General features: G+C 71.8%; 57 protein-coding genes and 3 tRNA genes (2 of these 60 cut by a window edge). 28 read left to right on the top strand and 32 right to left on the bottom strand.

Features of this window, described 5'->3' with window-relative positions; genetic code table 11:
• Both QSK10_RS16580 and QSK10_RS16575 read right to left on the bottom strand, forming a co-directional pair.
• Positions 1-824 carry the 5' portion of a terpene synthase family protein gene (locus QSK10_RS16580; protein ID WP_285663724.1) on the bottom strand. 1,489 nt of this gene lie to the left of the window's left edge, so the window shows 824 of its 2,313 coding nt (coding positions 1-824); it begins with the start codon at positions 822-824; its stop codon lies beyond the left edge, outside the window.
• A 5-nt stretch (positions 825-829) separates the two neighbouring features.
• On the bottom strand, positions 830-2,248 hold the full coding sequence (locus QSK10_RS16575) for a family 2B encapsulin nanocompartment shell protein (RefSeq protein WP_285663723.1): 1,419 nt from the start codon (positions 2,246-2,248) through the stop codon (positions 830-832).
• Between the two features lie 274 nt (positions 2,249-2,522).
• Between QSK10_RS16575 and QSK10_RS16570 the strand changes: the two genes are divergently transcribed.
• Entirely contained in the window at positions 2,523-2,885 is a 363-nt protein-coding gene (locus tag QSK10_RS16570; RefSeq protein WP_285663722.1) for a hypothetical protein, read from the top strand.
• Here the strand turns inward: QSK10_RS16570 and QSK10_RS16565 are convergent.
• Complete coding sequence (locus QSK10_RS16565) at positions 2,882-3,406, bottom strand: hypothetical protein (protein ID WP_285663721.1); 525 nt, start codon at positions 3,404-3,406, stop codon at positions 2,882-2,884. The two genes, QSK10_RS16570 and QSK10_RS16565, sit on opposite strands and share 4 nt — an antisense overlap.
• A gap of 46 nt (positions 3,407-3,452) precedes the next feature.
• Positions 3,453-5,882, bottom strand: coding sequence for an ATP-dependent helicase HrpB (hrpB, locus tag QSK10_RS16560; RefSeq protein WP_285663720.1), 2,430 nt, complete (start codon positions 5,880-5,882; stop codon positions 3,453-3,455).
• A gap of 151 nt (positions 5,883-6,033) precedes the next feature.
• Between hrpB and QSK10_RS16555 the strand changes: the two genes are divergently transcribed.
• Together QSK10_RS16555 and QSK10_RS16550 are read left to right on the top strand one after the other, a co-directional pair.
• On the top strand, positions 6,034-8,613 hold the full coding sequence (locus tag QSK10_RS16555; RefSeq protein WP_285663719.1) for a PEP/pyruvate-binding domain-containing protein: 2,580 nt from the start codon (positions 6,034-6,036) through the stop codon (positions 8,611-8,613).
• 24 nt (positions 8,614-8,637) lie between these two features.
• Complete coding sequence (locus tag QSK10_RS16550; protein ID WP_285663718.1) at positions 8,638-8,958, top strand: nuclear transport factor 2 family protein; 321 nt, start codon at positions 8,638-8,640, stop codon at positions 8,956-8,958.
• On the opposite strand, the gene QSK10_RS16545 is transcribed toward QSK10_RS16550, so the two are convergent.
• Positions 8,917-10,080: an MFS transporter gene (locus tag QSK10_RS16545; RefSeq protein WP_285663717.1), complete on the bottom strand. Its 1,164-nt coding sequence runs from the start codon at positions 10,078-10,080 to the stop codon at positions 8,917-8,919. The genes QSK10_RS16550 and QSK10_RS16545 overlap by 42 nt on opposite strands.
• 374 nt (positions 10,081-10,454) lie before the next feature.
• On the opposite strand from QSK10_RS16545, the gene QSK10_RS16540 reads away from it, so the two are divergent.
• Positions 10,455-12,683 (top strand): proprotein convertase P-domain-containing protein, encoded by a 2,229-nt coding sequence (locus QSK10_RS16540; RefSeq protein ID WP_285663716.1) that lies wholly within the window; start codon positions 10,455-10,457, stop codon positions 12,681-12,683.
• Between the two features lie 71 nt (positions 12,684-12,754).
• Here the strand turns inward: QSK10_RS16540 and QSK10_RS16535 are convergent, their stop codons facing one another.
• Positions 12,755-13,624 (bottom strand): alpha/beta fold hydrolase, encoded by an 870-nt coding sequence (locus QSK10_RS16535; RefSeq protein ID WP_285663715.1) that lies wholly within the window; start codon positions 13,622-13,624, stop codon positions 12,755-12,757.
• Between the two features lie 196 nt (positions 13,625-13,820).
• Here QSK10_RS16535 and QSK10_RS16530 point away from each other — a divergent pair.
• The 3 genes from QSK10_RS16530 to QSK10_RS16520 all read left to right on the top strand — a co-directional run bounded on the left by QSK10_RS16530 (position 13,821) and on the right by QSK10_RS16520 (position 14,096).
• Positions 13,821-13,893: transfer RNA gene (locus tag QSK10_RS16530), tRNA-Gly, on the top strand.
• 55 nt (positions 13,894-13,948) lie between these two features.
• A tRNA-Cys gene (locus QSK10_RS16525) sits at positions 13,949-14,020 on the top strand.
• A gap of 1 nt (position 14,021) precedes the next feature.
• Positions 14,022-14,096: transfer RNA gene (locus QSK10_RS16520), tRNA-Val, on the top strand.
• A gap of 145 nt (positions 14,097-14,241) precedes the next feature.
• Here the strand turns inward: QSK10_RS16520 and QSK10_RS16515 are convergent.
• The 3 genes from QSK10_RS16515 to QSK10_RS16505 all read right to left on the bottom strand — a co-directional run bounded on the left by QSK10_RS16515 (position 14,242) and on the right by QSK10_RS16505 (position 16,383).
• Positions 14,242-14,934, bottom strand: coding sequence for a site-specific integrase (locus QSK10_RS16515; protein ID WP_285663714.1), 693 nt, complete (start codon positions 14,932-14,934; stop codon positions 14,242-14,244).
• Positions 14,931-15,392, bottom strand: coding sequence for a hypothetical protein (locus tag QSK10_RS16510; protein WP_285663713.1), 462 nt, complete (start codon positions 15,390-15,392; stop codon positions 14,931-14,933). The genes QSK10_RS16515 and QSK10_RS16510 overlap by 4 nt, the downstream gene beginning before the upstream one ends.
• 331 nt (positions 15,393-15,723) lie before the next feature.
• Positions 15,724-16,383, bottom strand: a complete 660-nt coding sequence (locus QSK10_RS16505) for a hypothetical protein (protein ID WP_285663712.1) — start codon at positions 16,381-16,383, stop codon at positions 15,724-15,726.
• Between the two features lie 663 nt (positions 16,384-17,046).
• Here QSK10_RS16505 and QSK10_RS16500 point away from each other — a divergent pair.
• From QSK10_RS16500 to QSK10_RS16490, 3 genes are read left to right on the top strand one after another with little or no spacing between them, the layout of a single operon-like run.
• On the top strand, positions 17,047-17,571 hold the full coding sequence (locus QSK10_RS16500) for a hypothetical protein (protein ID WP_285663711.1): 525 nt from the start codon (positions 17,047-17,049) through the stop codon (positions 17,569-17,571).
• Positions 17,572-17,595: 24 nt separating this feature from the next.
• Positions 17,596-18,153: a hypothetical protein gene (locus QSK10_RS16495; RefSeq protein WP_285663710.1), complete on the top strand. Its 558-nt coding sequence runs from the start codon at positions 17,596-17,598 to the stop codon at positions 18,151-18,153.
• A 1-nt stretch (position 18,154) separates the two neighbouring features.
• A complete protein-coding gene (locus QSK10_RS16490; RefSeq protein ID WP_285663709.1) occupies positions 18,155-19,333 on the top strand; it encodes a hypothetical protein in 1,179 nt (392 codons plus the stop codon).
• Between the two features lie 89 nt (positions 19,334-19,422).
• Here the strand turns inward: QSK10_RS16490 and QSK10_RS16485 are convergent, their stop codons facing one another.
• The 6 genes from QSK10_RS16485 to QSK10_RS16460 all read right to left on the bottom strand — a co-directional run bounded on the left by QSK10_RS16485 (position 19,423) and on the right by QSK10_RS16460 (position 22,688).
• A complete protein-coding gene (locus QSK10_RS16485; RefSeq protein WP_285663708.1) occupies positions 19,423-19,710 on the bottom strand; it encodes a hypothetical protein in 288 nt (95 codons plus the stop codon).
• 23 nt (positions 19,711-19,733) lie between these two features.
• Positions 19,734-20,669: a hypothetical protein gene (locus QSK10_RS16480; protein ID WP_285663707.1), complete on the bottom strand. Its 936-nt coding sequence runs from the start codon at positions 20,667-20,669 to the stop codon at positions 19,734-19,736.
• Position 20,670: 1 nt separating this feature from the next.
• Entirely contained in the window at positions 20,671-20,916 is a 246-nt protein-coding gene (locus tag QSK10_RS16475; RefSeq protein ID WP_285663706.1) for a hypothetical protein, read from the bottom strand.
• Positions 20,917-21,046: 130 nt separating this feature from the next.
• The gene (locus QSK10_RS16470) at positions 21,047-21,256 is read right to left on the bottom strand and encodes a hypothetical protein (protein ID WP_285663705.1); all 210 of its coding nucleotides are present in this window, start codon (positions 21,254-21,256) and stop codon (positions 21,047-21,049) included.
• A gap of 241 nt (positions 21,257-21,497) precedes the next feature.
• The gene (locus QSK10_RS16465; protein ID WP_285663704.1) at positions 21,498-22,229 is read right to left on the bottom strand and encodes a hypothetical protein; all 732 of its coding nucleotides are present in this window, start codon (positions 22,227-22,229) and stop codon (positions 21,498-21,500) included.
• Between the two features lie 246 nt (positions 22,230-22,475).
• On the bottom strand, positions 22,476-22,688 hold the full coding sequence (locus tag QSK10_RS16460) for a hypothetical protein (protein ID WP_285663703.1): 213 nt from the start codon (positions 22,686-22,688) through the stop codon (positions 22,476-22,478).
• 317 nt (positions 22,689-23,005) lie between these two features.
• On the opposite strand from QSK10_RS16460, the gene QSK10_RS16455 reads away from it, so the two are divergent.
• Positions 23,006-23,269 (top strand): hypothetical protein, encoded by a 264-nt coding sequence (locus QSK10_RS16455; RefSeq protein ID WP_285663702.1) that lies wholly within the window; start codon positions 23,006-23,008, stop codon positions 23,267-23,269.
• A 260-nt stretch (positions 23,270-23,529) separates the two neighbouring features.
• Here QSK10_RS16455 and QSK10_RS16450 read toward each other — a convergent pair whose 3' ends face one another.
• On the bottom strand, positions 23,530-24,831 hold the full coding sequence (locus QSK10_RS16450) for an alpha/beta hydrolase (protein ID WP_285663701.1): 1,302 nt from the start codon (positions 24,829-24,831) through the stop codon (positions 23,530-23,532).
• 63 nt (positions 24,832-24,894) lie between these two features.
• On the opposite strand from QSK10_RS16450, the gene QSK10_RS16445 reads away from it, so the two are divergent.
• Entirely contained in the window at positions 24,895-25,482 is a 588-nt protein-coding gene (locus QSK10_RS16445) for a TetR-like C-terminal domain-containing protein (RefSeq protein ID WP_285663700.1), read from the top strand.
• A 10-nt stretch (positions 25,483-25,492) separates the two neighbouring features.
• A complete protein-coding gene (locus QSK10_RS16440) occupies positions 25,493-25,996 on the top strand; it encodes a hypothetical protein (protein WP_285663699.1) in 504 nt (167 codons plus the stop codon).
• Between the two features lie 217 nt (positions 25,997-26,213).
• Here QSK10_RS16440 and QSK10_RS16435 read toward each other — a convergent pair whose 3' ends face one another.
• Positions 26,214-26,786, bottom strand: a complete 573-nt coding sequence (locus tag QSK10_RS16435; RefSeq protein ID WP_285663698.1) for a TetR/AcrR family transcriptional regulator — start codon at positions 26,784-26,786, stop codon at positions 26,214-26,216.
• Positions 26,787-26,962: 176 nt separating this feature from the next.
• On the opposite strand from QSK10_RS16435, the gene QSK10_RS16430 reads away from it, so the two are divergent.
• Positions 26,963-27,400: a DUF4267 domain-containing protein gene (locus tag QSK10_RS16430; protein WP_285663697.1), complete on the top strand. Its 438-nt coding sequence runs from the start codon at positions 26,963-26,965 to the stop codon at positions 27,398-27,400.
• A 105-nt stretch (positions 27,401-27,505) separates the two neighbouring features.
• Here QSK10_RS16430 and QSK10_RS16425 read toward each other — a convergent pair whose 3' ends face one another.
• Entirely contained in the window at positions 27,506-27,685 is a 180-nt protein-coding gene (locus QSK10_RS16425; RefSeq protein ID WP_285663696.1) for a hypothetical protein, read from the bottom strand.
• Between the two features lie 203 nt (positions 27,686-27,888).
• Positions 27,889-28,110: a hypothetical protein gene (locus QSK10_RS16420; RefSeq protein ID WP_285663695.1), complete on the bottom strand. Its 222-nt coding sequence runs from the start codon at positions 28,108-28,110 to the stop codon at positions 27,889-27,891.
• A gap of 67 nt (positions 28,111-28,177) precedes the next feature.
• Between QSK10_RS16420 and QSK10_RS16415 the strand changes: the two genes are divergently transcribed.
• A complete protein-coding gene (locus QSK10_RS16415; protein ID WP_285663694.1) occupies positions 28,178-31,378 on the top strand; it encodes a S8 family peptidase in 3,201 nt (1,066 codons plus the stop codon).
• Positions 31,379-31,426: 48 nt separating this feature from the next.
• On the opposite strand, the gene QSK10_RS16410 is transcribed toward QSK10_RS16415, so the two are convergent.
• Together QSK10_RS16410 and QSK10_RS16405 are read right to left on the bottom strand one after the other, a co-directional pair.
• Positions 31,427-32,029, bottom strand: a complete 603-nt coding sequence (locus QSK10_RS16410; protein ID WP_285663693.1) for a histidine phosphatase family protein — start codon at positions 32,027-32,029, stop codon at positions 31,427-31,429.
• 17 nt (positions 32,030-32,046) lie between these two features.
• Complete coding sequence (locus QSK10_RS16405; protein WP_285663692.1) at positions 32,047-33,162, bottom strand: PEP/pyruvate-binding domain-containing protein; 1,116 nt, start codon at positions 33,160-33,162, stop codon at positions 32,047-32,049.
• Positions 33,163-33,246: 84 nt separating this feature from the next.
• Between QSK10_RS16405 and QSK10_RS16400 the strand changes: the two genes are divergently transcribed.
• Together QSK10_RS16400 and QSK10_RS16395 are read left to right on the top strand one after the other, a co-directional pair.
• Complete coding sequence (locus QSK10_RS16400; RefSeq protein WP_285663691.1) at positions 33,247-33,642, top strand: DNA-binding protein; 396 nt, start codon at positions 33,247-33,249, stop codon at positions 33,640-33,642.
• Positions 33,639-34,283, top strand: a complete 645-nt coding sequence (locus tag QSK10_RS16395; RefSeq protein WP_285663690.1) for a transcriptional regulator — start codon at positions 33,639-33,641, stop codon at positions 34,281-34,283. Before QSK10_RS16400 ends, QSK10_RS16395 begins: the two co-directional genes overlap by 4 nt.
• 1 nt (position 34,284) lies before the next feature.
• On the opposite strand, the gene QSK10_RS16390 is transcribed toward QSK10_RS16395, so the two are convergent.
• The 3 genes from QSK10_RS16390 to QSK10_RS16380 all read right to left on the bottom strand — a co-directional run bounded on the left by QSK10_RS16390 (position 34,285) and on the right by QSK10_RS16380 (position 38,378).
• On the bottom strand, positions 34,285-34,776 hold the full coding sequence (locus QSK10_RS16390; protein WP_285663689.1) for a hypothetical protein: 492 nt from the start codon (positions 34,774-34,776) through the stop codon (positions 34,285-34,287).
• Positions 34,777-34,942: 166 nt separating this feature from the next.
• The gene (locus QSK10_RS16385; protein WP_285663688.1) at positions 34,943-36,403 is read right to left on the bottom strand and encodes a hypothetical protein; all 1,461 of its coding nucleotides are present in this window, start codon (positions 36,401-36,403) and stop codon (positions 34,943-34,945) included.
• Positions 36,404-36,542: 139 nt separating this feature from the next.
• Positions 36,543-38,378: an eCIS core domain-containing protein gene (locus tag QSK10_RS16380; protein ID WP_285663687.1), complete on the bottom strand. Its 1,836-nt coding sequence runs from the start codon at positions 38,376-38,378 to the stop codon at positions 36,543-36,545.
• A gap of 194 nt (positions 38,379-38,572) precedes the next feature.
• Here QSK10_RS16380 and QSK10_RS16375 point away from each other — a divergent pair, with 194 nt between their 5' ends.
• Both QSK10_RS16375 and QSK10_RS16370 read left to right on the top strand, forming a co-directional pair.
• Positions 38,573-39,412: a helix-turn-helix domain-containing protein gene (locus tag QSK10_RS16375; protein WP_285663686.1), complete on the top strand. Its 840-nt coding sequence runs from the start codon at positions 38,573-38,575 to the stop codon at positions 39,410-39,412.
• A 67-nt stretch (positions 39,413-39,479) separates the two neighbouring features.
• Positions 39,480-40,061 (top strand): dihydrofolate reductase family protein, encoded by a 582-nt coding sequence (locus QSK10_RS16370; protein WP_285663685.1) that lies wholly within the window; start codon positions 39,480-39,482, stop codon positions 40,059-40,061.
• 13 nt (positions 40,062-40,074) lie between these two features.
• Here the strand turns inward: QSK10_RS16370 and QSK10_RS16365 are convergent, their stop codons facing one another.
• Together QSK10_RS16365 and QSK10_RS16360 are read right to left on the bottom strand one after the other, a co-directional pair.
• A complete protein-coding gene (locus tag QSK10_RS16365; protein ID WP_285663684.1) occupies positions 40,075-40,284 on the bottom strand; it encodes a hypothetical protein in 210 nt (69 codons plus the stop codon).
• 56 nt (positions 40,285-40,340) lie between these two features.
• Complete coding sequence (locus QSK10_RS16360) at positions 40,341-41,171, bottom strand: hypothetical protein (RefSeq protein ID WP_285663683.1); 831 nt, start codon at positions 41,169-41,171, stop codon at positions 40,341-40,343.
• 79 nt (positions 41,172-41,250) lie between these two features.
• Between QSK10_RS16360 and QSK10_RS16355 the strand changes: the two genes are divergently transcribed.
• Complete coding sequence (locus QSK10_RS16355) at positions 41,251-42,393, top strand: WS/DGAT domain-containing protein (protein WP_285663682.1); 1,143 nt, start codon at positions 41,251-41,253, stop codon at positions 42,391-42,393.
• On the opposite strand, the gene QSK10_RS16350 is transcribed toward QSK10_RS16355, so the two are convergent.
• A complete protein-coding gene (locus QSK10_RS16350) occupies positions 42,369-42,956 on the bottom strand; it encodes a phosphatase PAP2 family protein (RefSeq protein WP_285663681.1) in 588 nt (195 codons plus the stop codon). The two genes, QSK10_RS16355 and QSK10_RS16350, sit on opposite strands and share 25 nt — an antisense overlap.
• 13 nt (positions 42,957-42,969) lie before the next feature.
• On the opposite strand from QSK10_RS16350, the gene QSK10_RS16345 reads away from it, so the two are divergent.
• Both QSK10_RS16345 and QSK10_RS16340 read left to right on the top strand, forming a co-directional pair.
• Positions 42,970-44,274 (top strand): oxygenase MpaB family protein, encoded by a 1,305-nt coding sequence (locus QSK10_RS16345; protein ID WP_285663679.1) that lies wholly within the window; start codon positions 42,970-42,972, stop codon positions 44,272-44,274.
• Between the two features lie 187 nt (positions 44,275-44,461).
• Complete coding sequence (locus QSK10_RS16340; protein ID WP_285663678.1) at positions 44,462-46,783, top strand: hypothetical protein; 2,322 nt, start codon at positions 44,462-44,464, stop codon at positions 46,781-46,783.
• A 49-nt stretch (positions 46,784-46,832) separates the two neighbouring features.
• Here QSK10_RS16340 and QSK10_RS34300 read toward each other — a convergent pair whose 3' ends face one another.
• Both QSK10_RS34300 and QSK10_RS16335 read right to left on the bottom strand, forming a co-directional pair.
• Positions 46,833-47,060 (bottom strand): CPCC family cysteine-rich protein, encoded by a 228-nt coding sequence (locus QSK10_RS34300; protein WP_432705334.1) that lies wholly within the window; start codon positions 47,058-47,060, stop codon positions 46,833-46,835.
• Positions 47,061-47,063: 3 nt separating this feature from the next.
• On the bottom strand, positions 47,064-47,249 hold the full coding sequence (locus tag QSK10_RS16335; RefSeq protein ID WP_285663677.1) for a hypothetical protein: 186 nt from the start codon (positions 47,247-47,249) through the stop codon (positions 47,064-47,066).
• Positions 47,250-47,593: 344 nt separating this feature from the next.
• Between QSK10_RS16335 and QSK10_RS16330 the strand changes: the two genes are divergently transcribed.
• Positions 47,594-48,718: a serine hydrolase domain-containing protein gene (locus QSK10_RS16330; RefSeq protein ID WP_285663676.1), complete on the top strand. Its 1,125-nt coding sequence runs from the start codon at positions 47,594-47,596 to the stop codon at positions 48,716-48,718.
• A 60-nt stretch (positions 48,719-48,778) separates the two neighbouring features.
• On the opposite strand, the gene QSK10_RS16325 is transcribed toward QSK10_RS16330, so the two are convergent.
• The gene (locus QSK10_RS16325) at positions 48,779-48,955 is read right to left on the bottom strand and encodes a zinc-binding dehydrogenase (protein WP_285663675.1); all 177 of its coding nucleotides are present in this window, start codon (positions 48,953-48,955) and stop codon (positions 48,779-48,781) included.
• A gap of 98 nt (positions 48,956-49,053) precedes the next feature.
• Between QSK10_RS16325 and QSK10_RS16320 the strand changes: the two genes are divergently transcribed.
• From QSK10_RS16320 to QSK10_RS16310, 3 genes are read left to right on the top strand one after another with little or no spacing between them, the layout of a single operon-like run.
• Entirely contained in the window at positions 49,054-50,934 is a 1,881-nt protein-coding gene (locus QSK10_RS16320) for a DEAD/DEAH box helicase (RefSeq protein WP_285663674.1), read from the top strand.
• Positions 50,931-51,506: an SWIM zinc finger family protein gene (locus tag QSK10_RS16315; RefSeq protein ID WP_285663673.1), complete on the top strand. Its 576-nt coding sequence runs from the start codon at positions 50,931-50,933 to the stop codon at positions 51,504-51,506. The genes QSK10_RS16320 and QSK10_RS16315 overlap by 4 nt, the downstream gene beginning before the upstream one ends.
• Before the next feature lie 34 nt (positions 51,507-51,540).
• Entirely contained in the window at positions 51,541-52,497 is a 957-nt protein-coding gene (locus tag QSK10_RS16310) for a hypothetical protein (RefSeq protein ID WP_285663672.1), read from the top strand.
• Positions 52,498-52,509: 12 nt separating this feature from the next.
• Here QSK10_RS16310 and QSK10_RS16305 read toward each other — a convergent pair whose 3' ends face one another.
• Both QSK10_RS16305 and QSK10_RS16300 read right to left on the bottom strand, forming a co-directional pair.
• Positions 52,510-53,121, bottom strand: coding sequence for a TetR family transcriptional regulator (locus tag QSK10_RS16305; protein ID WP_285663671.1), 612 nt, complete (start codon positions 53,119-53,121; stop codon positions 52,510-52,512).
• Positions 53,102-53,995 carry an enoyl-CoA hydratase/isomerase family protein gene (locus QSK10_RS16300; protein ID WP_285663670.1) on the bottom strand — a complete coding sequence of 298 codons (894 nt, stop codon included), beginning with the start codon at positions 53,993-53,995 and terminating at the stop codon, positions 53,102-53,104. The genes QSK10_RS16305 and QSK10_RS16300 overlap by 20 nt, the downstream gene beginning before the upstream one ends.
• A 128-nt stretch (positions 53,996-54,123) precedes the next feature.
• On the opposite strand from QSK10_RS16300, the gene QSK10_RS16295 reads away from it, so the two are divergent.
• A complete protein-coding gene (locus tag QSK10_RS16295) occupies positions 54,124-54,732 on the top strand; it encodes a DedA family protein (protein ID WP_285663669.1) in 609 nt (202 codons plus the stop codon).
• 91 nt (positions 54,733-54,823) lie between these two features.
• A protein-coding gene (locus QSK10_RS16290) for a DUF3817 domain-containing protein (RefSeq protein ID WP_285663668.1) crosses the window boundary here: on the top strand, positions 54,824-54,848 show its 5' portion. It continues 347 nt past the right edge of the window; 25 of the gene's 372 nt are visible here — the first part of the coding sequence; the start codon lies at positions 54,824-54,826; its stop codon lies beyond the right edge, outside the window.

The following is a 54,848-nucleotide window of genomic DNA, read 5'->3' as shown; positions in this document are numbered from 1 at the left end:
GTGAGGACGTCGTTGATGAGGTCGGCGGCCTCCTGCGGGCGGATCCCGAAGAACCGCTCGACGACCAGGACGCCGTTGTTGACCTCGCCCTCGCTCTCGGTCTCGCGCTGGTAGGAGAAGATGTCGTTGCGCAGGTGCACGCCGTCGGAGAAGGTGTCCTTGAGGACCCGCAGCGGGCGGCTGCGGGCCACCGCGGCGGGCACCTCGACGCCCAGGGAGTACTCGACGATGTCGGCCGACCAGGGCGCGCCGCCGACCTTGCGGCGCATCTCGATGTAGTCGATGGGGTTGGGGATGCGGCCGCTGTTGATGTTGGCCAGCTCCCATACGCAGTCCAGGAGCAGGTTGCGGGTGCTCTCGGTGAAGCGCTCGCGCCAGCCGGCGGACATGTGCGGGACGGTGCGCCGCCACAGGTCGGCCAGGCCCCGCTCGTCGGGGTTGGCCGGCTCGGGCATGTCGCCGGGGTCGGCGGGCATGAAGGTGGCCAGCCGGTCGAGGTAGGCGCGTGCTCCGGCGAGGTCGCCGGTGCGTTTGAAGGCGTCCAGGAAGTGGTCGTCGAAGTAGAAGACCCAGGTGTACCAGTCGGTGACGACGTCGAGGGTGCCGGCCGGGGCGTCGGGGTGGGTGTAGGCGCACAGGCCCGCATAGTCCATCCCCTGGAATTCCGCCTCGGTCCACACGACCTCGCCGTCCTTGACCGGCCCGAGCATGCCCATCTCGTAGGCCCACGCCAGGGTGTGGGCCCGCGCGGCCTCCACGTTCGGGTTGAGCCGCGCGGGATACGGCATGTAGAAGTCGGGGAGCGTGAACGGCTGCGCGGCCACTCGATCTAGCCTTCCCGCCCGATCTCGACGTTGTCCAGGACACCGAGGGCGTCGGGGACCAGGACGGCCGCCGAGTAGTAGGCGCTGACGAGGTAGGAGATGACGGCCTTTTCGTTGATGCCCATGAAGCGGACGTTGAGGCCGGGCTCGTACTCGTCGGGCAGGCCGGTCTGGTGCAGGCCGATGACGCCCTGGGCGTCCTGGCCGGTGCGCATCAGCAGGATCGAGCTGGTGCGGGTGGCCGAGACGCCGATCTTGTTGCACGGGTAGATGGGGATGCCGCGCCAGGCGGGCAGGCGGTGGCCGCCGATGTCGACGCTGGACGGGTAGAGGCCGCGCTTGCTGCACTCGCGGCCGAAGGCGGCGATGGCGCGCGGGTGGGCGAGGAAGAACCCGGGGTCCTTCCACACGGTCGACAGCAGCTCGTCGAGGTCGTCGGGGGTGGGCGGGCCGCTGCGGGTGTGGATGCGCTGCTTGAGGTCGGCGTTGTGGAGGAGACCGAACTCGCGGTTGTTGATCAGCTCGTGCTCCTGCGCCTCGCGCAGGGCCTCGATGGTCAGCCGCAGCTGCTGCTCGATCTGGTCCATCGGCTTGTTGTAGAGGTCGGCGACGCGGCTGTGGACGCGCAGGACGGTCTGCGCCACGCTCAGCTCGTACTCGCGGGGCTCCAGCTCGTAGTCGACGAAGGTGCCGGGCAGGTCGTGTTCGCCCTCGTGTCCGGCCGACAGGGAGATCTCGGCCTCGCCGTGGTCGTTCTGGGGACGCCCGGCCCCGGCCAGTACCTGGGCGATGTGGGCGCGCAGGGACTCCGAGTGCCCGTTCATCTCCCGCAGGGCCTGCGAGCGCAGCGCCAGGACGGTGACGGGGGTGACGGCCTTGACGGTGTAGTCCCAGGCCCCGGCGTCCTCGCCGGACAGGACCTGCTCGCCGAAGTAGGCGCCGTCGGCGAGGGTGCCCAGGACGGTCTCGTCGCCGTACTCGCCGGCGCCGATCTTGTTGACCTTGCCGTGCGCGATCAGGTAGACCTCGTCGGCGGGACGCCCGGCCTCGGCGATGACGTCGCCGGGCTGGTACTCGCGCTGCTCGAAGCGCGAGGCGAGCGCGGAGAGGACCGAGTGGTCGGTGTAGCCGCGCAGCAGCGGCAGTTCGCACAGTTCCTCGGGGATGACGCGGACGTCGGCGCCGACGTTGGTGAAGGTCACCCGCCCGTCGCCGACGGCGTAGCTGAGGCGGCGGTTGACGCGGTAGGCGCCGCCGTCGGCCTGCACCCACGGCAGCAGTTTCAGCAGCCAGCGGGAGGTGATGCCCTGCATCTGGGGAACGGACTTGGTGGTGGTGGCGAGGTTGCGGGCGGCTGCGGTGCTCAGGCTCAGCTGGGCGCGTTCGACTTCGATCGTCACGCCCTGGTCGGCCAGCTCGGTCACGATGCGATCCCCTCTTGATGGAACGGTGGTGGTCCCCCCGTCACGGAAACGCGGCCCTCCATGACTATCGGCGAGCATGAGATTCCGTGGCGTGAAAGGTAACGTGAAGATACGGACCCAAGGTAAATGACGCGCCGTATGTGTCAATGTCACGACAACAGTTCGGAAATCGTTCACCCGCACGGGCGATTACGCCTTGACCACCTGGGCGTCCATAGTGGAAGGTCGGTGGTCCGCATACCCCGCCCTGAATCGCCGTGCGAGGCTTCCGGGCATGTCCGCGTCCTCACCCGCCCCCAAGGGCGTCCCGCCGGTCCGGTTCCTCCTGGAGCTGGTCGCCTGGACGGCCGCGCCCTGGTCCCTGGCGTCCCATTCGATCCCGCTGGCGGTCGCCTCGGTGCTGGTCCTCATCGGCCTGCCGACGGTCTTCGCCACGCCCGGGGACAAGAAGCAGGTGATCGTCGCCGTTCCCGGCGTGGTGACGATCGGCCTGGTGGCGCTGCACATCGCCGTGGCGGCGGTGGCGTCGTGGGTGGCGTGGCCACTGTGGACGGCGATCGCGGTGTGGGCGCTGTGCGCGGCGGCGGTGGTCACCGAGCTGCCGCGCTGGCGGTGGCTGCTGAGCGCGCGGCGCTAGTCGCGGGCCTTGATGGCGGCGAGCCGCACCGCCCATTCGCGTTCGGCCACGGCGAGGGCGGCGGCGAGGGTTTCGGCGAGCGCGATCCGGCTCACCGAGGCCACGGTCGGCTCGTCGCGGGCGGGTGTGCCCCAGGCGGGGCCGCCGCCGTCGCGGACGCGGCAGGCCAGGTGGACGCGGTCGCCGTCGGGGAACGCGAAGGCGGTCACCTCCTCGGTGCATTCGCCCCACTCCAGGAACGCACACCGTACGAGATCGGCGCGCCCGGTGGCGTCGTCGTAGGCGGCGTGCTCGGCGAGGCCGAAGGCCTCCCGCGGTGAGGTGAATCCCGCCACGGGCTCGGCGGGGGCGCCGAAGCGGGCGGCCTCCTCGGTGAGGCACCTGACCAGCAGCGGCGGGTAGAACGCGTTGTCCCATGTGTTGACGTGGAGCCCGCCGATGAAGATGTCGGCGCACAGCAGCCCGGGATCGCGTTCGATGTGGAAGTCCAGGCCGAACCCGGTGCGCGTCCCGATCAGCATGATCGTCCTCCCGGTGCCCGGTGATCGGCCCATCCTCGCAGGCGGGCTAGGTCCCGCGCGGTTTGGCCCGCCTCGTCGGCTCGGCGTTCGCGGGGTCCTCCGGCCATGGGTGGCGCGGGTAGCGTCCGCGCAGCTGGGCGCGGACCTGCCGGTAGCCCTCGCCCCAGAAGGAGGCCAGGTCGCCGGTGACGGCGGCGGGCCGCCCGGCCGGTGACAGCAGGTGCAGGACGACGGGGACGCGCCCGCCGGCCACGCGGGGTGTGGCGGTCCAGCCGAAGACCTCCTGGACCTTGACCGCCAGCACCGGCGCGCCGGGGTCGGTGTAGTCCAGGCGGATCCGCGATCCGGTGGGGACCTCGATGCGCTCGGGCGCCAGCTCCTCGAAGCGCCCGGCCTCCGGCCACGGCGGCAGCCGCCGCAGGGCCTGGCCGGGGCGGACGGCGGCCAGGTCGCCGCGGCGGCGGGCGCGGGCGAGCTCGGGTCCCAGCCATTCAGCCGCGCGGGCCAGGAGTGCCGCGTCGGAGACGTCCGGCCACGGCTCGCCGAGGACGGCGTGGAGGAAGGCGAGGCGGTCGCGGACGCCGCGCGAGTCGGCGTCCCAGCCCAGCAGGCCCAGGCCCTCCTTGGCGAGTCCCTCGGCGAGGGCGGCGGCGACCAGCGCCGGATCGGGGTTCCGCAGGGGTTTCTCGCTCAGCACGATGGCGCCCAGGCGGGTGGTCTCGCGGGCGGTCACGTCGCCGTCCCAGGTGACGGCGCTGGTGGTGACGGGTGGCCCGTGGGCCTCGCGGGCGGTGGCCTCGTCGATGACGGCGGCGAGGCGGACACGGGCGTTGCGGTGGCCGGGCTGGCGGGCGGCGTCGGCTACGGCCAGCCATGCGGCGCCGGTCAGGGCGGTGCCGGGGGCGAGTTCGGCGGCGGTGCCGCCGGTCATGAGGTAGGCGCCGCCGCGGGCGCGGGCGATGCGCTCGGGGTAGGCCAGGCCGGTGACGAGCCCGGCGGCGAGGTCGTCGGACAGCGGGCCGCGCGGGTGGTCGCTGACGGCGGCGCGCAGGCGGCGGGACTCGGCGCGCCAGGCGGGGTCGGTGCGCACCGATCGCCACAGGGCCGCCAGGTCGTCGCTGCCGCGGTGGTCGCCGGACAGGACGGCGACGATCCCGGCGGCGCGCTCACCGCCGACGTGTGGCGCGCCGTCGAGGAGGGCGCGGGCAAGGCGCGGGTGGGCCCCGACGGCGGCGATGGCGCGCCCGCGCGGGGTGACGCGGTCGCCGTCGACGGCGCCGAGGGCGCTCAGGACGCCGGTGGCCACGTCGAGGGCGGCCGCCGGTGGCGGGTCGGGGAGGGCGAGTCCGGCGCCGGTGGGCTCGCCCCAGCAGGCGAGTTCGAGGGCGAAGGCGGTGAGGTCGGCGACGGCGATCTCGGGTTCGGGGAACGCGGCGAGGCGCTCGCCTTCGTCCCAGCAGCGGTAGGCGGTGCCGGGTCCCTCGCGTCCGGCGCGTCCGGCGCGCTGGTCGGCCGCGGCCTGGGAGACGCGGACGGTGGCCAGGGAACCCAGGCCGCGTGCGTGGTCGACGCGGGGGACGCGGGCGAGGCCCGCGTCGACGACGACGGAGACGCCGGGGACGGTGAGGCTGCTCTCGGCGACGGCGCTGGCCAGGACGACGCGGCGGGCGGAGGGCCGTAGCGCCTCGTCCTGATCACTGCGCCCGCCGTGCAGGATCGCGGCGGGGATGCCGGGGAGGCGGCGGCGGACGGCCTCGATCTCGCCGGCGCCGGGCAGGAACACCAGGATGGAGCCGGTCTCCTCGTCCCAGGCGTCGCGCACGACGGTGGCGACGTGGTCGAGGAAGCGGGGGTCGACGCGCAGTCCGTGGGGTGCGTCCAGGACGCGGCCGGGCGGGCGCCACTTGAGGGTGAGCGGGTGCGGGGCGACGTGTGCGGTGACGATGGGCGCGCCGCCGAGGACGGTGGCCAGGCGCTCGGCCTGGGCGGTGGCCGAGGTGGCCAGCAGCCGCAGCTCGGGGCGCAGGTTGGCGCGGACGTCGGCGGTGAAGGCGATGGCCAGGTCGGTGTCGAGGTGGCGCTCGTGGCACTCGTCGATGACGACGGCGGCCACGCCGGGCAGCTCAGGGTCGCGCTGGAGCATGCGGACCAGGACGCCGGTGGTGACGACCTCGACGCGGGTGCGCGGGCCGGCGCGGGTCTCGCCGCGGTGGCGGTATCCGACGAGGTCGCCGACGGGCGTGCCGGTCAGGTGGGCCATGCGGCGGGCGGCGGCGCGGACGGCGACCCGGCGCGGCTCGGCGACGATGACGCGCCCGTCGAGGCGGTCGGCCAGCCAGAGCGGGACGAGGGTGGTCTTGCCGGACCCGGGTGGGGCGACCAGGACCGCCGCGCCGTCGCCGTCGAGGGCCTCGGCGAGGGCGGGGAGCGCGTCGCGGACGGGCAGGTCGCCGGTGAGCGCGGGGTCGGGGGTCATGTGGATCAGTGTCGCCCACCGGCCGCGGGCGGTCTCGGCGTGTCCGGGCCATGACCGCGGTCACATTCACGCGCGCCCATGGCTCCGGGCCCGGAATTCATCTAACGTGGAACTCAACAGGTGATGAATTCCATCCATCCCCGGAGGGGCCATGCCCGATCCGCTCGTCCTCCCCTTCACCGGCATCGAGCCCGGCCTGCACCGCCTCGTCGGCGGCAAGGCGGCCAACCTCGGCGTCCTCACCCGCGCCGGGCTGCCCGTCCCGCCCGGCGTCTGCGTCACCACCGCCGCCTACACCCTCGTCGTCGGCGACCGCCTCGACGCCCTCCTCGCCGAGCACCCCGACGACCTGGCCGCGCGGGCCCGCGCGATCGTGGCCGCAGCTCCCGTCCCCGGCGACATCGCCGAGGCGATCCGGGCCACCGCCGACGGGCCCGTGGCCGTGCGCTCCTCGGCCACCGCCGAGGACCTGCCCACCGCCAGCTTCGCCGGGCAGCAGGACACCTACCTCAACGTCATCGGGCCCGAGGCCGTGCTGGACGCCGTCCGCCGCTGCTGGGCGTCACTGTGGACCGACCGGGCCGTGGCCTACCGCGAGGCCAATGACGTCGGCCACCACTCGGTGCGCCTGGCCGTGGTCGTCCAGCGCATGGTCGAGTCCCGCGTCGCCGGAGTCATGTTCACCGCCGACCCCGTCACCGGCCGCCGCGGCCAGATCGTCATCGACGCCGCGCCCGGCCTGGGCGAGTCGGTGGTCTCCGGCGCGGTCAACCCCGACCACTTCGTCATCTCCCCCGGCGGGCGGATCATCGAGCGCCGCCTGGGCGACAAGGCCACCGTGATCCGCTCGCTGCCCGGCGGCGGCACCGAGACGGTCGCCTCCGCTACGGACGGTGCCTGCCTGGACGACGCCGAGATCGCCGCGCTGGCCGCCCTCGGCCGCGCCACCGAGGACCACTACGGCTCCCCGCAGGACACCGAGTGGGCGATCGACGGCGACGGGACGCCGTGGCTGACGCAGGCGCGCCCGATCACCACGCTCTACCCGCTGCCGGACAACATGCGTCCCGGCACGCGCGCGTTCCTCAACGTCAATGTCGCCCAGGGCGTCCTGCGGCCCTTCACGCCGATGGGCGTGGCGGCGATGCGCGTGGTCACCGCCGGAGCCGCGCGCCTGTTCGGTTTCAGCTTCCCGCGACGCGGGGGCGCACCGGCCTTCGGGGTGTCGGCCGGGCGCATCATGGCCGACGCGACGGCGGCGCTGCGCAACCCCATCGGGCGGCGGATCCTGCCGCGCATGCTCGACGTCATGGAGGCCCGCTCGGCCGCCGCCTTCCGCGTGGTCCTGGCCGATCCCGCCTTCGCCGTCATCGGCGGCTCGGGACGCCGCACCGCCGCCCGCGTCGCCCGCGCGGCCCTGCGCACCGGCGTCCCCTGGCGCGTCCTGGGCGCCATCGCCCGCCCCGCCAGGGCCCGCGAGCGCGCCCACGCCGACCACCGCGCGCTGCTCCAGCGGCTCCCCGCGCCCGCCGGATCGAGCCCGCAAGAGCGGCTCGCGCACGCCGAGGCCGCCCTGTCGGGGATGTTCGCCGGCGTCGTCCCGCACGTGATCCCGGCCGCCGGGGCCGGGTTCGCCATGTTCGGCCTGGCCGCCAAGCTCCTCGGCGGGCGCGCCCGTCCCGGTGAGCTGCCGGTCGTCCTGCGCGCCCTCCCCCACAACATCACCACCGAAATGGACCTGGAGCTGTGGCGGGTGGCCGCGAGCCTGCGCCAGGACGCCGCCTCGGCCGCCTGGCTCACCGGCCGGAACGGCCCGATGCCGCCCGCGCTGGCGACGGCCCTGGCGGGCTTCCTCGCCGTCTACGGGGACCGCGCGATCGCCGAGATCGACCTCGGGATGCCGCGCTGGTCCGACGATCCGGCGCACATCCTCGGTGTCCTGGCCAACTACCTGCGCCTGGACGCCGGCGCCCACTCCCCCGACGCCGTCTTCGCCCGCGGCGAGCGGGAGGCCACGGCGATGATCACCGAGCTGTCGGGACGCTGCGGGCCGGTCCGGGGACGCCTGGTGCGCTTCGCGCTGGGCCGCACCCGGGAGCTGGCGGGGCTGCGGGAGTACCCGAAGTTCTGGTTCGTGACGGTGCTGGCCGCCGCGCGCCGGGAGATCGCCGCGATCGGCGCCGGCCTCGCCGCCCAGGGCCGCATCGACGCCCCCGGCGACGTGTTCTTCCTCGACCCCGGCCTGCTGGAGTCCGATGTGGACCTGCGGGCGGTGGTCGCCGAGCGGCGCGAGGACTACGCCCGTGAGCTGCGGCGGCGTCGCCTGCCGCGCGTCCTGCTGTCCGACGGGACCGAGCCGGAACCGCCGCACGAGCCCGCGCCCGACGGTTCGCTGGCCGGGACACCCGCCTCGGCGGGTGTGGTGACCGGCCGGGCCCGCGTCGTCCTCGACCCCGTCGGCGCCCATCTGGAGCCCGGGGAGATCCTGGTGGCGCCCTCCACCGATCCGGGCTGGACACCGCTGTTCCTGACCGCCGGGGCCCTCGTCATGGAGATGGGCGGCGCCAACAGCCACGGGGCGGTGGTGGCCCGCGAGTACGGGATCCCGGCCGTCGTCGGCGTCCGCGACGCCACCGAGTCGATCACCACCGGCCAGGTGCTGACCGTCGACGGCGGCGCGGGCACGGTCGTGATCGCCGAGACCGCCCCCGAGGCGGGCGCGCGGGCCTAGACTCCCGCTCGGGGGTGGATGCAGATGATCCCGATCGACGAGCTCACCGATCCGGCCGTGCGGGCCTTCGTCCAGGCGGTCAACGCCGGGGACCGGGCGGCCTTCCGGGACGCGCTGACGACGGACGCGACGATGTCCGACGACGGCACCGACCGCAACCTGTCGGCCTGGGCCGACCGGGAGATCTTCGGCGCCAACGGGCACATGACCGTCGACGAGCAGAGCGGCGACGGCCTGGCGCTCCAGGCGCGCTACCGCAACGACGCCTGGGGCGAGATGGACACCACGTGGCGCTTCACGGTCTCAGACGGCCGCGTGAGCCGCTTCGACACCGGGCAGGCCTGAGCGGCCCGGACGCAGCACCGGCGGCGCGGCCAGGGCGATGAGCACCGCCAGCGCCGCCGGGAGCAGCAGCGCCACCGGCAGCGTCGCCGCCTCGGCGAGCCCGCCGATGAGCGCCGGTCCGGCCAGTCCGCCGCCGTAGCCGATCGCCGAGACCCTCGGCAGCCCGCCCTCGTCCCCGGCCGCGCTGGCCACCACCGGCCACACCATCGCCACACCGGCACCGGCCACGGCCCAGCCGATCAGCGCGGCGGGCGTCCCGAGAGCCGGTGAGGCCAGCACCAGGGTGAGGCCGCCGATGGCGGTGGCCCCGGCGGCGCGGACGGTGCGCGCGGCCCCGAGCCGGGCGCGCAGGGCGTCCCCGGCGAAGCGCACGCCCGTCATCGCCACGCAGAAGACCGTGTAGGCCAGCGACGCCGCCGCGGGGGACGCGCCCAGCACCGTGGCGGCGTGCACCCCGGCCCAGTCGGCCGCCGCGCCCTCCACCACGAACGCCGAGGCCCCGATCACCCCCAGCACCACCAGCCGCACGCCGCGCCCGGTACCGGCGGTGACCGGCGGTGGCGCGACCGCCGAGGCCCGCCCGCCACCCGGCCCCGCGACGGCGATGTACAGCGCGGCCAGCAGCAGCCCGCCCGCGACGAGGACGGCCCGCGCGCCCGCGCCCAGGTGGAAGGCGATCGTGACCGCACCGGCCCCGGCGACCGAGCCGAGCGTCCACAGTCCCTGCATCCGGCCCATCAGCGGGCGGCCGGTGGCGCGCTCGGTCTCCACCGCGCGCAGCCCCAGGACGACGTTCATCGCCCCCGACATCGCCCCCAGCACCACCGCCGCGGCCAGCAGCGAGAGGTGGTCCCAGGCCAGCGCGGGCCCGGCCATCGCCACGGCCGCCGCCGGTGCGGCGGTGCGCACGGTGCGGCAGGAACCCCAGCGGGCGGCGGCGCGTCCGGCCAGGGGGACGGTGGCGATCGCGGCCAGGCTCATGGCGAGCAGGACGGTGCCCAGGCGCCCGGGCCCGAGGCCGAGGCGGGCGTCGGTGGCGGCGAGGGTGGCGCCCCACAGCGCGAACAGGGTCCCGGTCAGGAAGAAGTACACGGCCAGAACGCGGCGGGGCAGGGACACCATGGCTCCTCAAGATCGGCGGACGGTCTCATGAACACCGCCGCGCCCACTCCGGTTGCGCCACCGGCAGAACCCCTCCTATGACCCTTGACGACCGGGTCTTCTTAGGCCAATCTGCCTACACCGGGGTAACGCTTCCCCGTTCCGGTCTCCCACCGGAGTCGGCACGCCCGTTTTCGGAGAGGGGTTTCGATGTCCCGGAACACCTCTTCGCGCACGCCGGGACCGCACTCCCTCTCCGTGTCGTCCGTCCTCCGCTTAGGGAGCCCGGCGGTACCCGCGCCGATCGGCCGGTACCGCGTCCTCGCCACACCATCCGGCACCCCCACTGGCGTTCCACCCCTGCCCGAGGGGTGCCCACAGGGAGGAATCCGACCATGAACCGCACCACGCGATTACTGGCCCGCCTGGCCTTACTCGGCACGGCCACGGCGGCCATCGCCGCGTTCGCCACACCCGCCCTCGCCACCGAGCCCACCGGCGACATCCGCTACGCGGGAGCCTCCGACGCCGTCGCGAACTCCTACGTCGTCGTCCTCAAGGACGGCATGGGCGTCACCGCCACCAACGTCACGGCCACCGCCGCCGACCTCTCGTCGCGCTACGGCGGCACGGTGGGCTTCACCTACTCCGCCGCCCTGCGCGGCTTCTCGGTGACCATGCCGGAGCAGGCCGCCTCCCGGCTCGCGGCCAACCCGATGGTCAAGTACGTCGAGCAGAACCGCACCGTCCACCTCACCGGCACCCAGTCCCCGACACCGTCCTGGGGCCTGGACCGCATCGACCAGCGGGCGCTGCCGCTGAACAACTCCTACACGTACCCCAACACCGGCTCGGGTGTGAAGGCGTACATCGTGGACACCGGCGTCCGTTTCACCCACACCGACTTCGGCGGGCGCGCCATCTCCGGGCGCGACACCATCGACAACGACAATGACGCCACCGACTGCCACGGTCACGGCACGCACGTGGCCGGCACCGTCGGCGGCACCACCTACGGTGTGGCCAAGACCGTCACCATCGTCGGCGTCCGCGTCCTCAACTGCTCCGGCTCCGGGACCAACGCCCAGGTCATCGCCGGCATCGACTGGGTCACCTCCGACCACCAGGCCGGGGCGCCCGCCGTGGCGAACATGAGCCTCGGCGGCTCCTTCGACCAGGGCACCAACGACGCGGTCACCGCCGCCATCGCCGACGGCGTCTCCTTCGCCGTGGCCGCCGGCAACGACTACTCCGCCGACGCCTGCGGGAAGTCCCCGGCCAGCACGCCCAACGCCATCACCGTCGGCGCCACCGACAGCAACGACGCCAAGTCCGACTTCTCCAACATCGGCACCTGCCTGGACATCTTCGCGCCCGGCCGCGACATCACCTCCGCGTGGGGCAGCGGCGACACCGCGACCAACACCATCTCCGGCACCTCGATGGCGACCCCGCACGTGACCGGCGCCGCCGCCCTCGTGCTGACCGCCAACCCCGGCTACACCCCCCAGCAGGTCCGCGACAAGCTGGTCAACGACGCCACCAACGGCGTCGTCGGCGGCGCCGGCACCGGCTCGCCGAACAAGCTCCTCTACGTCGGCAACATCCAGCCGCCGACGCAGGACTTCTCCATCGCCGTCAGCCCGGGCTCCGGCACCGTCAACCCCGGCTCCTCGGCCACCGCGACGGTCTCGACGACGACCACGGTCGGCGCCGCCCAGCAGGTCACCCTCTCGGCGAGCGGACTCCCGTCCGGCGCGACGGCGTCCTTCAGCCCCGCCACGGTCACCTCCGGCGGCTCGTCCTCGATGACGATCGCCACGACCGCGGCCACCGCCCCCGGCACCTACAACCTCACCATCACCGGTACCGGCACGGTCACCACCCAGTCGACGTCCTACACCCTCACCGTCAACGGCCCGCCCGGATGCACCCAGACCAACGGGACCGACCTCACGATCCCCGACAACACCACCGTCGAGAGCTCCATCGTGATCTCCGGCTGCACCGGCAACGCCTCGGCGACCTCCACGGTCGAGGTCCACATCGTCCACACCTACATCGGCGACCTCGTCGTCACCCTCGTCGCCCCCGACGGCAGCACCTACGTGCTGCACAACCGCGCGGGCGGCTCGGCGGACAACATCGACCAGACCTACACCGTCAACCTGTCCGCCGAGGTCGCCAACGGCACCTGGAAGCTGCGCGTCCAGGACGCCGCCTCCGCCGACACCGGCTACCTGAACTCGTGGACCCTCGCCCTCGGTGGCGGCGGCACGCCCTCCTGCGGCGGCACCAACGGCACCGACGTGGCCATCCCCGACAACACCACCGTCGAGAGCTCCATCGTGGTCACCGGCTGCGCCGGCAACGCCTCGGCCTCCTCGACCGTCGAGGTCCACATCGTCCACACCTACATCGGCGACCTCGTCGTCACCCTCGTCGCCCCCGACGGCAGCACCTACGTGCTCCACAACCGCGCCGGAGGCTCGGCGGACAACATCAACCAGACCTACACGGTCAACCTGTCCAGCGAGCTCAAGAACGGGACGTGGAAGCTGCGCGTCCAGGACGCCGCGGCGGCCGACACCGGCCGCATCGACACCTGGACCCTGACCCTCTAGACCCCCAGCACACAAGAAGGGCGCGGACCGTGTGGTCCGCGCCCTTCTCATGCCTCACCCCAGCAAACTGCTCACCCTCGAAGATCAGCGCAGAACGAGGCGATCGCCCGCTCCACGACCACCGGCCGCTCCCACGGCAGGAAGTGCCCCGCGCCCGGCACGAGGAACGGCCCCACGACCTCCGGGTACGCCGTCCCGCAGCGCTCGGCGAAGTCCGGCGCGAGTGAGCCGTCCGCGTCCCCGGCCATCACGAACACCGGCTGCCGCACCACCCGCTCCCCCACGCCCGGCCCTGAGGACTCCCGCGCCCCCGAGGCCGCCTGGAACGCCCCGAACAGCCCCGCGAGGCGATCGGCGTCGGCGTACTCCCCGCAGAACCCCTCGACGTCCTCGGGCCCGAAGGCGCCCTCCGGGCACCACCCACGCTCCCCGCCCAGGAACCCCGACACGAACCCCACCCGCCCGGCACCGTCCCCGAGCCGGTGCAGCAGCGCGGCCGAATGCCGCCCCATCTCCCCGAAGACCTCCGGCTCCCCGCCGTCCCCACCCGGCCAGTGGTTCATCAGCACCAGGCGGTCGACCCGCGCCCCGTGCCGGTTGGCGAGGTCCACCGCCACCCGCGCCCCGAGCCCGAACGCGGCCACCACGACCCGCCGCCACCCCAGCCCGTCGCACAACCCCGCCACATCCCCCGACATGGCCGCCACGTCATAGAACCCACCCGCGGCAGGGCGGCTCTCCCCGTACCCGCGCAGGTCCGGCGCGACGACCTCGAACCCCGCCCGCGCCAAGCCCGCCGCGCACCGAGCCCACACCCCGGCCCCCACCGGAAACCCGTGCAGCAGCACCAGCGGCACCCCACCGCCGACCCCCACCCGCCGCACCCCGAGCACCTGCCCACCAGCGACATCGACCCGCTCGGCCACACCCCACTCACCCATACCGCCATCCTCCCAGCCCCACCCCGCCCACACCCCCACTTCCCGCCTCACAACGGACCCACCACCCCAAACCCGCCACTCCGCCCCACGACACCCCATGGCACCCCATGGCACCCCCGATTTGCGGCCCCCACCCCCGTCGGCTAAAGTTCTCTTCGTTGCAACCGACCGGGAAATCGGTCAAAGAGCAGCAAATGCGGACGTAGCGCAGTTGGTAGCGCATCACCTTGCCAAGGTGAGGGTCGCGAGTTCGAGTCTCGTCGTCCGCTCTGAACCGACCTCGGTCGGTGGCACTAAACCGGTCCCACCGCGCGGACCACCTCTGGCGCGATGGCCGAGTGGCTTAGGCAAGGGCCTGCAAAGCCCTGTACGCGGGTTCGATTCCCGCTCGCGCCTCGGACGATTAGCTCAGCGGGAGAGCACTTCCCTGACACGGAAGGGGTCACTGGTTCAATCCCAGTATCGTCCACCAAGAAGTCCCCAGGTCACCTGACCTGGGGACTTTTGCGTGCCCGTCCACTATGGAATCGCGTGGAGCCAAACTGGAGCAGCGGTGCCCCACCTCCAAAATGCGCCGAAAGTGGTCACGCCCGAAGTGCTCCACGTTCCACCGGTCTTCACGCGACCTTCCGGTGCGGGGCGGTGGCGGTCTGCCAGTGTGCTTCCGGGCGGGTTCGGGCCTGTTCTCGCATGAGGGGCGTGACGTGTGAGTAGACCCCGCTGACACCCCTCATGCGGTATCCCATGCGGTCGTGTTCGAGGACCTCGGGGAGGTCGAGTTCGTCGAGGATGGTCTTGTGCAGGTGACGTGACCCGTGGAAGGTCGCCGCCTGCGCGATGGGCCCCCGGTCACGGTCGGTGTCCCCATCGAAGACCGGCCGCCAGATCCTGCGGGAGAAGTTCGACCGCCGCCACCACTCACCTTCCGGTGAGATGAACAGCTGATCGCAGGAGTGGGCGGCGATGACCTGCTGGAGGATCCCGGCAAGGAAGCCGGGCAGATCGATGCGGCGAGCGGCGGCCTCGGACTTCGGCGGCCCCAGCCACAGTTTCCCTCCTACTTCGTGCAGGGCCCCGTGGTCGGGATCGACCTCCAGATACGGCTCGTCTCCGCCCAGGTGGCAGTGGCGGCGATCCAGCCCGCAGATCTCCCCCCACCGCATCCCGGTATAGGCCCCGGTCACCGCCTGCGCCCACAGGCCATACCCCCACTCCTCCGCCAGGCGCTCGGCCCCGGCCAGGAGTTGCTGGATGCTCAGCACCGGCCGCCGGATGGGCCTCTTGCCGATGTGGGTGCTGCCCAGCCTCATGCCCACCAGTGGGTTGTGGTCCAGCAGGCCCTCGTCGGCAGCACGGTCACGAAGCTGCCAACGCTGGAGCGCACGTGACGGCCGCACAGGCCCGTCGCCCACTCCTTGACCCGCAGGCGCTTGATCTCCTCCAGCGGCACCTCGGCGAAGACGGGAAGGATCTTCCCGTCCAGGAACTGATCGACCTTCTCGCGGGTGGCCGGGGCCATGGCATGCACCTCTCGCCATTTCGCCGCCCACTCGCCCAGGGTGAGACCGGGAGGCTGCCCCTCGGCCAGGATGTCGGGGCCGACCGCGACGGGTGTGGTGGCGTGCCTGCGCTGATCGGACTCCAAGTCCAAAGCCGCATCGTTGGCGGCAGGCTTCCCGAAGTACCTCTCCGGCAGCGTCCGCACCACCCCGGCCTGGTCTCGATACCGAACCCTCCAGAAGGCGCCGCGCTTCTCTGTCCAGGCCATCTAGTGGCCTCCTCGTCGTCGTGCTGGATTACCGACGACCACGACCACGACCGCTCGTCTCCGACGAAGGTGCAAGTCCACACACCGCCACTTCACCGCCCACCCCCCGCAATTGATGCGCAACTCTTCATTGGTGGTGATTATATGCGTGGGGCCTGTGCCGACGGCCTATCTACCTGGCTGCCGAAAGGGGCAACGCTGAGGGTGACCCATCGGGCAGGTGACAGGAGTATTAGGACCATCAACTTTACCGGTGGGGACTGACACGAAATAGGCCGCCCCGGCAGGTAGGCCCTGTCGGGGCGTTTCCCTAATATGGCAGCTTGCTCGGTCATCCGAGGAGGCCGGCTTTCACCGAGTTGAGGTCGGGAATGTCATCCAAGTAGGAAAGTAGCGTAGGATCGGTACTCCCGATCTGGATGTCCGCGTAGCCCGGCTTGCCACCGAAGGGGGCGGAGTCTTCTTGCGTCGGCCCCATGTTAGCGACAAGTCCTTCACCCATGAAGATGCGATGTCCTGGACTAGGCCACCGCCAGCCGCCGAATGCGACCTCCGTCATTGGGGTCAGAAGCTGTGGCAGAAGGTCCTCAGGCACCTCATAGCAGTACCTCCGTGATGTGGCGTTGTAGCCCGCCTCGAACAGTGCATTATGCACCAGAAATTCGGGGAGGCTCTCGGCGCACTTCTCCCATCCCTCATAGAGCGTTCCTTCGTAGACGTCGAGGGGGCTATCCGGAGCGAACGCCCACTCTGCGTCTCCTGGGTCGTCCATGAAGACGGCCTTTCCGTCTTGGAGTGTGATCGATTCAGGTGGGAGCATTCGCTTGACGGTCATCAGAGGCTTCGCCCATTGAGACGAGAGCTCATGCCATTCCCTCAAGGGCTCAGGTAGCCAGGCAAGATCGTTTGACAGGTGGCTTGATGGAGCTTCAGGAGATCCATACCAATCCTGGAGCAATCCGGGCAATTTGATGCTCTTCGGATCAATCATGATCCGATCATGTCACGGGCAGCGGAGGGGGTCTCCAGGCCCTAGAGATCGCATCGGTTGGTGCGACAGGGATGCGGCCCCTCCTGCAGCCAGCAGCGACCTGTCCCGCTGGGCTGCGTCAGTGCCTCAACCTGGCCTGACCCCCAGCGAGATCAAGCTCCGAGCAGAACAGGCCGGTCAACCGCTCTGGACCATCCTCAAGCGACCTGAAGGGTCTCAGTTGACCTGCGGGTCCAGCGTCTGCGCAGGTCAAGGCACCTTGCGGGCAACCCTGACACGGAAGGGGTCACTGGTTCAATCCCAGTATCGTCCACCAGCAAATCCCCAGGTCACCTGACCTGGGGATTTTTGCTTGCCCGTCGGATATAGGCGGTGTCGGGAGCGCCTCCGCTCTCCGGTGAGCCGGTAGTGGTCGCGTTCCAAGCAGTGGCCGGAAGCGGCCGGCTCCATGCCAGGTCGCCGGGGACCACATCGCCCAGGTGCTCCTCGCGGCCGCCGCGGTGGTCATGGTGAAGGCGCTGGCGGGGCGTCGGGTCCGGCGGCGTCTCGATGATCGTTTTCGGCCGCATTTCCACGTCCTCACCCATGGGCGCCATTAGCGGTGTTGCGGAGGATTCGTACAGTGGGCGAAGGCAGGATCGCTTCCCCGCGAAGGAGCCCGCCATGGGCGAGATCATCGATCGGGTCGGCCAGATGGTCGTCCGTGCCACATCCCCGGACAACCGCATCATGGCGCTGTTCAAAGGCGGCCACACGCTGGAGATCCGTTTCCGTCCGGGTGTGTACGACCAGTACGCGCGCGCCGAACTCGAACACCAGCTCTCGCAGCTGGGTCCATTGGTGTGGACGGGATACCGGCGCGGCCTGAGCAAGATCATCACGGATGTGGCCGGCGCGTCGGGTAAGTCCACAAGCGATGATGAGTACCCCGAGCGCCGCAGATACAAGCGGGCGCGGGCCGAACTCGTCGCCTCGGCGATGTCACCGCGCAAATGTGTGCGCGCCGAGGCGGTCGGGCTGCTGCGCTGGGACGTACACGTCAAGGACGGCACCCAGCAGCACCTGTCGGAGGCCGAGTTCTGCGGCGAGATCACCAGCCTCGTCGACCTGGTCATCAACGATCACAACAGCAAGATCAACGCCCTGCAACGGGAGCACCTGGGTCTGCGCCCGCCGGAAACGGCATAGAACCCACGTCTAGAGGAGCCAGGCATGACCGACAAGGAAAACCTGCTCGGAATGGAGCTGGGACAGCTGTGGTTGTGCGCCCACGTCTTGATTCCCGAGGCCGCCCGGCAGTACGTGACGATGGCGAACAAGGCCACCGCGACACAGGCGCACGAGAGCGCCTTCAACGACACGCTCTACAACGGCACCTATTCGGCGAACGGCGCTCTGTTCAGGGCGTGGACGGAGTTGCGTGACGAGTTCCAGGACGTCATGACCCTGTCGGCGGAGAACCTCTACGAGGTCTGCGATGTGCTCGACAAGGTGCGGGAGTCCTTCGGTCACGTCGACGGGATGAACGCGCAGAACGTCAAGGCGGCCGCCGACGCCACGATCGACGGATACACGCAGGTGCCCGAGCAACCCGGTCAGGACCTCGACGGTGACGGGAAGACGGGCGAACACGGCGGCGACTTCCGCGACCGCACGGTCGTGGACCCCGGCAGCCGTCCGCACGCCGACGACAGTGTCCGGGATCCCCTGAAGGGCAACCCGAACTACGACACCGGCGGTAAGAACTACTACGGAACACCGGGCGGCTGACATGGGTGGCGTCAAGTACGGACCGACGCAGGCGGAGATCAAGGCACTGGCGGAGAAGGTCAAGGCGGCCGCGATCCGGGTCAAGGGAGAGAAGGAACTCCTGATGATCCCGCTGGGAAGCCCCGACAGCGCCTGGGCGGGCCAGTCCTCCAAGGACCAGACGACGGGTATGACCAGCGGCCACCAGCCCAAGGGCAAGTACGGCGTCTACGGTGTCGGGAAGGACGACCGATACCTCGGCACCAAGGCGGACTGGGCCGCCCTGGAGTCGGCGTACTGGTGGATTCCAGGGGAGTTCGAACGCTACCTGCGTCCCGAACCCCGCGACTTCGACGCGTTCGTGGCGACCGCGCAGAAGCTGACCGAGGGCTTCGTGAACGTCGAGAAGGCACCCGACCCGGCCGGCGGGCTTCCACCGAACACGCCCGCGCCCCTGGCGAAGGGCACCGGCGCGGTCGACCAGCCGATTCGTTTGACCATGGGCTACACCAATGACTGGAGCGGCCATTTCGCCGACGGCTTCCAGGCCTACCTCGGCGAGATCCCCAACATCTCCCGTCGCCAGGCGCTGATCGCCGACACCCTGTACCAGGCGATCGTCGCCGCGCGCGACATCTACGGCGCCGGACGCGAAACCCTGGGAGACATCGCCAGGAAGACCGAGATCGCCATCGAGTCGATCGAAGCCGGCAAGACCGGCGGTGGCTGCAGCGACGACGCCCTCAACATCGCCTTCGGCCTGATCGCCGGTGCCGCGACGATCGCCGCCGGTGTCGCCACCGTCGGATCGGGCGGCCTTCTCGGCGGCCCCTCCGCCGTCGCCGCGTGGACCATCATCGCGGGCGTCAGCAACGCCGCCTGGGCCGGTGGCGCGAAGCTCATCGCCGACCCGCACGAGATCGACCTCTTGGCATCCGATGTGGACGGTGTACTCGCGAAGATGACAGAGGCACTGAACAAGCGGAAGCAGACCATCCTGGACATGGAACAGGCGGCGGCCGGGAAACTCTCGGAGAACTCGAACGTGGTCCGGCAGAACACGCTCACCGCCAAGGACGGCAGCGGCACGCAGCGGAACGCCTTCTTCCCCGCCAGGCCGGGCATGCTCGACATGCCAACAGATCTGAAGAACCTCAAGTCACCGGAGAACGGCTTCACGCACCCGAGTGCGGCGGTGTGACCATGCGGTGACGTCTGTACAACGAATGCCGGCACGCGACCACTCGGATCGGGCGGCAGTTCCCGGACCGGGTGACCGCCAGCGCAGAATCACTGCTCGTCGGGTGGGTAGGGGCGGTCGGGGTTGATGGCCTGCCAGAACAGGCGCAGATCACGGTCAACGATGTATGCCTGATCCTCGTCAAGGCCACCGTTGTAACAGACGTCGCCCCAGGTCTCAGTGGTGAACGCGCCCGCCCTGAGCGCTTCCTCGAACTCGGTCCCGAGCCATGCTTTGGACGGCAGTGCAGCGTCGTGGGCGAGGTCGTCGACACCGACGTCACCGTCGATGTTGTAGGTTTCGAGCACCTTCTTGAGCCGATCGCTCAACTCGTACATCCCTCGTCCTCTCTGAGCGCCGATCATGGCTTTGGGTAGCAGGTGTAGGCGACCCAAGGCGAGTTCTCATTCTCACGCCTGTACACCGCCATGACACTCGCGGTGTCGGTGAACTGGGTCGGGTCCGCGCCCTGAGGGTTGTTCTCGCTGCCGATACGAGTCTGTCCACGGACATGCTGCCTGAAGTCCGGGCCGAATATCGCCGACGCGGGCACCCGCACCGAGGCACGGAAGTCGCCGTTGGCCTCGGCATCCTTTATCACCGCCCGCCCTTCCTTCGAGTTCCAGACAGCGGCCTCGGCGAAGACCAGGTCGGAGTCCGTGGTGAACGCGGTGGCGTTACGGACCGGCAGATGGGTACCGCCGGTTTCCCAGTCGGTACGACTACCGTTGACCGGGTCCTTGCCGTACATCGCTCTGTCCTTGAGCTGCTGCTCGGTGACCACGCCACCGTGCCGCAGCCGTGCGTGACCGCCCGCGTCCATCCACTCCGACCGCAGGGCGATGATCCCGTCATCGCGGGTGGTGAGATCGGCGAGCCCCTTGGGGCCTTGCTCGGGAAAGACATGGCTGCGACCCCGGGACACGTCGGAGACGGCCTGCCGGGCCGGTGGGGAACCGGCGGGTCCGTGCCCGCCCTTCGCCGGTCCGCCGGCAGCCGGGACAGCGAGGCCGGTGACCGAACCGGCCGCGCCGTCCGGGTCGACCGCGGCCAGGTAGTCCCGGCACAGCTGCGCGGCCTGCCGGTATCCCGTCGCGGCCTCACCGGCGCGGTCGGCGGCCGAGGCGGTGTGGTCTCGGGCCGTGTGCGGCAGTTCGTTGTTCGAGCCGCCGTACAGCTCGTCGATGTGCGAGCCGATCCGGTCGGCGTCGCCCGAGTACTCCGCCGTTGTCGCGGCCAGACCGTCCAGAGCCTCGATCGCCGCATCGATGGTCGCGCGTACCTCCAGCCAGCCCATGTCAGTACACGTGGTCCAGGTAGGAGCGGAGCGCGGTGGCGGCCTCGTCGAGGTCGATGGCGGCGCCTCCGGACTCGTCTGCCGCTTGCCCCGCCTGTGTGATGGCGGCCGACAGCTCATCGCGGCTGGAGTCGGCGCTCTCCGCCGCCAGGGCGGCCAACGGATCATCGATCGCGGTGCCGCTGGCGCGCAGCGCGGCGGACAGCTTCGTCAAGGACGCGATGACGCCCTCGGTGTCGTCCCTCATCCGCTCCGTCCTCGTCCGGTCCGGCCAGCAGCCTAACCGAAAGGCAGGACGAGCCGCGGTGTCCAGCATTCCACTCAGCTTTGGATGGATGGGTCGGCCTAGCTCCGCTGAGGTGAGCCATCAGGTGTCGTCACTGTTGTCCATTCGTGGGGCTGGAGGAGCGGAGGCCACGTAGGGCGAGCCTGGCTGCGAGGAGCGCGCACGCCAAAGCGAGCAGAGTGTTCTTCGCCGCGCGGAGGATGCCGTCGGCGGTGGTGGCGTATGCGATGAGGCCTCCGTTGCCGTAGGCGTGTGCGTAGTAAGCCTCGGCGGGCACGATCGTCGCGGCGACCAGTCCCACAGCCAGGGCGATCGCGGCAATGCGGGCAGGTGTTGACGTCCATGTAGGCCAGTGGTGTGTTGGCCCAGCCAACGCCGTTCATGTGGACGATGAACGCCTCGATGGGGAAGATGGCCCCGGCGAGAAGCACAGGAACGGGCACGAGATAGGCGCTGTGGAACTTGGAGCGGTGGGTGCCTCGGGGGGCGGTTGTCGTCACCCATCGTCTTACGAACCTGGATGATTGCGGGTCACCGTCCGGCTAGCTGCCGGCTGCCTGGTCGAATGGTGGCCAGAACAGGGAGATCGGTCGCCATTCGAGCCAGTGGTGTACCGGCGGCCGGGTCCACGGGTCGGGTTCGGCGCGGACGACCCACTTGACGTCGAAGGCGGTCTCGGGTGGCGTGTAGCCCACCGCACGCAGCTCTTCCGCGTAGGTTTCGGGCGAGTAGGCGCGGACCAGTCCCATGAGTAGCTGTTGGTTGGTGGCGGTGTCGGTGGTGACGCGGTAGTCGGTGTCGGCTTGGTCCTCCTCGCAGCCGTGATCGCAGTAGGGGCCGCTCCACCACAGGGCCATGTCGTAGTCGTCTTCGTCGTTTTCGGTGCCAGCGAGGACGACTTCCCAGCCTCGGTATCCGGCGGGTTCTGTGGGTGGTGTGAGGCCGAGGTCGAGGACATGGCGGGTGAGGGCGCGGGTGTCGAGCTCGTCGGCCTTGATCATGAGGTCGGCGAGGACCTCAGGTGGGGCTTCGAGCGGCCGGTCGTAGACGTTTTCCGGGTGCGGGCCCGGTTGCCAGATCACGACGGGGGCGCCGCCGTAGACGCCGGTGACCATGACCTTGTCGCCGTGGCCTTTGGCGGGGTCGGGGCGCAGGCCGAGGGCGTGGACCTGGGTGGCGAGGCGGCGCAGCGTCAGGGGGCGGGTCTCCAGCAGGCGGCGTTGAGCGTCACGGTCGGTGGTGACGGCCCATTGGTCGAAGTCGCGGCGGTCCACAATCGGTTCCTTTCGCGGTGTCGGATCGGGTTTCCTGGTCGTGCGGGATGAGCTTCTGCGACCGCTGTGGCTAGAGAGGTCACGAGCTCCCGCCGGGTAGCCGGGCCCGGTGCGGTGGTGTCCTCTGTGTAGGGAGGAAGGCCCGGGGGGGATGGGAGCTGGCCCGTTTCCCTCCGCCGACGGCTCGGCGGAGGGGCGCGTTGGCGGCTATCCGGGGAAGCGGATGCCAGCGCGCGGTGGAAGGGTCTAGGCAGCCCGGTGGTTGGCCCTGGCATCGCGCTCGCGGCGCAGGTCCCCGACCTGGCGGGCGATGGGCCCGTATTGGTCGCACACTCCCACCGACTTGCACAAACGGCAGCCGCTGGATCGCGGGTCGGGAGAATGCAGGGTGAGGCGCTGCTCGGTGAGGGTGATCTCGATCTTGATCGCCGCGTCGAACAGCCCGGCGAGTGCGATCATGATGGCCCGGCGAACACCGACGGATGACTCGCATCCGCGTTCCGAGCCAGGGTCACGTCCTCGGCGGATCGCAGCATCTGTCGCGCGGTCTGCCCCCCGCGTGACACGACTCTCGGCCGCAGGAGCGGAGGACTCCGGCTTCGTGCCGCCAGGGTTCGAGGTGGGGGTGGCCGTCCATGGTGATCTCCTGTGGGTGGGCGTTCGACGATACCGATCACCTGCGCGGACGAACCCCGGCCTCGCCCCACGAACTGCCTTAATCCCCGGCACCCCCGAACCCGTAACAGGACGGCGCCGACTACTGAGAGGACGAGTCGTTGTCGGATTTCATGGAGAGCTACGCCCTCTGGCGATCCTTGCCGTTTCCCGATCTACGCCGCGGCGAGAAGGTGTTGCGTGCAGGAGAGAACCTCGCGCTCGTTCACGGCGACCTGGCCCTCGCCGACGAACATACGACCCAGGTGATCCTTTTTGTCGACGAGGGGGTCTTCAAACCGAGCAGGGCGGACGTCATGGGCTTGCTCGAAGAGGTCATCTCCCGCCTGGAACGATTCGGCGAAGGCATGGCCTCCGACGAGTGAGAAGTCGTCGACACCCATCATCGGTACGCAGTTCTGCTGCATCGAATCTATGGTGAATTTCTGCGCATAGGATCTCCGTAGACCGTCCAGCTCATCGAAGCATCATCGGCCGAGCTCCAGGTGTCTTGAACGCCCCACATCACCGACGTGGCTTCCACTCCCTCATGAGTGTCGGCCTGTTCGCCCGGGCACGCACCACTCAGTGCGGCCTCTCATGCCAGCGAGAGGCCGCACTCCCATCCACGCATCGGCCTACCGGGTCACCGCCCGTCGGCGAGGAACGCAAGGATGTCCGCCGCGCGCGGGTAGTTCGGCAGCGGCGCGTCCGTTCCGTCCAGGAACGCCTCGACGACGGACGCGGCCCGCTCGTCATTGCCGTCGAGCCCGTTCCACAGGCGGTGCCCGACGCCGGGCAGGTACTGGGTGCGCTCGATCGCGGGATCGGCGGCCAGGACGGCCGTCGCCCACTCGCGCGTCTGCGAGGAGCACTCGGCGATCATCAGCATCGCCGGGACGGTGGACGCGCCGAGGCCTTCGGCGATGGACGGCGAGTCGCGGATGGTCTCCTGGACGCGCATGCTCGCCGCGGCGCTGAAGGAGAAGTTCCCGGCGCTGTCCTGTGCGGGGATGCGGTCGGCGTCCTTCGCGCAGTAGGTCGAGGCGGCGTCGCCGCCGAGGTCGGCGGCCTTGAAGGCGTTCACCCCTTCGGCCTGGCCGATCAGGTCGGTCTCGGGTGAGAGCAGCCCCAGGCGCATGAGCCCGAAGGCGACGGCGTATCTCGGCGTGGTCGTGGCGCGCGGGCCTTCGGGGGCGGGTGCGATGCCGCGGGCGTTGGGGAGTCCGGTGCGGCCTTCGATGGCGGCGGTCGGACCGTCCATCGGGCCCGGTTCGGCGATGATCGCCCGGCGCATCCGCGTGGCGGCGTCCGGCTCGGCCAGTGCCCGGGTCAGCACCACCGCTCCCGCTGAGAAGCCGAGGACGTCGGCGGGCTCGCCCAGGCGGTCGAGGAACGCCTTCAGGTCGGCCACCGAGCGGTCGATGCCGTACTCGTCCATGGGCAGCAGGTCGCTGCGCCCGCCTCCGGCCTGCTCGTAGGCGTAGACGTCGTAGCCGCGCGCGGCCAGTCCGCGCAGGAAGCCGTGGTCGATCAACGCGATGGAGCGCACCGGCCCGCCGTGCAGGTACACCAGCGGCGTCGCGTGCACGGCGGTGCCGGGTGCGGGTGGGTAGTGGTAGACGGCGACCCGGCTGCCGGTGGACAGCTCCCAGCGCTCGGCGTCGCTCGCCGGCCGGTCGGTGGGGACGGTGGGGACGCAGACCGACGCGGCGAGCGCGGCGGCGATGGCGACGGGCAGCAGCGGCAGGAGTCTGCGCGGCCCGGCGCGGCGGCGTCCGCGCCAGATCGCCAGGCCGGCGCCGGTGGCGACGGTCGCGGCCCAGGCGGCGGTGCCCGACCAGAGTCCGTCGGTGGCGGCGATGAGCGCCAGGAAGAGGACGAGCAGGCCGGCCACGGCGGCGAGCGCGATGCCGAGGCGGGCGAGTGCCCGGAGGGATGTGCGCACGGATGCACCTCGTTTCAGAACGATGTTTCAAAACGACGTTAGCAAACCCGGTAGAGTGACGCCATGGGCAGACCCAGGACCAACGACGACACCGTCAAGGAGCGCCTCGTCGTCACCGCCACCGAGCTGTTCGCCACCAGGCCGCCGGAGTCGGTCACCATCCGCGCGCTGGCCGCCGCCGCCGGAGCGGCCACGGCGGCGGTGTACACGCTGTTCGGCAGCAAGGAGGCGCTCGTCGAGGAGGTCCGCGCTCGCGCCGTCGCCGGGCTCTTCGGCGCGCTGTCGGCGGTCCCCCGGTCCCCGGACGCCCTCACCGGCATCGAGACCCTCGCGGCGGCCTACCGCCGCTGGGCGCTCGACCAGCCGCACCTGTACACCGTGCTGTTCGGCGGCGTCCGCACCTTCGAGCCCACCGGCCCCGTGGGCACGGGCGACCCGATCGGGATCCTGCTGGACGCGATCGGCCGCGCGTGCGATGAGGGCGTCCTGAGCGGCGACGAGCAGGCCATCGCGCTGTCGATCTGGGTGAGCCTGCACGGACTGGTCACCCTGGAACTGGCCGGGGCGCTGACCCCTGCGGTCGCCGAGGCGACGTTCGCCGCGGCGATCCCGGCGGTGCTGCGGGGCTGGCGCCCGGGTCGGGACGGGTGACGGCGTGCCCATGACCAACGGGGAAATGGCGGCCGCGCTGGCCCGGGCCGGGCTGCTCTTCATCACGCGGATCCACGGCGAGGTCCGGCGGCCCGCGCTGCCGCCCGGCCACAGTCCTGCGAGCGCCCGCCCTGAGCACGGGCGCTTCGACTCGCCTCCGCATGAGGTCGCCGACGTCGATGAGCCCGGCATGGTGGGCAAGGTGAACGCGGGCTGGTACCGGATGGCGGTGGAGCACGGGCTGTTCGGCGAGGACCGGGAGTTCCTGTTCGCGGCCGACTACTCCACCTCGGCCGCCGAGTACGTCCAGGGCTGGGTGCGCGTCCGGCTCCTCGACGAGTGGGATCTCGCGGGTAGTGGGGTCGAGCAGCTCCGGAGCCCGATGGGTGCGCTGCTGACACACCGATTCGTCCCGGAGTTCACCGTGCTCTCCCTCGACGGCCGCGTCCTGATGAACACCACCGTCTGGGGCAACGGCGCGATCAGCACCATCGCCATCCGCCCGCCGGGCTGAGGGGCAGCGTGCCGTGCGCTCGCGGGGTATCGTCACCGCCCCGCCATACGCTGACGCCGCGACTGCCGGAGGACCCGCACGTGACATACCGGCTCGCGGTGGCCGGGTCCGGCCCCGGCGGCATGTTCGCCGCCCACTGCGGGCCATCGCGGCCGGAGCCGTTCGGCGCGGTGCCGTCGCGGTCGGGTGCCTTCGGGTGGCCGACGGACGGACGCGGTCACTCCCGCTTGAGCACCCGCACCAGCATCGCCATGCGCTCGGCGGCGACCTGCGGTCGCAGGCGGCCGCTCATGCCCAGCACGGTCTGGCCGTGGATGGCGCTCCAGGCCATCTCGACGTAGGTCTCCTGATCCTCGCCCTTGGCCAGAGGCGCGAAGGCCTCGATGAGCTCGCCGAAGGCGTCCACGAGTTCCACGGGCGCGTCGGGGCCGCCGAAGTCGAGGCCGTTGGGGAGCGTGAACATCGCGTCGAAGAGGGCGGGATGGGCCCGGGCGAAGTCGAGGTAGGCCCAGGCGACGGCGTCGGGGATGTTCTCGGGGGCGGCGGCGAGGCGGGCGCGGCGCAGGTGGACGGTCAGTTCCACGATGCCCTCGATGGCCACGGCGGCCACGATCGCCTGCATGTTGGCGAAGTGCCCGTAGATGACCGGCTGGCTGTACTCGATGCTCTGGGCCAGGCGGCGGGTGGTCACCGCCGGCCAGCCCTCGCTCTCGGCGATGTCGCGGGCGGCGGTGATGATCGCGCGGCGGCGCTCGGCGCGCTCGCGCTCCTTGCGGGACCCGGGTTCCATGCCCGGATCCTAGCATCGCTAGATCTACGAGCACTGCCCCCGCGTTAGTCGTCGAAATATTTTCTAGCGCCGCTAGACAAGACCGGGACACGGTGCTAACGTTCCTCCTCGTAAGCGCTAGCACCGCTAGAACTTCTAGCGATTCTAGAGTGCGAACCCACCCCTGAGGAGTCACGATGTCCACGCCCACCACCCGCAAGTCCCGCGCCTTCACCATCTTCACCCACCTGCTGGCCGGTGCCGGCGCCCTGTTCCTGCTCTACATGGGTCTCTTCTACGTCCTGGACCCCGTGGGCTCCGCCGCCGGCTTCGGCTTCACCAGCTGGCCGACCGGCGACGACGTCGGCATGCTGGTCATCAAGGGCGGCCGCGACCTCGGCCTGGGACTGATCCTGGTCGTCCTGCTGGTCACGCGGCAGACGCGGGCGGCCGGATGGGTCCTCGTCGCCATGTCGTTCATGCCCTTCTTCGACGCCACCACGGTCATCGTCCGCGACGGAAGCGTCGCCACCGCCCTGTGGGTCCACGCCCTGACCGCGGTGACGGTGCTGGTCTCCGGGCTCCTCATCGTCTGGAACGAGACCCCGCGCAAGAGCCTCCCGACGGCGGCCTGACCTCTCACCCCGCCGCTCACCACCATGGCGGGCCATGGTGGTGAGCGGCGTCCGCGTCACATCCCGATGGCGGTGAGTGCCTCGACGGCGCTCACCGCCGTCGCACTAGTGGCAGCTGAACACGTTCCGGCAGTGGGTGTCGCAGTTCTGGCGCGTCTCGCACTCACGGCAGTTGCCGGTCGAGTTGCAGGTGCAGAAGGTGTGCGGCGTACAGCTCGCCGTCACGACGCCTTTCGGCGCGAGCCGGTCGACGAGCGTGTCGGTGAGCCGGGTGATGAGTCGCATGTGATCCTCCCTGGATCGCTTGAGGTGAACCAAAAGCGACTCAGCGTCCCACTCATGGAGCTAAGCGGGCAATTGGCGTAGTCGAGACGGTTATGGCGAACAAGTCAGTGAACCGGGCGATACGGTCAGGCCTCGGCGAGCGCCGGGCGGTGGGTCGAACTTGAGGAGCCCGACGAGTTCGCCGATGTCCTCGGCGACCCAGGTCAGGGCCCGCCGGCCGGGCGGATCGTCGTCCGCGTGGTGGCGCCGGGTGTGGGCAGGCCGGCGGGGCGGATGGCGAAGGAGGTGCCGGGGGTGAATCCGTGCCCGGCCCCGGTGTCCCTGGTGGGCCAGGTGATCAGGGCCCGGGAGTCCTCGCCGCCGGCGGTGGCGTGCTCGGCGATGCGCGGTTCCCAGGCGTCCAGGAGCCGCAGGAGGGCCGTCATCCTTTTTCGCCACCTACCGCGTATGTACCGGACGCGGGAAACACCCGCGGACACGGACGGGAGATCCATGAGATTCCGCAAGACCATGGCCGTGGGATGGGTGGCGGCGCTGCTGGCCGCCGGTGCGCCCGCCCACGCCGACCCGCCATCACCCGGCTCCACGGTGGACTCCGAGCCGGGGACGCCTTCCGGCCCGCCGCGCACGGTCACGCTCGTCACCGGTGACCGGGTGGTGATGTACGCGCCGGACAACGTGGTATTCGAGCCCGGTCCGGGCCGCGAGAGCATCGGGTACAGCGCCCACACGACGTGGAGCGGCGAGCGGCGGGAGATCACCGTCGTCCCCTCCGACGCCGGGCCGATGCTCGCCTCGGGGCTCCTCGATCCGAGGCTGTTCCAGGTCTCGCGCCTGCTGCGCGAGGGCCACACCGCGACGCTGCCGCTGATCGTGCGGCACTCCGGGGGCTCGCTGGCCGCCGGGGACGCCACCTCGCTGTCGGCGATCGGCGCCGAGGCCTTCGAGGTGGACGCCGGGGGCGCCGCCGCGCTGTGGAGCCGGGTCACCGGGTCCCGGCTGGCCGGTGGTGTGGAGAAGATCTGGCTGGACGGGACCTCGCGCCTCCTGCTCGACCGCAGCGTTCCGCAGGTCGGCGCGCCCGCCGCGTGGCGGGCGGGTTACGACGGCACCGGTGTGACGGTGGCGGTCCTGGACTCCGGCTACGACCCGGCGCACCCCGACCTCGCCGGGCGGGTCGTCGAGGCGCGGGACTTCACCGGTACCTCCCCCGAGGCCGTCGACGGCAACGGGCACGGGACGCACGTGGCGTCCACCGTGGCCGGGACCGGCGCGGCCTCCAATGGCCGGTACAAGGGCCTCGCGCCCGGGGCGAGCCTGCTCATCGGGAAGGTCTGCGATGACGGCGGCGTGTGCGCCGACTCCGACATCATCGCCGGGCTGCAGTGGGCGGCGGGGAAGAACCCCGCCGCGATCAACCTGAGCCTGGGCGGCGACCCGTCCGACGGCACCGACCCGCTGTCGATGGCCGTGGAGGAGATCGGCGCGACCACCGACACCCTCGTGGTGGTGGCCGCCGGGAACTACGGCCTGGACCGCTCGGTGAGCTCCCCCGCGTCGGCCGGCTCCGCCCTCGCCGTCGCCTCGGTGACCAAAGAGGACGCCCTGTCGGACTTCTCCAGCCGGGGACCCCGCTACGGCGACGGCGCGGTGAAGCCCGACATCGCCGCCCCCGGCGACGACATCACCGCCGCCCGGGCCGCCGGGACCGAGGGCGAGGGCCCCTACACCGCCAAGAGCGGCACCTCAATGGCCTCACCGCACGTCGCCGGTGCGGCCGCCATCCTCAAGCAGCGCCACCCCGGCTGGACGGGCGAGCGCCTGAAGTCGGCGCTCATGGGCGCCGCTACCGGGCTGGACGGGCTCGGCGCGGACGCGGTCGGCGCGGGGCGGCTGGACGTGGCGCGGGCGATCGCGCAGGACGTCGTCGCCGACTACGGGAGCGTCTCGTTCCCGATGCAGGCGTTCCCGCATGACGGGCCGGTGGTGGACCGGAAGGTGGCCTACACCAACACGTCGGCCGTCGAGGTGACGCTGGCGCTGTCGGTGTCGGGGGACGCGTTCTCCATCGACCGTTCCTCGCTCACGATCCCCGCCGGTGGGACCGCGACGGTGGTGGTCTCGGCGCGCGGCGCGGGCCTGGCGTCGGGGTACCACGGGGGCGTCGTCACGGCGACCGCGCCGGGCGTGTCGGTGCGGACGGCGCTCGGCGTCGACCTGGAACCGGAGCTGTACGACCTCTCGGTGCGCCCGATCGGCCGGGCGGATGGCGGCGCGATCACGTACATGTACGCCGCCGTGTTCAACGTGGACACCCAGGAGAGCTACGCCGTCTGGGAACCCGGCATGACGCTGCGGATACCGGCGGGCCGCTACGCGGTGTTCGGCGGGATCCGGCAGACGGACGGGGCGGCGAAGTCCCAGACGTCCTTCAGCGACGACGTCGACCTGCGCGCCGACCGGGAGGTCGTGTGGGATGCGGCGCGCGGGCGCGCCAACGGCGTCAGCGTGCAGCGGAAGGCGGCCACGTGGGGTGGCGCCGACGTAATGGTCGCGGCGAACGAGGCCTCGACCATGGGCCACAACGTGACGCTGATGTACTCCGGCGACACGACGTCCTACACCGCCGGCGGGGACATGCCCGGCCCGAACTCCTGGTACATCCACGACGAGAAGCTGCTGGGTGACGGGGTCTCCTACGACCTGTCCTTCCCAGCCCGGGGCGCGGTCCCCGAGGGAAGCGTCCGCGCCCTGGCCGATTCCTCGCTGGCCGAGGTCCGCACCCGCTACCAGTCGCAGGGACGGGTCCCGGCGGCCCACGGCGAGCGCAATGACGCCTTCGCGGGCGTGAAGCGGGGAGTCTCCTTCGGGCAGACCCGTGACCAGCCGATCCCGGCCACGATGGTGGAGATGTACTCGCCGGGCCCGTGGTCGTCGTTCCTGACCCCGCACGACGAGACCGGCGGGGAGCCGACCGACCGCCGCGTGGAGCTGACGGCGGGGGTGTCGTACCAGAGCTGGAACGCCGCGCCGATCGGCGTCTCCCTCGACCCGGTCTTCCCGGCCTTCCAGCGCCACCCCGATGGGATGATGACCTTCCGGGCGGGGCTGTTCGACAGCGCCGAGCACGAGCTGTTCGGTGGCTACGGCGGGGGCGCGGACTACACGGGGTCGACCGTCGTCAAGGCCGACGGCACCGAGATCTTCAACCGCGACGAAAGCATCTGCAACGGCATCATGCGGCCCCTTCCGGCAGGCTTCGACGGGACGATCTCGATCGCGTGCGAAGGACGCCGGAAGGTCGGCTGGTCGGAGCTGGGGACGCGGGCGAGCGCCGAGTGGTCCTTCGCGCTGCGGCCCGGCGCCGACGTGCCGACGGTGAGCGCGGTCCGTTTCGACGCCTCCGGCGTCAGTGACGGTTACGCGCGCCGGAGCCTGCCGCAGCTGGTGGTGCTGGAGGTCCGCGAGCAGGCCGGGGCCGCGCCGACGGCCGTGCGGGACCTGGTCTTCGAGGTGTCCTACGACGAGGGCGCGACGTGGAAGAAGGTGCCGGTGACCCGCGTCGGCGACGCCGGGCTGGCCACGCTGACGCACCCGGCGGGGGCGACGTCGGTGTCCACGCGGCTGTCGGCCGTCGATGACGCGGGCGGTTCGGTGAGGCAGACGATGATCCGGTCCTACGGGCTGCGGTGATCGCCCGGCCGCGCCGCCGTCGTGGCGGCGCGGCCGCCTCGCGTCCCGTCAGGCTCTGGTCGCGTCCGGGAAGCCCGTCCAGCGCAGTTGCGGCGGCAGGTGGCTCATGTCGTTGAACATGGCGATGCTCGGTGGGGTCGCGGGGCGGTGCTCGATGACGGTCAGGGCGGTGTTGGCGCTGCTGAGGCCGAGCCATTGGACCGGTGGGGCGTCGAGGGCGTCGCGGACGAGCCAGGCGATGGGGTAGGCGTGGGTGATCAGTACTTCGTGGGTGTCGTCCTCGCCGTCGGGCGGGGTGGCGAAGCGGGCGGTGAGGGCGCGGGCGGTGCTGTTTCCGGCGGCGGCCTCGGCGGCGTCGTAGCCGTCGAAGAAGGGCACCCAGGACGGTGGGGTGTCGCCGATCGGGGGGACGTAGGGGACGTGGTCGATGAGCTCGGGGGCCTCGGCGAGGCGCGGGCTGCCGCCGAGGAAGAGGTCGAGTTCGCGGGCGGTGGCCGCAGCGCGGGGCAGCGGTGAGTGCCAGACGGCGGTGATGGGCAGCGGGGCCAGGCGTTTGCCGAGGAGGCGCGCCTGTTCGCGGCCGGTGCCGGTGAGTTCGCCGAAGGCGTCGGCGGCGCCGTGGCGGGCGATGTAGAGGTACCTGGTGGCCATGAGCGGTGTCCTTGTGGTCAGTGGAGGGTGAGCGTGCCCTTCGTGCCGTCGAGGGTGACGCGGGCGCCGTCGGGGACTCGGGTGATGGCGCCGGGAACGCCGACGACGGCCGGGATGCGGTACTCGCGGGCGACGATGGCGGCGTGGGAGAGCGCGCCGCCGGTCTCGGTGACGATCGCTGCGGCGACGGTGAACAAGGGCGTCCACGCCGGGTCGGTGTAGGGGCAGATGAGGATCTCGCCGGGCCGGACGCGGCCGAAGTCGTCGGGGCCGCGCACGACGCGCGCGGTGCCGGTCACGACGCCGTGTGCGCCGGGGGTGCCGGTCAGCGACGCGGCGGGCGGGACGCCGCTCGGTGTCGGTGGGAGCGGCGCGGTGACGGGTCGCGACTGGAGCAGCCAGATCACGCCGTCGGCGATGGCCCACTCGACGTCCTGGGGGCCGCCGAGAAGGTCGGCCGCGCAGGCGCCGAGGGCGGCGAGGCGGGTGACCTCGCCGTCGTCCAATGTGGACGATGTCTGCCGCTCTAGGGGGACGTCGCGGGCGACCACACCGCCGCTCCCCCGGTCCAGGCGCGTCGGCTTGCGGGCGATCCTGCGCTCGATGGTCCCGTCGGCGGCGAGCTCGAAGGCGTCGGGGGTGACGGTCCCGCCGACGACGGCGAGCCCGAGTCCCCAGCTCGCCTCGACGCGGACCGGATCGCCCGGCCGCGCGGGGGTGAACATCACGCCGGAGACCTCGGCGTCGATGAGCCGCTGCACGAGTACGGCCATCTCCGGCGTGGTGTCGCCGCCGGATCGATGCCAGTACCCGGCGACGCGCGCCGAGGACGCCGAGTCCCGGCAGACGCGGATCGCCGCGGCGACGGCGTCGGCGCCCTGGACGGCCAGGACGCTCTCGTACTGGCCCGCCGCCGATGCGCCGGCCCCGTCCTCGCCGGCGGCCGAGGACCGCACGGCGACCGGCGGATCGCCCATCCGCGCGAGCGCCGCCGCCACCTCGCCGTCGAGCGCGCCGAAGTGCGGGACGACGAACCCGTCGGGCACGGGCAGGCCCTCGCGCAGGAGCACGCCGAGGGTCGCCGCCTTGCCGCCGCAGGTCGCGCGGGTGGACTCCGCCAGTGTCGTGAGCATGACCATCCATCAACACTCTGTTGTCAATACCGTGTTGTCAACAGAGTGTTGACAACATTGTGTTGAGTGTGCAGGATGGGTCGCATGGAACGCAAGCAGGACCTCCGGGCGACCGGCGACGCCGATCACGCGCAGGCTCAACGCGAGCGCGAGGCGGTCGACCGGCTGCGCGCGCTGGGCGCCGATGAGCTGGAGCGGCGTCCATGGCGCCCGGCCCCCGCTCCGCAGACCGCCGTCGACCTGACCCAGTTCGCGCTGTGGCGCGCGGCCGACCTCACCCCGGAGGACCTCCTGGCCGCGCTCGCACTGCTGCCCGCCGCGCGGGCCGAGGTCGAGGGCGCCGAGATCGGCCTGCTGTTCAGCGCGCGCGGCGCCGGGCTGACCTGGGCGCAGATCGCCGAGGCGACCGGCTTCAACTCGCCCCAGGCCTGCCAGCAGTACTTCACCCGGCTCACCGCGCGCCAGGACGAGCGGCCGTGACCCGGCCGTCCCCGCCCGACCTGCGCACACTCCACGCCGTGCGGCTCCTCGGCTTCGCCGACGACCCCGCCATCGCCGTCCGTGCCGGGATCTCCCCCGCCGAGGCATCGAGCAACCTCCTCGACGCCGAGAGCCGGGGCTGGACGCAGCACATGGCCTTCGCCGACCTCCGGGGCTGGTCGCTCACCCAGGCCGGGAAGGCCGAGAACGAACGCCGCCTAGCGGAGGAACGCGCCGAGGCCGACCCCGGAGGCGAGATCGAAGCCGTCCACCGCGCGTTCCTGCCCCTCAACGCCCGGCTCCTGCGCGCCTGCACCGACTGGCAGCTCAAGCCCACGGCGGCCGACCGCTTCGCGCCCAACGACCACCGCGACCCCGCCTGGGACGACCGCGTGCTCGCCGAGCTGGCCGCGATCGGCGAGGCGCTGTCCCCTCTCAACGGCCGCCTCTCCCGGGTGCTGGCCCGCTTCGACGGCTACGACGTCCGCTTCCAGGCCGCCCTGCGGCGAGCCCGCGGTGGCCGCACCGAGTGGGTCGACAAGACCGACGTCGACTCCTGCCACCGCGTCTGGTTCCAGCTGCACGAGGACCTCATCGCGACCCTCGGCGTCGAGCGCGGCGCCGAGGGCACGACGGGCTAGTTCAGCCGATCCAGTAGAGGTCGTAGGGCCTCAAGGTGACCTGACAGGTCTTGAAGATGCTGGCGTCGAAGTACACGCGGACCATGACCGCGAAGGGACCGACGGTGTCGTAACCGATGTAGGGGGCCGGATCGGACTGGAACTGACCGGCGTGCCAGTAACTGTCCTCACGGGCGGCGGTGTCGTAGCCGATCCCCGACAGGCGCTTCCAGCTCCCGTCCACCCACTTCACCCGGGTCGCCTCGACACGGCTGTTACTGGCGTCGCCTCCGGCCGCCTCCATCACGTAGCCCCACTGCTGGACCTCGGTGTACTGGCCCGCCGTGGTCGGCTTGCCGTAGGTCTTGATCTCGGCGCGGAACTCCCGCCCGTCGACGAAGCAGGACTGCGCGGCGCGGTAGCGCACGTTGACCGCGTGTGCCGGGGACGTCGTCACCACGACGAGCGCGGTGGCGACGAAGAGTGCCGCGATTGCCTTCACCAGGCGATTCATTGCGTTCTCCTGACGGACTGATGTCGTGTTGCATGACAGGTACGCCAGCACGCGGTACCAGGTCCGCTCCCGGAGGCCGGCAGCCGTCAGCCTGCCCGGGCCTCGTTGATCCACATTGGACGCTGATCGAACGGCGGGTGAACGGGTGGGGTCGGGAAGAGGGATGTCACCGGGCCCGGGACAGGCCCGCCAGGACGAGGAGCCGCTCCATCTCGGCGATGGGAAGGGCGGGGTGGCTCGCCGCGGCCTCGGCGACGCTCTCCGCCGGGTCGCCCAGGAGGCGGGTGAGGGTCTCCGGTCGGAGGCCGGGATGGCTCGCGATGGCAAGGCGAACCCCGTCGTCGGAGTCGGCGGCGAGGGCATCGGCCAGGTGTGACGGCAGCTCGGGGTCGCGGGGCGTCAGTTGCCGCATGCGCGGGTCCGGGTCGTGGGCGAGCCTGCGCAGGACCTCCACCGGCAGGGCGAGCGTGTCGGCGGGACGCCACCGGGTCCTCTTCTGGGGGCGGTGGTCGCGATCGATGCGCTCGGCGGTCCCGGAATCGACCGGGATGGAGGAGTTGACGGCCATGGTGGTCCGGACGGCGGATTCCTCATCGGCGAGCAGCGCCGTGACGGCCCAGGCGGGGAGATCGCCGGACCGCGCGGCGGACGCGCGGAAGCAGGCGTAGGGGGAATCGACGTGCGGTAGCGGGTCGGCGGTGACCCAGGGGAGCCGCAGTCCCGCCAGCTCGTGGCGTGCGGCTTCGGCGCTCAGCCAGTCCATCAGCGCCTCATCGGAGGCATCGGGCGGTGATGGTGGCGTCTCGGCGGTGAGTCGTGTGTGGACGGTGGCCCGCAGGGCCTCGGGGGTGTCCCGCCGAGCGAAGATCGCGAGGGCGACGCCCGGGTCGCCATCGGTGGCGAGCAGGTCGCGGATCGGCGGCCGGAGCTCGGGGTGAGCCGCCACCGCCTTGCGCACGGCCGGGTCCGGGTCGGTTGCCAGCCGGTGCGCGACGTCGCCGTCAAGGGAGCAGTGACGGACGGCTCCCGCGCGGGTCACCGGATCGGCGAGGAGCGCCGGGACGAGATCGGCGGGCGGGACGGGATGGGGCAACCGCCGGTAATAGGTCGCGCAGGCGGCCGCGCGGACCTCATCGTCGGCGTCGGTGAGCAGGAGCCGCCGCACGGACTCCGGCGCCCGCGTCCACCATTGGGCGAGGGCCGCCCGGACCGACGGGTCGGGGTCCCGGGCGAGGCGGGCGCGCAGGTCGTCGGGGCCGTGCTCGTTTTCCGCGAGCCGCCGGCGCACCAGCGGATCGCCGTCATCGGCCAGCCGCTCGAACAGTCCATGCGGCCAGCGCTCGGCGGCCGTGGCCACCGCCGCGCGGATGCCCGGGTCGGCGTGCCCGGCGAGCGCGATGCGGAATCGGTCGGGAAGAGTGCGATTGAGCGCGAGCGAGTGGGTGAGCCAGAAGTCGTCCTCGGCGAGGATCCCGGCGATCATGTCGCCGCTCAGGTCCGGGCGCCCGGCCACGGAGCCGAAACCCTTGCGGTGGGCGAAGAGGCGGCGGATCAGGGCGGGCGGGAGGGCGGGGTTCCGGGCGAGTCCGTCGATGGTGCGGTCGAGGTGGATCGGGGCATCGGGCACGGCGGGGCCTTTCTCGAACCGGTATGAGTTCCTCGTGAACGGCCCACTGTGCGCGAGGACCATGTGGACCATGGTCCGGCCTGGCCCCGGGACCCACACCTCCCGCCCCGGGACCGGCCGACGCCACAGAACCCGGCCGCTACACCCGCTTCATCTTCACCACCCGGGCGAAGGCGTGCGCCAGCCCCTGGTGGTTGCCGCGGAAGCGGGCGGCGATGAGCGCGGCGTGCAGCGCCGCCCGCCAGCCGTCGACGCTGACGGCGTCCCCGGCGGTGCCGGCGGCCAGGTGCACGTTGGCGAACTGCAGGCCCTTCAGCGCCTCCAGCATCTCCTGGTGGGCGTCGGGTGCACCGGCCACCTGGTTGTGGTGCGTCTTGATCGTGTTCAGCACGGCACCGCCGTGCGTGGCCGTCGCGATCGCGTTGTAGCGGTCGTCGGGGGCCGACACGGCGAAGGTGATCGGGTTGGTGAAGCCGCGGGTGCCCGGCGAGACCGGCTCGTGCGTCGCGGGACCGGCGCCACCGGCGATGGCCTGCATGGGCGTGTTCGCCCACGTGTGGTGCCAGGAGCGGGCGCCACCGGCGGGCGGGTTCGTGTCGTACATCTGGAAGTAGTAGCGGGTGTCGGTCGCGGCGAGCGCGTCCTCGGCATTGCGGGCGTAGTTCTCCAGCGTGACCACGTCGGCGCCGTCCCTGGCGATCACGCCGCCGTAGTGGGAGGTCCAGCTGCGGGCGTGCGCGACCGTCTGCGGTCCGCCACCGGCGGCGACCTGGTAGAAGTCCTGGTAGGTCGGCGGGACGGCCGCGGGCGCGACGCCCGCCCCGAGGGCGGTGGCCAGCAGCGAGCAGGTCACGAAGCCCTCGCCGACGGCCGGGGCCGCGTACTCGTTGACCCCGTACTGCTGGAGGTCGGCGACGAACGCCGGGAGGGCGCCGCGCGAGCGCTGGGCGAATCCGACGGCGATGGCCCGCATGCTCGTCGCCCGGTTCACCGCGCTGGTGTCGTCGAGGTACGGGGGTTTGGGCGGGCTGAGGAGTTCGCGGGCGACGTGGTATTCGACCAGGGCGTGCGGGACGGGGTTCAGCGGCTGGAGGAACGACGGCTGCGGGCCAAGCGGGGCGGTCCCTCCGACGACGGCGTCGAAGAGCGAGTTGCAGGACTGCTCGGCCGTCATCGTCAGCCCGGCGGTGGCGGTGGCGACGTTGCGGGGTGTCACGCGCAGCAGGACCGCCGCCCCGTTGGTGATCCTGCGCTGGGCGGCGCCCGGCGGGTCGGTGGCCAGGCGGAAGTTGGAGTTGAGCAGGGTGAGCCTGAGGTTGGACTCGTCGACGATCGCCTGCGTGGCGTAGAAGACCTTCGGCTGGCGCTGGGTGGCGTCGGCGTCCTGGACGGCCATGTTCCCGTTGGCCGACAGGCGAAGCGTCACTCCCGCCGGGTTGGCCGACTCCAGGTTGACCGCGCCGCCGGGCTGGAGGAACGTGCCCGCGTTGGCCGCGGCCGCGCCGCCCTTGCGCTGGCTGATGAAGGAGTCCTGCGCGTTGGTGGGCGCGTTGTGGGCGCCGTTGACGACGGCCACGCCGAGCGCCGCCGCCTGTCCGACGGTGTAGTACTGCGTCGCGGGTGTCGGGCGCGCGCCCGTCCCGCGGGGGACGCCGACCGTCCGGCCCGCGGCGAAGACGCGTCCGGCGATGATCGCCTCGGCCTCCAGGGCGTCCTCGGCGCCGTGGCGCACTCGCCCGAAGCGCTGCTGGAGCACGTGGGCGATCTCGTGGGCGAGCACCTCACGGCCCGCCGGGCTCGACGGATCGTAGGCGCCGGGCGCGAAGTGGACGGTCTCGCCGCGCGTCATCGCGCGCGGGCCGTCGGCGGGGAGCGCGGACTCGCGGACGCGCACGTCGGCGAGGTCGGCGCCGAAGGCCTCCTCCAGCTCGACGCGGACGGATCGGGGCAGGGGACGAGCGGGGTGGTTCGTCACGTTTCTCTCCAAGGGTTCGGCGGCCACTTTCACTCAAGGTGAGCAGGTCGTCGCGCCCGGCGTCAGAGGCGTTCGGTCGCCAGCCCGAGTCCACAGGGGACGGAGAGCCTGCCCGTGGATCCACCCTTTCGCGCAGTTCGCCGGATCCGGGCGGCGCCCGCCGGCGCGGCACCGGCTCCGGCGATACTGGGGCCGTGGACTACGTGTCCAGAGTGCCGCGACCCCCGCTGGACGGGCTGATCGACGACCTCTACCACCTGGACGGCTCGCCGCCCTACGCCCGGCTGACGCTGCCGCCGATGCCGTCGGCGCTGCTGATCGTCAACCTCGGTGCGCCCTTCCGCATCCGCGCCGGTGCCGACATCGCGGCGGCCGACTACGCCGACGGCTGCGTGGTCACCACGCCGACCCGCGCGCTGGAGTTCGGCTACCCGCCCAGGACGCGGTCCGTCGGCGTGCACTTCAAGCCCTGGGGGCTGGCGCCGTTCCTGCCGATGCCCGCCGCCGAGCTGCGCGACCGTCCGGTGCCGGTGGAGCAGATCTGGGGGCGTCCCGCCGTCGCCGTGCTGCGGGACCGCCTGGCCACGTCCGGGGATCCGCACGACATGCTGACGCTGCTCGAAGACGAGCTGATGCGACGGCTCGGCGACACGTCCGGCCTGGGGCTGGTCGGCCATACGAGCCGCATCATCGCCGCGTCCGGCGGGACGGTGGCCATCGACGACCTGTGGGCCTCGGCCGGTGTCAGCAGCACTCACCTGGCACGGCGCTTCAAGGACCTCATCGGCGTCACGCCCAAACGCTTCGCCCGCACCTACCGCTTCGCCGCCACCATGCTCTCGATCGACCCCGCCGCACCGATCGACTGGGCCGCCCTCGCCCATGGCGCGGGCTACTTCGACCAGGCCCACTTCGGCCACGAGTTCCGGGCCTTCACCGGACTCACACCGACCCGGTACATCGAGATCCGGCGGCGGTTCCTGCGCGAACACCCCGGTCACATCCTGGACGGCTGGCCACTGCCGGCCGATTGATTTTCTACAAGAGCGACCGCCCGCCGCACCCTAATCTGAGGGCGTCCCCCCGAGTAGAGGAGCGCCCATGGGCAAGGTGGTCATGTACGGCACGGTGTCGGTCGACGGCTTCATCGCCGACGAGCACGACCAGCCCGGACCGCTCTTCGACTGGCTCCTCGGCGGCACCGTACCGCTGGACGGCAGTGGCGCGCTGAAGGTGTCACAAGCGTCCTACGACTACACCCGCCCGCACTGGGACCGGATCGGGGCCACCATCGTCGGCCGCCACGTCTTCGACATCACCGACGGCTGGGACGGCAAGCCCCCGGGCGGCGTGGACCACGTGGTCGTCGTGACGCACCGGCCGCAGCCTGCGGACTGGGACCCCGAGGCGCCGTTCCACTTCACCGACGGCGTCGAGGCGGCCATGGCCAAGGCGCAGGAGCTCGCAGGTGACCGCGTGGTCGAGGTCTCCGCCGGTGACGTCGGCGGCCAGCTGTTCGCCGCGGGCCTGATCGACGAGGTGCGCATGGACGTCGTGCCCGTGGTCCTCGGGTCCGGCAAGCGCTACTTCGGGCCGGTCGGCGCGCAGCACCTGCTGGAGGGGCCCGACGTGGTGGTTCAGGGCGAGCGGGTGCTTCACCTGTGCTTTCGGGTGCGCCGCTAGTCGCGGTACCGGCTCAGCGAGACCCGGCACCGTCGCGCAGGCCATGACAGTCGCAGGTCAGCAGGTTTACCCAAGCCGCGAGTTCGGCGTGCAGCACCTCGGCGTCCGGCAGCAGCGAGCGGAGCCGGTCGGCGGTGTCCGGCTCGGCGTGCGCGGTGAGCAGCCTGATCAGGGCGGCGAACTCCTTGCGCATCCAGAGCTTGATCGGGCGCGACCGGGCCATTCCGGCGACCCGGGCGTGGACCGCCTCGCGCAGTGCGGTGTCGAAGGGCAGCCGGCTCAGCGCATCGGCGAGCGGCGGCGCCCACCCGCCGGTGAGCGCCTCCGCCGCGAACGCCGGCCAGCCCGGGTGGTCGATGCGGGCGAGCACGTGCAGGATCCGCTGCCGCTCGGGGTGGCCCGCGGCCACGTCGGCGGCGAGCCGATCGGCGCAGAGCCGGCGAGCGCGGCGTCACCCCGGTCGCCGAGGTAGTCGATCAGCCGCCGGAATCCACAGTCCTCGGTCAGCAGCCACGGATCGGGGTGGGCGAGCCGGGCCCGGATGAACGCCGCGTAGACGGCGTCGGTGGCGGGTATGCCGATCGTGCTCATCGCCGCCACCGCCGCGGCCTGGGTGATCGGCGGCCGGTCCGGGGCGAGCAGCCCGGTCAGCCAGTCGGCGGCGGCCGGGTCGAGGCGGGCGGCCGATGCGATGAGAGGCGCCCGCAGCAGCGGATCGGTCACGTCCCCGGCCGCTCGCCGTACTCGTGCCGACAGTTCGGGGTCGGGGTGGCAGTATCCGAGCAGCACCGCCGCCTCGCGCGGGATGTCTCCTGAATCGCCGGTAAGGTCGCGGACGGCCAGGTCGAGCAGCGTGTCCGCTCTCGTGGTGAGGGCGTCGGCGATCGCGGTGGGCTCGGCCCCGGGGTGCGAGGCGAGTTCGACGAGCGTGGACATGATCAGCGGCTCGGCCAGGCGTGGATCGGCCACCCAGTCGATGACGGGACCGATGACGGCCACCGCCTCGGGATGCAGGCGGTCTCGAAAGAGGACCGTGTCCAGCCGCTCCGAGTCGGCGCGGCCGAGGGCGACGTCGTCCAGGAGGCCGGGCAGGTTCTCGTCGTCGGGCACGGCTGGAGTGTACGTGCGGCACCGGACGGGCCCGGCGTGCTGCCACGGCCCCTCCCCCTCCCCTCGGTAGCCTTCCGCCATGCCCTCCACCCCGCTCCCCCTCAGCCCCGTCGACGCGCTGTTCGCGGTGGCGGGGCGGGCCGAGGCCCAGTTCTGCGTGGTGGCGCGCATGGAGGGCCCGCGTCCGTCGCGTGAGGACCTGGTGGCGCTCGTCGACGAGCGCTGGGGCGACGCCGGGCGGCTGCGCCTGGTGCTGCGGGGCCGCCGCTGGCACGACTCCGGGGAGGGCTCACTGGAGCAGCATGTCCACCTGGGATCCGAGGATGCCAGGCCGGACGCGGTCGCCGCGCTCCTGGATGCGCCACTCGCCGAGGAGCGGCCGCGCTGGCGGCTGGTCGTCCTCGGCGGCGCCGGCGACTGGTCGCTGGTGCTCGTCGTGCACCACACGCTGCTGGACGGGCTGTCCGCGCGGGCGCTGCTGATCCGGCTGCTGTCGCGGGATCTCGGCGACGTCCCCACCACGACGACGATCGCCACGACCGGTGTCGTGGCCGCGCTGCGGTACGGCCTGGGCGCCGTCGCCCGCCGCCCGGTCGCGCACCGGCCGGTGCGGCGGCGGCACCTGGCGCTGGCGCGGGTGCCGCTGTCGGCGCTGCGGCGCCCGTCGGCCACGGTCAACGACGTCTTCCTCGCCGCCGTGGCCGGTGCGCTCGGGGACGGCGGGTCGCGCTGGGCGCGGGTGCTGGTCCCGGTGAACGTGCGCGCCTGCGCCGAGCTGGGCAACCGGGTGCTGCCGCTGGAGATCCGGCTGCCCGTGGAGACGGGCGATCCGGCGCGGCGGCTCGCCGAGGTCGCGCGGCTGACGGCACCGGACGTCCGGGCCCGCGCCGTGGCGGGCGCGGAGCGGGCGATGCGCTGGACGCTGCGCGCCGGTCGCCTCGCGTTGCGGCTCGCCGAGTACATGGGCATGACCCGCAACGCGATGACCTGCTCCAGCATGCGCCCGCTGCCGCCCGGGCTGCGCCTGGGCGCGGCGCGGGTAGTGGAGGCGTACTTCACCACGGTGCACCGGCGGGGGCTGGCGGTGGCGCTCACCGGGGCCAGCGAGGACATGACGGTCAGCGTCGTCGCCGACGTCGCGCTAGCGCCGCTGGCCGAGCGCCTGGCGTCCGGGATCGCCGCGGAGCTCACCGGCGCTCAGAACCGCGCGGCCAGCGGGTAGAGGCCACCGATGGCGCCGAGCAGGGCTCCGATGAGGACCTGGCGGGGCGTGTGGGCGCCGAGACGGACCCGCGACCAGCACACCGCCACCGCGACCAGCCACAAGGGACCGGTGACGATGCCGTAGAAGGCGGTCAGGATCGCCGCCGACCCGGCCGCGACGGCCGCGTGCACCGACACCTTCCAGCGCGCGGTGATCGCCAGGCACACGACCGCCGAGACGAGCATCGCCACCGTGACGGCGACCATCGGCGGCGGCGCGCCGCCCAGGGCCAGGACCGCGCAGAGGGCGCCCGCCACGACCACGGCCGCGATCATCGGCACGTACCGCTCGGTGCGGTCGCCGATGTGGTGGCCGGAGCGGATGGTGCCCCGCCGGACTCCCCGCACGACGATGGCCATCGGGACGCCGGCGGCGGCGAAGGCGATCAGCGCCGCCCAGCCCACGCCCGTCCAGAATCCGGGGACACTGTGGAGGGCGACGGCGAAGGGCACGCCCAGGCACCACACCCACGGCGCGCAGACCTCGGTGATGACACGGGCCGCGATGGGCGGGCTTGCCATAGAATCAGCGGACATGAGGTCTGAGGTTACGAAACGCTACATCGGACAGTGGCGCTTTCTCCTCGCCATGCCGCGGGCGATATTTCTTCAGGCCGCCCATCCGCAGATCGGCGCGGCGGTCATGGAGTACTCCAGCTTCCGGCCGCACCTGTGGCGGCGGTTCCAGAACACCCTGCTCAGCCTCCTCAAGTTCACCTACGGCACCGACGAGGAGCGGACGGCCGAGATCGCGCGGCTGGAGCGGATGCACTCGCGGATGACCGGCGTCGACGCCGAAGGACGCCCGTACAGCGCCGCCGATCCCGGCGGGCGGGTCTGGGTGCTGCTGACGCTGTTCGACGCGGTGGTCACCCTCGGCGAGCTGTCGGGCGAGCCGGTCCCGGAGGCCGATCAGGAGCTGATGTACGCGGAGTTCTGCGAACTCGCCGGTGACTTCGGCGTCCCCGGCGGCGCCGTCCCGCCCGACCTGGCGGCCTTCCGCGTCTACTTCGCCGAGATGGTCGACCACGAGGTGGAGCTGACCGAGGCCGCGCGGATCATCCTGGACGACTTCTTCGGCCAGGCGCCGCGCCCGGCGCTGTTCGACCGCGTCGCGCCACTGTGGAGCCTGCTGCGCGCCGTCCTGAACGAGCCGGCGAACCTGATGCTGCGCGGTGTGCTGCCCACGTCCTTCCGCCGCCGCTTCGGCATCGCGCTCCCCTGGTACGCCGACCTCGCCGCCCGCGGCGTCTTCCAGCTGACGGCCGTGGCCACCCAGGTCCTCCCGGCCGCGTGGGGATTCATGCCCTACGCCCGCGCCCGCCTCGGGCTGGACGCGCCCCGCCGCCGCACCCCCGGCTTCTTCACCGAGGTGCTCGACCAGACCGGCAACGGCTTCGTCACCCGCCACGACTTCCTGGCCATGGCCCGCCAGATCGCCGCCCAGTTCGACACCGACCCCGACCGCGAGGACGAACTGCACACCGCCTTCGAGGACTGGTGGCAGCGGCTGGCCGCCTCGGCCGACATCGACGGGGACGGCCAGATCGCCTTCCACGAGTGGAAGGCGGCCGCAGGGGCCGCCGACGGCGTGGACCGCGTCCTGCACGCGATCTTCGACGCCGCCGACACCAGCGGGAACGGCGCGATCTCCGCCGAGGAGTTCGGCCGCCTCTTCGGCGGCCGCGCCACCGCGTCCACGATCGCGGCCACCCTCGCCGAGATCGACCTCGACGCCGACGGCCAGATCACCAGGGCCGAGTTCCACACCGCGTTGCGCGCGTTCTTCCTCGACATCCGCGACAACGCGCTCGGACGCAGCATGCTCGCCGAGACGTGACGCCGGGGCGGCTGAACGTACGCGAAATCCGACAGACCGGTACCAATGGCGCGCCGCTGGAAGGTCCCTTCACGGTGCACGGCACAAGGAGGACCCGTTGGATCCCCGACCCCCTCGGCAGCCGCGTCCACCATGGCCGACACCGCCTCCCCCGGTCCCCATGGCACCCGCACCCCGGCCATGGCCTGTGCCGCCTCCGCCCGCCCGGCCCGCCGATCCCCCGAGCATCCGGCTGACGCGCTGGCACGCCCTCGCGGTCGTCGCGGTCCTGCTCGCCTGCACCGGGCTCACCGGCCTGATCGCCTGGCAGCCGTGGCGGCCGACCGCGCAACTCGTCGCGGGCGCCGCCGACCTCCTCGGGACCGCCCCGGCCTTAAGGCTGCGGTACCTCTACGCCGATCCGAGCGGCGAGGAGGTGTCCGGCGCCTTCACCGTCACCGCCGACGGCTTCGCCTCCGGGACGGTCGAGGATCCCGGCCCGGGCACCTCCTCGCTCGTGGCCACCCCCGACGGCTCGGCCGTCTACGGTGACGCCGACTGGTGGCTGCGCCGCGCGCCCGACCGGGTCAGCCGCGTCCAGGACCACTGGGTCCAGCCGGATGCGGCTGAGGCGTTCCCGCTCGACGTGCCGTCCGCGCTGAGTCCCGCCGCGGTGGCCGACCTGGTCCGCGCGGTCTCCAGGGACGGTGACGTCGTCGGCGACACGATCGTGGACGGCGTCGCGGTCAGCGTCATCGCCTCCGGCGACTGGGAACTGCAGCTGACCCGCGACGCGCCGGTGCGCGTGGTGTCGCTGGCCGGGCCGATCGAGTCCGGCGGCCTGCACCCCTCGGCGGCCACCGGACCCGGCGCGGCCATCGTCCCGATCGGCCTCAAGCACGCCCAGGACGCTCCCGGCGGCGGTTCCATCGCGCTGACACCCGAGCCCTCCGACGAGAACAACGCCGCCCGGACCCGAGCCGACTCCTCGGACACCATGCGGGGCAAGGGCACCACGCCCCCGGGCATGGCCGCGTCCCCGGCTCAGCCCGGCGAGGCTCCCCCGAAGACCGCCGAGCTGCCGCCCCAGCAGCCCAGATTCGAAACCGAACTCAACGCCAGCGACTGCGACACCCCGACCTGCTCGTGGTCGGTGACCACCACCAACACCGGCAACGCGCCCGGCACCGGCACCGCCTACTCCGGCGCCATCCCCGTGATGCCACCGATCTCCCGGCCGATCGGGCGACTGGAACCCGGCGCGAGCGTCACCTCGGTGTTCAGCGCGGCGAACCCGGCCCCGCCGGGCGGGACCATCAACGTGACGGTCATCGCCGGAGCGTTCTGCCAGGAGCTCTACGGCGCCGATTCCAAGCCGTACGAACGCCTCCTGGGCAAGGGCGTCGACCCCGCCAAGGCCGTCCCGAGCCTGGACAAGGCCTTCATCCCGGCCGCGGTCGCGGCCATGAACAGGATGCTCGACGAAGGCGCCGACCCGGCCGCCGTCAAGGACGCCATGGCGAAGGTGGACGAGTACCACCTGCAGCCCGCGCTGCTCCACCTCAACTCCGCCGGTGACGCCTTCCACGGCCTCGGCGCCACCACCCAGGGCCTGGCGGCGGCCAGGACCCACGAGGAGGCGATGCGCGTCGTCGACGCCATCGACTTCGCCCGCGACCTCCTCGACAGGTCCCCCGGCGGCAAGGTCAGCCTGACCGCGCCGAAGGACGCGAATGGCAAGGAGTGGACCGCCGACGTCACGTCCGGCGAGGACGCCTACCGCTACATCCTCACCACCGCCACGACCGCCGCCGAGCTGGTCACGGTCCTCAACGACGCGACCGCCCTGCTCTCACCCGACGCCAACGGAACCGTGCGGATCAGGGTCGAACGCGCCTGGGGCGAGCACGCCGACTCGCTCTGGAACGAGGACGTCGCGGGCCTGCAAAGCCTGCTCCACCAGAAGAACGGCGGCATCAACGCCTGCCGTGACGGCGGCGGCGGCCTCGACACACTCATCATCTCCAACAGGCTCGGCGACCATTCGCTGACCCCGGCCGACTTCTGCACCCCCGAGTCCGACCCCGCGAAGCTGAAAACCCCGCGCCACAACAAAGCCCGCGACAGGGTCACCGAGTTCCTCAAAGAACGGCTCAAACTCAGCGGCCGCAGCGGAACCGTCGGCGAGCGCGAGCTGATCGTGCCCAGCGGCAGCAAGAACGGCACCGGCAACAACGGCTACGTCGACGACTGGATGCTCGATGAGAACGGCGTCCTGCACATCTGGGAGGTGAAGTCCAGGGACGAGGCGTACAAGGCGCCCGGTGAGCTCCAGTGGTACCGGCAGAAACTGCTGGAGACGGGCGAGTACGCCGACGTCGTCCTCGGCTTCCCGCTCGGTGAGGTGCTGGTGGAGCCCGGCGTCCTGCCGTCGGAGACCCTCGAGATCAAGGACTGGGACGGGACGCGCAGCGGCAACCCGACGGGCGAGGATCCCCTGGCGGTGATCGTGTATCGGCCGGTGCAGTGACCGGACGCGAGGCGGCGGGGTCCATCACCGTGCACATCGCCCCTGCGGGTCAGGCCTCTTCCCACCAGCCCCGGCCGTCCGGGTGCCGCCACCAACCGGGCCAGCGCAACTGGACCCCGTCGTCCTCCCAGAAGCACACACGGCAGATGTCGTGCAGGCCCGGAGGCGAGTCCATCGTCAGGTGGCCACAGCACACACACGGAAACTTCACGGACACGCCGACGATCGTGACACGCCCGAGGACCGCCGGGCGAACCCTGCGATGCTCAGCGAGCATCAGTTAGCAGCCGCTGGAGACCACCGCGCAGCCGAGATTCTTGTTGGCGCAGATGTCGCGAACGCACTCGATCCACTTGGTGCCCGCGCAGTAGCTGCGGTAGACGACCTCACACGGACGGGCGTGGGCCACGGCCTTGGGGACCACGCGACCGAGCAGGCGGTCGCCGATCTTGCCGAGTAGTTTCACGGGTTCTCCTTGTCGTCGATGCCGCCGGGTTGCGGCATCCCGAACCTAAGATCGGCTTCCCTTTGCGTGACATATGCCGATTGGCATATTCCGCCCGATCGGCGGTGGCCCGGGTAGGCCGATCGGTACCCGCGGCGGCCCGCCCGAGTGCGTCCACAGAGGTCGGTGGCCTGGCACCGGGAGAGTCCGCGGCGATGGCCGTAGCACGTGACATCGATCTCCCCTGCCGTTTCAGCTCCGGCCGTCCGCCCTGGTCAGGGCCTCATCTCGGCGGTACCTCAGGGACAGGCCTTAAGGGATCACCCCCTTCCACCGTCCGCATTGGACACCGAGACTCGGTGGACATGAAACTGCAACGCATCGGGGTAGTGGTCCTCGCCCTGGCCCTCGTCACGTCCGTGGCCGCCCCCGTGAGCGCCGCCCCTTCCGCCGGATCCCTGCGCGATGAGATCGACGCCGTCGTCGCCGATGGCGCGCCCTCGTCCACCCTGGAGTTCCGGGACGGCTCGCGCGTCGAGCGCCTGGCCAGTGGCGTCGTCGAGCTCGGCCGTTCGCGGCCGGCTCCCGTCGACGGCAGGTTCCGCATCGGCAGCGTCACGAAGACGTTCACGTCCACCGTGGCCCTGCAGCTGGTCGGTGAGGGCCGTATCTCGCTCGACGACAGCGTCGAGCGGTGGTTGCCGGGGACGGTGCCGAACGGCGGGAACATCACGCTGCGGCAGCTGCTGAACCACACCAGCGGTCTCTACAACTACACCGACGACACTCTCGTCACGCCCGAGCAGGTCGTGCGCGATCGTTACAAGCGCTGGACGCCGCGGCAGCTGGTCACGCTGGCCACCAGCCGCGACCCGCTGTTCCCGCCCGGGACGGCGTGGTCGTACTCCAACACCAACTACGTGCTGATCGGGCTGGTGATCGAGCGGGTGACCGGCCGGTCGCTGGGGGCCGAGATCGATCGCCGCATCGTCGGCCCGCTCGGGCTGTGGGACACCGAGGTGCCGGGGAACTCGGTGTGGATCACCGGTCCGCACGCTCACGGGTATGTGCAGGTGGACGGCGCGCCGGTCGACATCACCGCGATGAACGTCTCGTCGTCCTATGCCGTCGGTGACATCATCTCCACCACCCGCGACCTGAACACGTTCTACGCGGCCCTGCTCGGTGGGCGGCTCCTCAAGCCCGCGCAGCTGGCGGCGATGAAGACCACGGCCTTCGACTCCGGTTACGGCCTGGGCCTGAGCAAGGTCGCGCTGCCCTGTGGCGCGGAGATCTGGGGTCACACCGGTGGCATCCCGGGTTACCTGACCTTCTCCTTCCACCAGCCCGAGACGGGCCGCTACTTCAGCCTTTCGGCCACCACGTACGCGGTGGTGCCCGACGTGGCGTTGTTCAACGCGCTGACGGCGGCGTTCTGCCCGGCGGGAACCCCGGCCGGGTCCTCCGACCGGCTGCCGGCGATCGTCTAGCCACGCCAAAGACGGAGGGCGAGCATCCGGAGGGTGCTCGCCCGTCGGGCGTCCACGAGGTCACATCTCCGCGACGACCTTGCCCTTGGCGCGGCCCTCCTCCAGGTGGGCCAGGGCGTCGCCGACCCGCTCGAACGGGAAGACGCGGTCGGTGACCGGTTTCGGCGTCGGTGAAGCCGAGCTTGCCGGGCATCCGCGCCACCAGGTCCTGTGGGAAGACGGGCTCCAAAGACACACCTCCCCGCCTCCCGGCAAGGCATCATGAAGATCCTCACTCCATTGGCGTACGGCGTACGAGGCCGGTTACCCTTCCGTCCCGACGAAAGGACCGGCACTTGCCCCGTACTCCCGCGCCAACCCACCGACTCCAGGCCGTCTTCGTCCCCGACAGGCGGCGCATCGCCTGGTGGGGACCCGACCAGCCCGACGAGCACGCCCGCAAGAGAGGCCTGCCCGAAGGCGTCCCCGGACGCATCGAGCTCGCGCACGGGACCGTCCCGGCCCGCCTCGTCCCGCTCACGCAGGCGGTACCGGCGCTGGCGGGACTGGCGGTGGGCAAGCAGCTGTCGGACTCGCTGCTGGCCTGGCGGGCGGCGGCCATCGCCGCGCTCGGCGACCCGGCCCGCCTGGAGGCCCTCGCGGGCATGATGCCCCCGGCCGCCCACGCCGTCCGCCTCGGCGCCGACCGGGTCTGGACGGCCGCCGAGCTCCTGTCGGCCTTCCGGAGCGCGGTGCACGACGCCTACTCCACCGCCGACGCCTCTGCCGCCGAGCTGCTCGCCGCCCGCGAGAGCGAGGCCGCCGAGGCGCCCGTCGAGGCGGTCCTGCGGCCCTACCAGCGCCAGGGCCTGTCGTGGCTGAGCGCGCTCGCCCGCAACGGCGCCGGCGGCGTCCTCGCCGATGACATGGGCCTGGGCAAGACGCTGCAGACGATCGCGCTGCTGGCCATGACGCCGGGGCCGCACCTGGTGATCTGCCCGACCTCGGTGGTCGGCAACTGGGCGCGCGAGCTGGCGCGCTTCGCCCCGGAGCTCGAAGTGGCCCGCTACCACGGGCCCAGGCGCGACAGCGCGTCCTTCGCGAGCGCCGACGTGGTGGTCAGCAGCTACAGCCTCCTGCTGCGCGACGCCGAGGAGCTGTCGGCGATCGACTGGGGCGTGGCCGTGCTGGACGAGGCGCAGCAGATCAAGAACCCCGACTCGCGCACCGCGCTGGCCGCCCGGCGGCTGTCGGCCCGCACCCGCCTGGCCCTGACGGGCACGCCGGTGGAGAACCGGCTGAGCGAGCTGTGGTCCATCATGGACTTCGCCAGCCCCGGCCTGCTCGGCACGCGCAAGCGCTTCACCAAGCGCTTCGCCGAGCCGGTGGAGAACCGCGGCGACGCCGCCGCCGGGCTCCGCCTCCGCGACCTGGTGGCCCCGCATCTGCTGCGGCGCCTGAAGAAGGACGTCGCCACCGACCTGCCCGACAAGATGGAGACCACCGTCGCCTGCACCCTCACCGGCGAGCAGGCCCGCCTCTACCGCCGCGCGGTCACCGAGGCCTTCGACGGCGGCCTCGGCGACGGCTTCGAGCGGCACGGCCGCGTCCTGGCGCTGCTGACCAAGCTCAAGCAGATCTGCAACCACCCCGCCCAGTACCTGAAAGAAGAGTCACCGGTCCTCAGTGGACGCTCGGGCAAGCTCGACCGGGTCACCGAGATCCTCGGCGAGGTCGTCGACTCCGGCGAGCGCGCCCTGGTCTTCACCCAGTACCGGGCGATGGGTGAGCTGCTGGCCGGGCACCTGGCGGCCGAGCTGGGGCTGGCGGGTGTCCCGTTCCTGCACGGCGGTGTTTCGGCCGCCGGGCGTGAGGCGATGGTCGACGGTTTCCAGGACGGCTCGGCGCCGCCGGTGCTGCTGGTCAGTCTCAAGGCCGGTGGGACGGGTCTCAACCTGACCGCCGCCACGCACGTCCTGCACTTCGACCGGTGGTGGAATCCGGCGGTGGAGGATCAGGCCACCGACCGTGCCCACCGCATCGGGCAGACCCGTCGCGTGGAGGTCCACAAGCTGGTCACCGGCGGGACCCTGGAGGAGCGGGTGGCCGAGCTCCTGGACCGCAAGCGCGCGCTCGCCGAGGCGATCGTGGGCACCGGCGAGGACTGGATCGGCAAGCTGGACGACGCGGGCCTGCGCGCGCTGGTGGAGCTCTCGGACGCGGAGGTGGGCGAGTGACCTGGTGGAGCAAGCGCTGGCCGCGCGCCCTGGAGGCCCTCGGACTGTCCTACCCGGACAACCGGCTCGTCCGCGCCCGCGCGCTGATCCGCGGTGGCGCGGTCGATGACCTGCTGGTCTCCCCCGGTGAGATCACCGCGTGGGTGGACTACCCGCGCAAGACCTTCGGGGTGAGCCTGCGCGTCCCGGTGCTCGATGAGGCGGCGTGGGCGGCGGAGTCGGGGCGGATCGCGGCCCGTGTCGGCAGTCTGGCGGCGTTGCTGGACGATCGGCTGCCGGAGGACATGCTGTCGCTGTTCCCGGGTGAGGGTGAGCTGGCGGTGGAGTGCCCGTGCGGGCGCGGGTTGTGCGTGCACGTGGTGGTGGTCCACCTGGCCTTCGCCGACCTGTTCGAGGAGGACCCGTTCCTGCTGCCGCTGCTGCGCGGGCGTGGGCGGGAGGAGCTGCTGGCGGGTGTCCGGGCGGCGATGCCGCCGGTGCCGGAGGCGGGTCCGCCGGTGGGCGTCGCGGTGGGCGATGTGGACGTGGCGGGGTTCTTCGACGGTGACCGGGAGGGTCTGTCGGCCTGGTGAGGGGTGTCGGTCCCCATGGCTAGGCTGTCGCGCCATGGGCAGCCGAGTGCACTACATCCTGATCGCCGACGGCCGCCGCACCCTCTTCACGCGGGGCGGCGGCAGCGGTTACGGCTTCGACGTCGACTTCGCGGTGGGACCGGACGTGGTGTTCCGCTGGCTGGCGGTGCTCGACGCCGACGGCCGCTTCAGCGAACCGCTGCCGGAGGCGGATGCCGATCACCATGTGTGGCTCGGTGACCTGTCGTGCGAGGGCGCGATCCTGATCGACGCCGACCGCCGGGAGCTGCTGCTGTACTGGTCCCACGCCGGAACCGCCTACCGCGTGGCGATGCTCGACGGGTACGCGCGGACCTGGCCGGGCTGGCGGATCGAGTGGGCCTTCGACGGCCTCGGCGATCTCCTCGCCCGCATCGGTCACGGCCCGGCCGCCGTCCGCGATGAGCTCTGGTCCGCCGATGCCGTCGACCGGGACGCCCCTGAGCCCGGCGAGCGCTTCGTGGTGAGCCGGGCGGGCGGTGGCGTCCATGGGCTGGGCGGTGACAGCCGTGAGCCCTGGTGGTACGGGGTCTCGCTGCTCGACCGCCTGCCCGGGGCGCACTCGGCGGCGGCCTGGGGTGAGATGCCCGATGGCGGGATGCATCTCGATGAGGCGGCCCGTACCGCGGTGGTCTGGTCGGCGCTTCCGCTGCGGGGTCTGCGTGATGCGTGGGAGCGGCTGTGGCCGGGCTGGCGCCTGGAGCTGCGGGGAGCCGATGTGGACGCCCAGATCGCGCTGTGCGGGGGCTTGTTCGCGCCTCCGCCGATCGATCTGCCGCGCGAGCTCAAAGACCTGGTGAAGCGGGTCGTCCGCGACTGGCCGATCGAGTCGGTGTTGCGCGAGCGGGGGGTGGACATCGAGTTCCTGCGTGAGATCTTCTCCCACTACTTCGAGGCCGGCTTCACCGTGCCCGAGAGGGATCGTGCGGTCTCGCTGCTCCTCGGTGGCTGACCGGGCCGTGCCTCACGGCGCCAGCCCGGTCCGCAACCGCCCCAGCCCGGCGTCCAGCAGCGCCAGGTGCCGGCGGATGAACCCCTCGGCGACGTCGTCGGCGCCGGCCGTCCACACCGCGATCGCCACGCCGACGATGGCGCCGGACAGCGCCAGGACCTCGACGTCGTCGGTGGGACGGCCGTAGCGGCGGGCGAGGGCCTCGCCGAGCATGGGGATGGCCTGCGCCATGTGGCCCGGTACCCGTGCGCGCAGTTCGGGGACGGTGCGCAGCAGGCGCTCGCGCCGCTCGTTCTGCGTCCAGCCCGCCTCGGGCGCGGTGTCGTAGAGGCCGGTGATGGCCTCGCGCAGCCGGTCGACGGGGTCGCCGTCGGTGGGGAGGCCGTCGAGGGCCGCGAGGACGGTGAGGTCGCCGATGTCGTGGAGGACGAGGTCGGCCTTGGCCGGGAAGTAGCGGAAGAAGGTGGCGCGGGAGACCTCCACGGCGTCGGCGATCTCCTCGACCGTGGTGGCCTCGTAGCCCTGTTCGGCGAACAGGCGCAGGGCCTCGCGCTGGATGGCGGCCTTGGTGCGGGCCTTCTTGCGGTTGCGAAGGGTGTCGGCCTCAGGCTTCGCCGTGGTCATGGTCGTCATCCTCCGGCGGGGTCGGTACGACGTCCTGGAAGCGCGTCGCCATCTCGCGGAGCCTATCCAGCCGTCCGGCCTCGCCCATGGTCATCCCCCACAACTGGTGGGCGGCGTGGAAGCCGAAGTCGTCGACGAGGGCCTGTTTCCAGGGGCGTACGGCGATGGCGTGGGTCATGCGGCGGGCGAAGCGGGAGCGTTCCATCATCATCCCGGCGATCTCCCAGGCGCGTGGGAGCAGGTCCTGGCGGGGCAGGACCTCGTTGACCAGGCCGAGTTCGAGTGCGGCCGGGCCGTTGATGGGCGCGCCGGTGTACATGTAGTACGCGGCGCGTTTGACGCCGATGGTCTTCTGGAGGGTGAGTCCCATGCCGTCGCCGGGTACGCCGCCGGCGAGGAAGTGCGGGTCGAAGAAGTCGGCGTCCTCGACGCAGAGGGTGATGTCGCAGGCGGTGGCGAACTCGCAGTGGGTTCCGGGTCCGTTGATCGCGGCGATGGTGGGGATGTCGATGGCGTGGACCAGGTTCTCCAGGAGCTTGGTCATGTCGTGGTACATCTTCAGCTGGCTGTCGGGCGACCATGCGGCGAAGGGTGTGTGCCACAGCTTGGACGGGTCGCCGCCGTGCCAGCGGTCGCCGGTGCCGGTCAGGATGAGGACCTCGTTATCGGGGTCGGCGCCGATGGCCGCCCAGGCCTGCCCCCAGGCGTTGTGTGCGGCCCAGCTGTGCTGGAAGGGCCCGCCGTCGGTGTGCATGCGGACCTCGATGATCCCGTCGCGCCTGGTCATGGCGAGGAACTCGGCGAAGGTCCGCGAGTAGTCCTCGAAGCGCGGTGTGCCGACGTGTGCGTCCCAGCTGGACAGTTTCTCCGGCATGACGCCCTCCCTGTTTTGAGTCGAGTCTCAGTTGAGATGCGTCTCACTTTAGCCTCGGGATCATGCCTGTCAAGCACTAGCCTGAGATGCATCTCATTTGAGAGCCATCTCATATTAGGAGCGTGCTCGTGGCCGCAGACCTGCTCGATCTGGCGCGGAGCCTGGTGAGCTCGCCCTGGATCCACCTGATCCTCTTCGCGATCACCGCCCTGGACGCCGTGCTGCCGCTGGTGCCCAGCGAGAGCGTCGTGATCGTCGTGGGCGCCTATGCCGCCGGTGGCCGGCCGAACCTGGTCCTCGCCGTCATCGCCACCGCGCTGGGCGCCCTCGGCGGCGACTACGCGTCCTACTGGATCGGGCGCGGACTGGGCGGGCGCGCCTACCGGCGCATGAGGCCCGGGACGCGGCGCCGCGCCGCCCTCGACCGCGCGGCCGCCGAGCTCGACCGGCGGGGCGGCGCCATCCTCATCCTCAGCCGCTACGTGCCGGGCCTGCGCAACGTCACCACGCTGGCGGCGGGCGTGGTCGGCTATCCGCAGGGCCGGTTCCTGTTCTTCAAGGCGATCGCGGCGGCCACCTCGGCGCCGATCGGGATCCTCCTGGGCTACCTGGGCGGCGTCGCCGCCCAGGACCACCCGCTCATCGGCATGGCGATCGGGCTCGGGCTGGCCATCGTCATCAGCGTCGTCATCGAGCGGCTGCACGCGCGCTCCGCCCGCGCGAAGACGCCGGAGTGAGGGTGGCCTCCCCCAGGCCGCGCGCCTCGGGTGCCCCGGGCCCGCTTCGGTACCCTCGCCGCACAGTCCGGACACCACGAGAGGCGCGGCGATGAGCATGCACGCGACGACACCCG

The sequence above is a fragment of the Actinorhabdospora filicis genome, assembly GCF_030269765.1.
GTDB classification, from domain to species: domain Bacteria; phylum Actinomycetota; class Actinomycetes; order Mycobacteriales; family Micromonosporaceae; genus Actinorhabdospora; species Actinorhabdospora filicis.
This window is presented reverse-complemented; position numbering and strand designations above follow the sequence as displayed.

Excerpts from the sequence above, each read along its gene's own strand:
- QSK10_RS16570 (WP_285663722.1), top strand. The coding sequence starts at position 2,523 with ATGTCCGCGTCCTCACCCGCCCCCAAGGGCGTCCCGCCGGTCCGGTTC.
- QSK10_RS16565 (WP_285663721.1), bottom strand. The coding sequence starts at position 3,406 with ATGCTGATCGGGACGCGCACCGGGTTCGGCCTGGACTTCCACATCGAA.
- hrpB (WP_285663720.1), bottom strand. The coding sequence starts at position 5,882 with ATGACCCCCGACCCCGCGCTCACCGGCGACCTGCCCGTCCGCGACGCG.
- QSK10_RS16555 (WP_285663719.1), top strand. The coding sequence starts at position 6,034 with ATGCCCGATCCGCTCGTCCTCCCCTTCACCGGCATCGAGCCCGGCCTG.
- QSK10_RS16550 (WP_285663718.1), top strand. The coding sequence starts at position 8,638 with ATGATCCCGATCGACGAGCTCACCGATCCGGCCGTGCGGGCCTTCGTC.
- QSK10_RS16545 (WP_285663717.1), bottom strand. The coding sequence starts at position 10,080 with ATGGTGTCCCTGCCCCGCCGCGTTCTGGCCGTGTACTTCTTCCTGACC.
- QSK10_RS16540 (WP_285663716.1), top strand. The coding sequence starts at position 10,455 with ATGAACCGCACCACGCGATTACTGGCCCGCCTGGCCTTACTCGGCACG.
- QSK10_RS16535 (WP_285663715.1), bottom strand. The coding sequence starts at position 13,624 with ATGGGTGAGTGGGGTGTGGCCGAGCGGGTCGATGTCGCTGGTGGGCAG.
- QSK10_RS16515 (WP_285663714.1), bottom strand. The coding sequence starts at position 14,934 with ATGAGGCTGGGCAGCACCCACATCGGCAAGAGGCCCATCCGGCGGCCG.
- QSK10_RS16510 (WP_285663713.1), bottom strand. The coding sequence starts at position 15,392 with ATGGCCTGGACAGAGAAGCGCGGCGCCTTCTGGAGGGTTCGGTATCGA.
- QSK10_RS16505 (WP_285663712.1), bottom strand. The coding sequence starts at position 16,383 with ATGATTGATCCGAAGAGCATCAAATTGCCCGGATTGCTCCAGGATTGG.
- QSK10_RS16500 (WP_285663711.1), top strand. The coding sequence starts at position 17,047 with ATGGGCGAGATCATCGATCGGGTCGGCCAGATGGTCGTCCGTGCCACA.
- QSK10_RS16495 (WP_285663710.1), top strand. The coding sequence starts at position 17,596 with ATGACCGACAAGGAAAACCTGCTCGGAATGGAGCTGGGACAGCTGTGG.
- QSK10_RS16490 (WP_285663709.1), top strand. The coding sequence starts at position 18,155 with ATGGGTGGCGTCAAGTACGGACCGACGCAGGCGGAGATCAAGGCACTG.
- QSK10_RS16485 (WP_285663708.1), bottom strand. The coding sequence starts at position 19,710 with ATGTACGAGTTGAGCGATCGGCTCAAGAAGGTGCTCGAAACCTACAAC.
- QSK10_RS16480 (WP_285663707.1), bottom strand. The coding sequence starts at position 20,669 with ATGGGCTGGCTGGAGGTACGCGCGACCATCGATGCGGCGATCGAGGCT.
- QSK10_RS16475 (WP_285663706.1), bottom strand. The coding sequence starts at position 20,916 with ATGAGGGACGACACCGAGGGCGTCATCGCGTCCTTGACGAAGCTGTCC.
- QSK10_RS16460 (WP_285663703.1), bottom strand. The coding sequence starts at position 22,688 with ATGATCGCACTCGCCGGGCTGTTCGACGCGGCGATCAAGATCGAGATC.
- QSK10_RS16445 (WP_285663700.1), top strand. The coding sequence starts at position 24,895 with ATGGGCAGACCCAGGACCAACGACGACACCGTCAAGGAGCGCCTCGTC.
- QSK10_RS16440 (WP_285663699.1), top strand. The coding sequence starts at position 25,493 with ATGACCAACGGGGAAATGGCGGCCGCGCTGGCCCGGGCCGGGCTGCTC.
- QSK10_RS16435 (WP_285663698.1), bottom strand. The coding sequence starts at position 26,786 with ATGGAACCCGGGTCCCGCAAGGAGCGCGAGCGCGCCGAGCGCCGCCGC.
- QSK10_RS16430 (WP_285663697.1), top strand. The coding sequence starts at position 26,963 with ATGTCCACGCCCACCACCCGCAAGTCCCGCGCCTTCACCATCTTCACC.
- QSK10_RS16425 (WP_285663696.1), bottom strand. The coding sequence starts at position 27,685 with ATGCGACTCATCACCCGGCTCACCGACACGCTCGTCGACCGGCTCGCG.
- QSK10_RS16420 (WP_285663695.1), bottom strand. The coding sequence starts at position 28,110 with ATGACGGCCCTCCTGCGGCTCCTGGACGCCTGGGAACCGCGCATCGCC.
- QSK10_RS16415 (WP_285663694.1), top strand. The coding sequence starts at position 28,178 with ATGAGATTCCGCAAGACCATGGCCGTGGGATGGGTGGCGGCGCTGCTG.
- QSK10_RS16410 (WP_285663693.1), bottom strand. The coding sequence starts at position 32,029 with ATGGCCACCAGGTACCTCTACATCGCCCGCCACGGCGCCGCCGACGCC.
- QSK10_RS16405 (WP_285663692.1), bottom strand. The coding sequence starts at position 33,162 with ATGCTCACGACACTGGCGGAGTCCACCCGCGCGACCTGCGGCGGCAAG.
- QSK10_RS16400 (WP_285663691.1), top strand. The coding sequence starts at position 33,247 with ATGGAACGCAAGCAGGACCTCCGGGCGACCGGCGACGCCGATCACGCG.
- QSK10_RS16390 (WP_285663689.1), bottom strand. The coding sequence starts at position 34,776 with ATGAATCGCCTGGTGAAGGCAATCGCGGCACTCTTCGTCGCCACCGCG.
- QSK10_RS16370 (WP_285663685.1), top strand. The coding sequence starts at position 39,480 with ATGGGCAAGGTGGTCATGTACGGCACGGTGTCGGTCGACGGCTTCATC.
- QSK10_RS16365 (WP_285663684.1), bottom strand. The coding sequence starts at position 40,284 with ATGGCCCGGTCGCGCCCGATCAAGCTCTGGATGCGCAAGGAGTTCGCC.
- QSK10_RS16355 (WP_285663682.1), top strand. The coding sequence starts at position 41,251 with ATGCCCTCCACCCCGCTCCCCCTCAGCCCCGTCGACGCGCTGTTCGCG.
- QSK10_RS16350 (WP_285663681.1), bottom strand. The coding sequence starts at position 42,956 with ATGGCAAGCCCGCCCATCGCGGCCCGTGTCATCACCGAGGTCTGCGCG.
- QSK10_RS16345 (WP_285663679.1), top strand. The coding sequence starts at position 42,970 with ATGAGGTCTGAGGTTACGAAACGCTACATCGGACAGTGGCGCTTTCTC.
- QSK10_RS34300 (WP_432705334.1), bottom strand. The coding sequence starts at position 47,060 with ATGCTCGCTGAGCATCGCAGGGTTCGCCCGGCGGTCCTCGGGCGTGTC.
- QSK10_RS16330 (WP_285663676.1), top strand. The coding sequence starts at position 47,594 with ATGAAACTGCAACGCATCGGGGTAGTGGTCCTCGCCCTGGCCCTCGTC.
- QSK10_RS16310 (WP_285663672.1), top strand. The coding sequence starts at position 51,541 with ATGGGCAGCCGAGTGCACTACATCCTGATCGCCGACGGCCGCCGCACC.
- QSK10_RS16305 (WP_285663671.1), bottom strand. The coding sequence starts at position 53,121 with ATGACCACGGCGAAGCCTGAGGCCGACACCCTTCGCAACCGCAAGAAG.
- QSK10_RS16300 (WP_285663670.1), bottom strand. The coding sequence starts at position 53,995 with ATGCCGGAGAAACTGTCCAGCTGGGACGCACACGTCGGCACACCGCGC.